The 44,707-nt window shown below is 49.1% G+C and carries 39 protein-coding genes and 1 rRNA gene; 21 read left to right on the forward strand and 19 right to left on the reverse strand.

The window, feature by feature from the left end:
• Window positions 1-73 precede the first annotated feature (73 nt).
• From EX31_RS15740 to EX31_RS15750, 3 genes are all read left to right on the forward strand, one after another.
• Window positions 74-1,248 (forward strand): IS3 family transposase gene (locus EX31_RS15740; RefSeq protein WP_156106971.1). Its coding sequence is split into 2 segments (ribosomal slippage): window positions 74-332 and window positions 332-1,248, totalling 1,176 coding nucleotides; the frame shifts between segments, so codons are not numbered across the junction.
• Between the two features lie 27 nt (window positions 1,249-1,275).
• Window positions 1,276-1,935, forward strand: coding sequence for a hypothetical protein (locus tag EX31_RS15745; RefSeq protein WP_037035556.1), 660 nt, complete (start codon window positions 1,276-1,278; stop codon window positions 1,933-1,935).
• Window positions 1,922-2,647, forward strand: a complete 726-nt coding sequence (locus EX31_RS15750; protein WP_037035557.1) for a site-specific DNA-methyltransferase — start codon at window positions 1,922-1,924, stop codon at window positions 2,645-2,647. Before EX31_RS15745 ends, EX31_RS15750 begins: the two co-directional genes overlap by 14 nt.
• A 199-nt stretch (window positions 2,648-2,846) precedes the next feature.
• Here the strand turns inward: EX31_RS15750 and EX31_RS15755 are convergent, their stop codons facing one another.
• A complete protein-coding gene (locus tag EX31_RS15755) occupies window positions 2,847-3,674 on the reverse strand; it encodes a lysozyme inhibitor LprI family protein (protein WP_037035558.1) in 828 nt (275 codons plus the stop codon).
• Window positions 3,675-3,696: 22 nt separating this feature from the next.
• A complete protein-coding gene (locus EX31_RS15760; RefSeq protein WP_081925202.1) occupies window positions 3,697-4,281 on the reverse strand; it encodes a hypothetical protein in 585 nt (194 codons plus the stop codon).
• Window positions 4,282-4,517: 236 nt separating this feature from the next.
• Here EX31_RS15760 and EX31_RS15765 point away from each other — a divergent pair, with 236 nt between their 5' ends.
• On the forward strand, window positions 4,518-4,895 hold the full coding sequence (locus EX31_RS15765) for a helix-turn-helix domain-containing protein (protein ID WP_037035560.1): 378 nt from the start codon (window positions 4,518-4,520) through the stop codon (window positions 4,893-4,895).
• A gap of 52 nt (window positions 4,896-4,947) precedes the next feature.
• Here EX31_RS15765 and EX31_RS15770 read toward each other — a convergent pair whose 3' ends face one another.
• Window positions 4,948-5,529 (reverse strand): hypothetical protein, encoded by a 582-nt coding sequence (locus EX31_RS15770; protein WP_037035561.1) that lies wholly within the window; start codon window positions 5,527-5,529, stop codon window positions 4,948-4,950.
• Between the two features lie 284 nt (window positions 5,530-5,813).
• Between EX31_RS15770 and EX31_RS25425 the strand changes: the two genes are divergently transcribed.
• The gene (locus EX31_RS25425) at window positions 5,814-6,047 is read left to right on the forward strand and encodes a helix-turn-helix transcriptional regulator (RefSeq protein WP_072012285.1); all 234 of its coding nucleotides are present in this window, start codon (window positions 5,814-5,816) and stop codon (window positions 6,045-6,047) included.
• Window positions 6,048-6,162: 115 nt separating this feature from the next.
• Window positions 6,163-7,242 carry a hypothetical protein gene (locus EX31_RS15775; RefSeq protein WP_037035563.1) on the forward strand — a complete coding sequence of 360 codons (1,080 nt, stop codon included), beginning with the start codon at window positions 6,163-6,165 and terminating at the stop codon, window positions 7,240-7,242.
• Window positions 7,243-7,385: 143 nt separating this feature from the next.
• Here EX31_RS15775 and fabF read toward each other — a convergent pair whose 3' ends face one another.
• Window positions 7,386-8,660, reverse strand: a complete 1,275-nt coding sequence (gene fabF, locus EX31_RS15780) for a beta-ketoacyl-ACP synthase II (protein ID WP_013577634.1) — start codon at window positions 8,658-8,660, stop codon at window positions 7,386-7,388.
• Window positions 8,661-8,805: 145 nt separating this feature from the next.
• Window positions 8,806-9,426: a TetR/AcrR family transcriptional regulator gene (locus tag EX31_RS15785; RefSeq protein ID WP_013577635.1), complete on the reverse strand. Its 621-nt coding sequence runs from the start codon at window positions 9,424-9,426 to the stop codon at window positions 8,806-8,808.
• Between the two features lie 343 nt (window positions 9,427-9,769).
• Here EX31_RS15785 and EX31_RS15790 point away from each other — a divergent pair, with 343 nt between their 5' ends.
• Window positions 9,770-10,387, forward strand: coding sequence for a trimeric intracellular cation channel family protein (locus EX31_RS15790; protein WP_013577636.1), 618 nt, complete (start codon window positions 9,770-9,772; stop codon window positions 10,385-10,387).
• Between the two features lie 20 nt (window positions 10,388-10,407).
• On the opposite strand, the gene ligB is transcribed toward EX31_RS15790, so the two are convergent.
• A complete protein-coding gene (gene ligB, locus EX31_RS15795) occupies window positions 10,408-12,105 on the reverse strand; it encodes an NAD-dependent DNA ligase LigB (protein ID WP_037035564.1) in 1,698 nt (565 codons plus the stop codon).
• A gap of 278 nt (window positions 12,106-12,383) precedes the next feature.
• On the opposite strand from ligB, the gene gmk reads away from it, so the two are divergent.
• The 6 genes from gmk (at window position 12,384) to EX31_RS15825 (ending at window position 19,804) form a co-directional block, all read left to right on the forward strand.
• Window positions 12,384-13,007: a guanylate kinase gene (gene gmk, locus EX31_RS15800; RefSeq protein ID WP_013577638.1), complete on the forward strand. Its 624-nt coding sequence runs from the start codon at window positions 12,384-12,386 to the stop codon at window positions 13,005-13,007.
• 54 nt (window positions 13,008-13,061) lie between these two features.
• A complete protein-coding gene (gene rpoZ, locus EX31_RS15805) occupies window positions 13,062-13,337 on the forward strand; it encodes a DNA-directed RNA polymerase subunit omega (protein ID WP_013577639.1) in 276 nt (91 codons plus the stop codon).
• 19 nt (window positions 13,338-13,356) lie between these two features.
• Entirely contained in the window at window positions 13,357-15,465 is a 2,109-nt protein-coding gene (gene spoT, locus EX31_RS15810) for a bifunctional GTP diphosphokinase/guanosine-3',5'-bis pyrophosphate 3'-pyrophosphohydrolase (protein WP_037035565.1), read from the forward strand.
• Between the two features lie 5 nt (window positions 15,466-15,470).
• Window positions 15,471-16,169: a tRNA (guanosine(18)-2'-O)-methyltransferase TrmH gene (gene trmH, locus EX31_RS15815; RefSeq protein ID WP_013577641.1), complete on the forward strand. Its 699-nt coding sequence runs from the start codon at window positions 15,471-15,473 to the stop codon at window positions 16,167-16,169.
• On the forward strand, window positions 16,166-18,247 hold the full coding sequence (gene recG, locus EX31_RS15820) for an ATP-dependent DNA helicase RecG (protein WP_013577642.1): 2,082 nt from the start codon (window positions 16,166-16,168) through the stop codon (window positions 18,245-18,247). Before trmH ends, recG begins: the two co-directional genes overlap by 4 nt.
• A gap of 231 nt (window positions 18,248-18,478) precedes the next feature.
• On the forward strand, window positions 18,479-19,804 hold the full coding sequence (locus tag EX31_RS15825) for a PTS sugar transporter subunit IIC (RefSeq protein WP_037035566.1): 1,326 nt from the start codon (window positions 18,479-18,481) through the stop codon (window positions 19,802-19,804).
• Between the two features lie 54 nt (window positions 19,805-19,858).
• Here the strand turns inward: EX31_RS15825 and gltS are convergent, their stop codons facing one another.
• Entirely contained in the window at window positions 19,859-21,070 is a 1,212-nt protein-coding gene (gene gltS / locus EX31_RS15830; protein ID WP_037035567.1) for a sodium/glutamate symporter, read from the reverse strand.
• A gap of 238 nt (window positions 21,071-21,308) precedes the next feature.
• On the opposite strand from gltS, the gene EX31_RS15835 reads away from it, so the two are divergent.
• Together EX31_RS15835 and EX31_RS15840 are read left to right on the forward strand one after the other, a co-directional pair.
• Entirely contained in the window at window positions 21,309-22,700 is a 1,392-nt protein-coding gene (locus EX31_RS15835; protein WP_013577645.1) for a nucleobase:cation symporter-2 family protein, read from the forward strand.
• A gap of 153 nt (window positions 22,701-22,853) precedes the next feature.
• Complete coding sequence (locus EX31_RS15840; protein WP_037035569.1) at window positions 22,854-24,548, forward strand: AsmA family protein; 1,695 nt, start codon at window positions 22,854-22,856, stop codon at window positions 24,546-24,548.
• Window positions 24,549-24,615: 67 nt separating this feature from the next.
• On the opposite strand, the gene fabY is transcribed toward EX31_RS15840, so the two are convergent.
• From fabY to typA, 5 genes are all read right to left on the reverse strand, one after another.
• Window positions 24,616-25,548 (reverse strand): fatty acid biosynthesis protein FabY, encoded by a 933-nt coding sequence (gene fabY, locus EX31_RS15845; protein WP_013577647.1) that lies wholly within the window; start codon window positions 25,546-25,548, stop codon window positions 24,616-24,618.
• A 33-nt stretch (window positions 25,549-25,581) separates the two neighbouring features.
• On the reverse strand, window positions 25,582-26,019 hold the full coding sequence (dtd, locus tag EX31_RS15850) for a D-aminoacyl-tRNA deacylase (protein ID WP_015699247.1): 438 nt from the start codon (window positions 26,017-26,019) through the stop codon (window positions 25,582-25,584).
• Window positions 26,020-26,037: 18 nt separating this feature from the next.
• Entirely contained in the window at window positions 26,038-26,907 is an 870-nt protein-coding gene (locus EX31_RS15855) for a virulence factor BrkB family protein (protein ID WP_013577649.1), read from the reverse strand.
• A gap of 11 nt (window positions 26,908-26,918) precedes the next feature.
• The gene (gene yihX / locus EX31_RS15860) at window positions 26,919-27,506 is read right to left on the reverse strand and encodes a glucose-1-phosphatase (protein ID WP_037035570.1); all 588 of its coding nucleotides are present in this window, start codon (window positions 27,504-27,506) and stop codon (window positions 26,919-26,921) included.
• Between the two features lie 164 nt (window positions 27,507-27,670).
• The gene (gene typA, locus EX31_RS15865) at window positions 27,671-29,494 is read right to left on the reverse strand and encodes a ribosome-dependent GTPase TypA (protein WP_013577651.1); all 1,824 of its coding nucleotides are present in this window, start codon (window positions 29,492-29,494) and stop codon (window positions 27,671-27,673) included.
• 471 nt (window positions 29,495-29,965) lie between these two features.
• Here typA and glnA point away from each other — a divergent pair, with 471 nt between their 5' ends.
• The 3 genes from glnA to glnG all read left to right on the forward strand — a co-directional run bounded on the left by glnA (window position 29,966) and on the right by glnG (window position 34,097).
• Window positions 29,966-31,375 carry a glutamate--ammonia ligase gene (glnA, locus tag EX31_RS15870; protein WP_013577652.1) on the forward strand — a complete coding sequence of 470 codons (1,410 nt, stop codon included), beginning with the start codon at window positions 29,966-29,968 and terminating at the stop codon, window positions 31,373-31,375.
• A 252-nt stretch (window positions 31,376-31,627) separates the two neighbouring features.
• The gene (glnL, locus tag EX31_RS15875; protein ID WP_013577653.1) at window positions 31,628-32,677 is read left to right on the forward strand and encodes a nitrogen regulation protein NR(II); all 1,050 of its coding nucleotides are present in this window, start codon (window positions 31,628-31,630) and stop codon (window positions 32,675-32,677) included.
• A gap of 7 nt (window positions 32,678-32,684) precedes the next feature.
• On the forward strand, window positions 32,685-34,097 hold the full coding sequence (gene glnG, locus EX31_RS15880; protein ID WP_013577654.1) for a nitrogen regulation protein NR(I): 1,413 nt from the start codon (window positions 32,685-32,687) through the stop codon (window positions 34,095-34,097).
• Between the two features lie 64 nt (window positions 34,098-34,161).
• Here the strand turns inward: glnG and hemN are convergent, their stop codons facing one another.
• Together hemN and yihI are read right to left on the reverse strand one after the other, a co-directional pair.
• Window positions 34,162-35,535, reverse strand: a complete 1,374-nt coding sequence (gene hemN / locus EX31_RS15885) for an oxygen-independent coproporphyrinogen III oxidase (protein ID WP_037035571.1) — start codon at window positions 35,533-35,535, stop codon at window positions 34,162-34,164.
• 187 nt (window positions 35,536-35,722) lie between these two features.
• Window positions 35,723-36,274, reverse strand: a complete 552-nt coding sequence (gene yihI, locus EX31_RS15890) for a Der GTPase-activating protein YihI (protein ID WP_013577656.1) — start codon at window positions 36,272-36,274, stop codon at window positions 35,723-35,725.
• A gap of 579 nt (window positions 36,275-36,853) precedes the next feature.
• Here yihI and yihA point away from each other — a divergent pair.
• Window positions 36,854-37,504, forward strand: a complete 651-nt coding sequence (gene yihA / locus EX31_RS15900; protein WP_013577657.1) for a ribosome biogenesis GTP-binding protein YihA/YsxC — start codon at window positions 36,854-36,856, stop codon at window positions 37,502-37,504.
• 350 nt (window positions 37,505-37,854) lie between these two features.
• On the opposite strand, the gene polA is transcribed toward yihA, so the two are convergent.
• The 4 genes from polA to EX31_RS15920 form a co-directional block, all read right to left on the reverse strand.
• A complete protein-coding gene (gene polA / locus EX31_RS15905) occupies window positions 37,855-40,659 on the reverse strand; it encodes a DNA polymerase I (protein ID WP_037035573.1) in 2,805 nt (934 codons plus the stop codon).
• Window positions 40,660-41,046: 387 nt separating this feature from the next.
• On the reverse strand, window positions 41,047-41,670 hold the full coding sequence (gene dsbA, locus EX31_RS15910; protein ID WP_013577659.1) for a thiol:disulfide interchange protein DsbA: 624 nt from the start codon (window positions 41,668-41,670) through the stop codon (window positions 41,047-41,049).
• A gap of 45 nt (window positions 41,671-41,715) precedes the next feature.
• Window positions 41,716-42,702 carry a serine/threonine protein kinase gene (locus tag EX31_RS15915; protein ID WP_037035574.1) on the reverse strand — a complete coding sequence of 329 codons (987 nt, stop codon included), beginning with the start codon at window positions 42,700-42,702 and terminating at the stop codon, window positions 41,716-41,718.
• A 92-nt stretch (window positions 42,703-42,794) separates the two neighbouring features.
• Window positions 42,795-43,064, reverse strand: coding sequence for a YihD family protein (locus EX31_RS15920; protein ID WP_013577661.1), 270 nt, complete (start codon window positions 43,062-43,064; stop codon window positions 42,795-42,797).
• A gap of 153 nt (window positions 43,065-43,217) precedes the next feature.
• Here EX31_RS15920 and mobA point away from each other — a divergent pair, with 153 nt between their 5' ends.
• Together mobA and mobB are read left to right on the forward strand one after the other, a co-directional pair.
• Window positions 43,218-43,805 carry a molybdenum cofactor guanylyltransferase MobA gene (mobA, locus tag EX31_RS15925; RefSeq protein WP_037035575.1) on the forward strand — a complete coding sequence of 196 codons (588 nt, stop codon included), beginning with the start codon at window positions 43,218-43,220 and terminating at the stop codon, window positions 43,803-43,805.
• Window positions 43,802-44,335: a molybdopterin-guanine dinucleotide biosynthesis protein MobB gene (mobB, locus tag EX31_RS15930; RefSeq protein WP_037035576.1), complete on the forward strand. Its 534-nt coding sequence runs from the start codon at window positions 43,802-43,804 to the stop codon at window positions 44,333-44,335. The genes mobA and mobB overlap by 4 nt, the downstream gene beginning before the upstream one ends.
• Before the next feature lie 80 nt (window positions 44,336-44,415).
• Here mobB and rrf read toward each other — a convergent pair.
• Window positions 44,416-44,531: ribosomal RNA gene (gene rrf / locus EX31_RS15935) — 5S ribosomal RNA — on the reverse strand.
• Window positions 44,532-44,707 lie beyond the last annotated feature (176 nt).

The raw sequence follows: 44,707 nt of genomic DNA on the forward strand, positions 1-44,707 counted from the left end.
TGTAGTGGCACACTGAATTTGGCCACCTGAATAGAGGTGATATCATCACCTCACAGTAAAAACAGGTGGCATTATGACCGGACGTAACAGACGCAATTTTAGCCCCGAGTTTCGCCTCGAAGCTGCCCAGCTTGTACTCGATCAGCATTACACCGTTGCCGCCGCTGCTACGGCAATGAACGTCGGCAAATCCACAATGGACAAATGGGTTCGACAACTGAAAGAAGAGCGAGCGGGAAAATCACCCACTGCTTCACCCATGACACCTGAGCAGATTGAAATACGCGAGCTAAAGAAAAGACTTCAACGCGTTGAAATGGAAAGGGATATATTAAAAAAGGCTACCGCGCTCTTGATGTCAGACTCCCTGAACAATTCTCATTAGTTGAGAAACTCAGGGCGCGGTTTCCTGTTGCCGTTGTGTGCAACGTGTTTGGGGTTCATCGCAGCAGTTATAAATACTGGCGGCAGCCCAGGAAGCCTGACGCCACGAGAGTGGCATTACTGAGCCTTGTGCGTGAAGTTTATCGCGAAAGTAACGGCTCAGCAGGAGCGCGAAGCATTGCCGCGATGGTCACCACCAAAGGTATAAAACTGAGCCGCTGGCGGGCAACAAAGCTAATGAAAGCGCTCAATATTATCAGCTGTCAGCAACCTGGCCATCGTTATAAGAAGGCGTCTAAGGAACACATTGAGATCCCTAATTATCTGGATCGCCAGTTTGCTGTTACCGAGCCTAATCAGACCTGGTGCGGTGATGTGACTTATATCTGGACGGGAAAACGCTGGGCTTATCTGGCTATAGTACTCGATTTGTTTTCCCGTAAACCGGTTGGCTGGGCGATGTCATTTTTCCCTGATTCAGCACTGACAGGTAAAGCCCTGTCGATGGCCTGGGAAGCACGGGGAAAACCGGCTAATTTACTGTATCACTCGGATCAAGGCAGTCACTATACCAGCAGGAATTTCAGGCAGTTACTGTGGAGATATCAGATAAAGCAAAGTCTGAGTCGCCGGGGAAATTGCTGGGATAACAGCCCAATGGAACGGTTCTTCAGAAGTCTGAAAACAGAGTGGGTACCGGATAATGGCTACGCTAATTTTAGCCAAGCCAGCACGGCAATAACGAATTACATCACAGGATATTACAGCCAGCTCAGACCTCATCAATATAATGGTGGTTTGACGCCGAATGAATCAGAAAGATTGTTTTGGAAAAACTCTAAAGCCGTGGCCAGTTTTTGTTGACCACTACAATACATAGGAGACTATACGATGGAATCTTCAGGTAAAATTTACAGCCAAGACACTGCCTCATACGCTCAGGAAAGTGTTAGCAAGCGTATTGAAGCACTATTTCTTAACAACATCGGTAAAATCGTTACGCGCGAGCAAATCATTCGTGCAGCAACGAATCCAGCTACAGGAAAACAACCAGAGAACTGGCATCAACGTCTTTCAGAGTTAAGAACGGATAAAGGTTACACCATTCTCTCTTGGCGTGACCTTAAAGCGCTTGCTCCTGAAGAATATCTGATGCCTCATTCAGAAAGACGTCTAACAGCAGCAAAGCGCGTATTGCCAACAAAGCCTTGCTGGGATTTAGTGTTAGAACGTGCAGATTATAAGTGTGAATGGACAGAAGATGGACAACACTGTGGCCTTGCGGCTGGCGATATTGATCCAATTGGTGGAGGGTCAGTAAAATTAACACCAGACCATATGACACCTCATTCTATTGAACCTCAAACTGATCGTAACGATCCCAACAAATGGCAAGCATTATGCGGACGCCATCAAGTTATGAAAAAGAATTATTGGGATTCAAACAACGGTAAAATTAATGTTACTGCAATATTGCAATCAGTGGGCGAGACACAAAAAGCAGAATCATTAAGATTTCTTCTGGAGTATTTCGGCTATGAAATCAAATGATATCATCACTTATGAACCAACTGATGTATTTGTTTCTATAGATAGATTTAGGCGCGAGTATGGACGTTGCTCATGTGCTATGTTTGATCCTTGGTATAACAAAGGAGTTGGCGGGACCAGAGATGATTATGTAGAATACATAACTAATATATTAAACGAATTAGCAACAATAGCTGATCATATTTATTTCTGGGGATTCCCAGAAATAGTTGCAAGATTTATAGATTCAATTCCTCATTCTCATAAATATAATGCATGGTTAACTTGGTACTATAAAAATAATCCCTCGGTGATTAGAGGATGGCGTTCGGCCCAAATGACCTGCCTGCATATAAGTACCCCAGATGCTAAAATGTATCCTGAGCATTTTTTAAATGAATCACAATTGGCAAAAAAATCTGAAGGTAAACTAAGATATATGCCTGGGCCGCCATCTGTCATTGAAGCCCCTCTGAACATTGGTTTCATCCGTAAGAATGAGCAAACCGGCCATCCGGCCCAAAAGCCAATGGCAGTTTATATACCGTTAATTGAGATGGTCACAAAACCAGGTGATATAGTATTTGATCCTATGTGTGGTTCAGGCACCACTGGTGCTGTATGCATGATGTTGGATCGTAAAGCTGTTTTGTGTGATATAAACCCAGAATATATGTCAATAACACATGAAAGGCTTAAAAATCAAAGGAAAAAAAATATTCACAATGGATGATCCCCCTTAATTTATTAGTATTTACTCGTTATTCTGTTTCATATTGGCAAGTACCGTAATTATGGATGACACTTGCCAAAGATTTATTTTTTCTTATATTTACCGTCAAGAGAGGCTACAGTAGAAACATCACCATGAAATATATTGATATTAAACTCAGCAACACTATTTTCAGTGACAAATATAGTGATGCCCATCATTAATCTCTGGCATTATTATTTAGAACATAGTTTGTATAGCTCAAAAAAATACGAGCTAGCTCTCGCATGTCATTTTCGGTAGTAGCCTCTATAATTTTATCGCCTGACACAATACCGGTTAAATAAATCTCATCATTTTCTTCTCGAAAAATGAATCCAGAGTAAGGTCGACCAGATGTTTTTATTCTAAAGCCAGCATAACCTTTGTAATCAATTTTCTCTAATGAGATTAGATCAGGCAATTCAAGAATCAATGACAAAGATTCATTAAGAGTATGGTATTTGAAGTAACTACCAAACCCATCTAAAAACAAAGTAGATTTCAATTGTCTATTATTAAATCCTAATTGATGAACTTTACTAGCATTCTTAGCGGATAATTCCTCGATGAGTTCTTCAGGTTTCTTATGCGTTTTATTATATTCTTGTGAATCTACATCCCTCTTTATCTTATCTATAGCTTCAGAGTATTTAGTATACTCCATTTTCCCATGAAGATGGTCAAAGCATTCATTCCAAAGATAATCCATTTGCCTAGAGTACAAACCTTCAATACATTGAGTATCAGTACAAGCATTTCGCTTATTGAGCCATTCCATTTGCGATTTTTTAATCTTCAATTTTGATTCTTCAGGCATATCAGGCCCCATAGATATTCTATAGTTTTTGGCTAGGTAATCATCCAAAAGACCTAACTTATGATCTGAGCAAATCATTTTTTCAACATTTGAAGTTGCTTTATTGCAATCAAAGGAAGCAGCATAACTTGCACTGCAAGACATCATTAAAAGAATGAATAAAGATTTTTTGTTTATGATATTTACCATGAGATATCCTTAATAAATTAACTTACTCTGTATGTTTTATAAATCCATCAATTGTGTAGGTAGATGATATATATGGCGACTCGATGAGTCTAAACGTACCCGCACCAACAATATGATTCATTACCCGAACATCCTGTAAGGATGATTTTTCATATAATTGCGCCCTGTGATAAAATGCAGAATACGCGACAAGCCCCTCCCCCCAAGAGATATCTCTTATCGGCCCAACAATTGCGTTGCAGAAAGATTTATGGAAATCGAATAATTTCCCTACCCCCTTACCAACAGAGCAACTTGAGAAACAAATACACTTACCTCTCAATATTGGCCACGCGATGCGATCAAAATCTTTCCATGTAATAAACCCATCATCAGTTAAAATAAACCCCTCATCAGTGCCATGAGCACTAATATGCACATATTTTATATGCTCTCGTTGGGCTATCTTTAACGCCTTAACGAACATCTTCTCGTTAACCACTTCTATACTTTTTGCTCTTACCCCCTGTAACTCCAAAATCGTCTTTAGCGTATTGCCCTCATATCTTTCATCATATATATCCAGATCACTGCGTGACTCAATAATAAGTATATTTTGTTTTTTCATCGCCCATACCAAAGTGCACATCGAATCATAGTTTTGTAATCGACTTAACGAAAGGGCCAGCCTTTGCAGGAAACAAAGCAAATCTTGGAAGCACCAGATCCCGATAGCTCCACACTCGCCTTACAAAATCCATAGATGCGCAAAAATATATTTATAATCCATAAAAGACGTTCATACAAGAGCAAAAAGCCCACAAACTTCCATTTATAGACATTTAATGGTGTGAGAAGTGGTACATGGCTCAATTAACTTCAGAGAGTACAGATAAGCAGGTTGGTCAACGTATACAGATGCGCCGTAAGGAACTGGGAATGACTGCCCAGTACCTGGCAGAGCTTGTTGATATCTCTCATCAGCAACTTTCCCGCTATGAACGCGGAACTAATAAGATTAACGTGGCGCACCTTGTGAACATAGCGATTAAGCTCAATTCACCGATCAGTTGGTTTTTTATTGATTGCTTCTCAACACTAGATAGGGAATCGAAGAAACAACAGGATTTCGTGCCATTAAAGGATGCAGATTTAAAGAATCGCCTTGATCAAATATGGCCTCGATTAACTCATGAACAAAGGCGCGTTTTAATTATGCTTTTAGATGAATATACGAAATGAGACTTAAAAGTAAAGTCTCATTTTATCCAAAAATCTGATTATTACCTGTAATTTAGATCTTATCATCTACCATTTTAAGCACTCTAATAATTTTATCTTTATCAAAATATTGTTCAAGAAACTTGTCTTTTCCTGACACTACGCTCTTATTATCAACTTTCCCAACCGGGATTTTGACATCTTTTCTTTGAAGCTCTGAGATGATAACGTCTTTAGCCAATTGTTGTTCATATCTGAGATGATCAACATACTTATATATGCCTAATATCTTTATTGATTTTTTGGTGTTTGGACTGTATTCGAAATTTTCGTCACTGGTTCTTAAGAGATATTTAAAAATTGCCGAATACATTTCTATAAGGTTGTGCATTTTAGGCTTAGGTCTCTTATAACCTAGCACTTCACACAAGTCGCATAATTTTTCAAAAGTTTCATCATCAAGCCTGATTTGAATATGATGTTTACCTATTTTTTTGAGCTGTTTTTTGCGTACGTTTTGATAAGCAATATTGGTTTTACGACGAACTTTTGTAGCCTCATCTAACTCCTCAATTTCATCGAACTCAAATTCATCATTCCCATCGCTCTCATCAAGCTCATCAAGTTCATCAAGTTCTCTGTGTTTTAACGCCATAACTGATTCCTCTGGGTTATCTGATCGTCAGATTACGGATAGGTTTCAAACTGTCAAGTTTGAATCTGATCATCAGATTAGAAAGATAGAACTCTGACCATCAGATCTAATCATCTCAGAAAATAGAAACCTAAATTAATCGTTAAATAACAAGTATATAATTTAAAATCAAGCCAAAAAACCTCTGATGATAACAACGTTTTTTCCACAAAAAATCATTCATTCTGAAAATCTGTAAAGGCGCTTTGCATCAATTGGATGCGTAAATCGACTAGGTTTTTACGATGAACTCTTTACGTCTGATCAAACTGAAAACAGTCCTTGAATACTGTGCTTTCTCACGCGCTACGCTCTATCGCCAAGTCAAAGCGGGCCATTTTCCTGAACCTGTCCGCCTGACTGGCGGATTTGGTGATGTAGACACGCCTTCTCGTTCTGTAGCGTGGAGGGAAGAAGAAATACTGCAATGGATTGCCAGCCGCCAGAAAGTACCGCTATCAGACACAAGAAAGAATTGAGTGACAAAGTGTCATCGCTCTAATAGCACGTTATATGCACATCCAATAGGGATAGTGATTATATGATTCAATACTCACTATCCCATACCGATTGTTACTTCTGTAAGGGATATAAATGTTACTGAATAAACGCAACATAGATTTTTGTTGTTCACTTGATATTGGTAAGAATACCAGAGATCAACGTATAAAAATGAGAACTGATAAACTTAGTCTTGTAAGTCGATTCAATAATAGTAGCGAAAGAAAGAGAACATATACCAGATTGAAAAAGATGAGCCAGAAGGAATTTAAACAATATCGAGCCCAATATATCCGAAACGATGAAGGAAAGCCTTACGGTAAGGCTTTACTGATTCGAAGAAAGAAGAAACACTCTCCCGTGCTATTACGAATTGATTATTCACCAATAAATCGTAATACAGGCGGAATACGTTTAGATTTTCATCCCCAACATATGGCTCCCAAAAAAATAGATCATTTGTTATCGTGGATAGACCGTCGATTAGGTGGAATATTTAACCAACTGCTGGCACGGGCTTGGGTTACGCAAATTGATGTCGCTATTGATATCTACAACTGCAAGTTAGATGATTACATATGGGGATTAGAACGTTCAGGAAAAACAGCATACTTTAATAAAGAAAATGGTTTTCCTGGAATCAGAATAGGCAGTTACCGCTCGTTTTTACATTTTCTTTGCTATGGAAAAGTAGACGCTAACAGCGGTAGAAAACTGGTCTTTCGAGAAAGAGCCAAATTCATTAACATCAATTTTGATGAGTATCAGCAATTTCTGCGTATCGAAGCCCGATACAGACCAAACGCTACGCCCACAAGCAAAAACGGTAATGCCTTGATGCTGGCCCATATTTTAGAGATGAGAAATCCCTTCGAGCGGCTCCGGGTCTACACGAAAGATTTGGGGGATGAGCTATTGGAAAGGGGGTATCTTTACACGCTACCAAACGCTCCCAGCATAGCTGAAATGAAGCGCTATATGATAGAAGCTATGCAATGCTCACGCCTGCCTCGCAAAGTCGATAGACTCATCGCAGAACATGAAATAGAACTGTTCGATAAACGTACGGTCTGGACGCAGTGGTCACGCTGCGTTGCTCAATTAAGCGGCATTTTCAGTATAGCGTCTGTTTTCTGTGTACATAAGAGTGTACATACTGAAAAAATGGAGTAGATAAAACTCAATAAAATCAATGACAATACGCAATTACTCGATATTCAAATTCAACATCGAGTAAATCCTCTCCCCCCGCATAATAAAAACGCCTCCGGTCATAAAACCCGAGGCGTTTTTTTATGCGTCAGCGAAGAAAGAAATTAGTCTTCCCAGCGTTTCAACAATACACAGGCATTAACGCCACCGAAGCCGAAACCGTTTGATAAGGCATAGGTGATGTCATGTTTCTGCGCAGTATTACCGACGATGTTCAGACCGGCAGCCGCTTCGTCTTTGTTTTCCAGATTCAGCGTCGGAGGAACGATTTGGTCACGTACGGCAAGAATGGTGAAGATCGTCTCCAGCCCGCCAGCCGCGCCCAACAAGTGTCCGGTCGCAGATTTGGTAGACGTAACAGCCAGTTTGCCGTCAGTGCCAAACAGGGTTTTAATCGCATTGATTTCACCCAGATCACCCACCGGCGTAGACGTGGCGTGAGCATTCAGATGTTGCACGTCTGATGGCTGAATACCCGCCTGACGCAGGGCGATTTTCATCGCGCGGCCCGCACCGTTGCCATCTTCCGCACCGGACGTCATGTGGTAGGCGTCACCGCTGGTGCCGTAACCGACAATCTCAGCCAGAATTTTGGCGCCACGTGCCTTCGCATGTTCCAGCTCTTCGATCACCAGCATGCCTGCGCCTTCGCCCATGATGAAACCATCACGCGCGCTGTCAAACGGACGGGAGGCTTTTTCCGGATGATCTTCATGACCGGTAGACATGGCCTTCGCTGCAGCAAAACCGCCCAGGCTCACGGTATCAATCGCCGCTTCTGCGCCGCCACAAAGCGCAACATCGGCTTCGTCATTGCGAATCAAACGCACTGCATCACCAATCGCCTGAACACCTGCCGCGCAAGCCGTTACCGGTGCGCCAATCGGGCCTTTGAACTGATGTTTAATCGAAACCTGGCCAGACGCCAGATTCACCAGGAATGAAGGTATAGTGAAAGGCGACAAACGCTTAGCGCCACGGCTGTCATTGGTGCGCACGGCATGGGCAATAGCCGGGAAGCCGCCGATACCAGAACCGATGATAGTTGCGGTACGTTCCTGCTGTTCCTGCGTTTCTGCTTTCCAGCCGGCATCAGCAATAGCCATATCCGCAGCAGCCATCGCAAACAGAATGAAACGGTCCATTTTTTTCTGGTCTTTCGGTACCACGAACATATCCGGATCGAATCCTGACTCAGGGTCCTGTTCTTTAGTTTGTACCTGACCACCAATTTTCACAGTCAACGTTTCAACAATCTCTTCCGGCAAAACTCGGATACCAGACTGACCGGCCAGCAGACGCTTCCAGATAGTTTCGATATCACAGCCCAGAGGACTCACAGCCCCCATGCCGGTAATAACCACTCGACGATGAGTCATAAAACATTCCTCTCTGTCTGTATAAGACGTAAGTTTCTGCAGGCGATTACATGAACCGGCCAGAAACGGGTTTCTGGATAATAAAGCCTGACAGTATGTGACGAATTACGTTTTTGTAAACCCGTAACCCAAAATTTTATTGTGCCTACTTTGCGAGGCTACGCAACACCAGGCTGGTGATTGCCTGAACGCGTTCTTCCAGTTGTTCAGGTGTTTTTTGTTCCAGCAATAACGGATGCGAGAAGGGGGTTGTCACCGTGGTGATCGCCATACAAACCTCATCCAGCGGCGTTTTACGCTCAAATTCACCGGATTCCCGGCCGTCGGCAACCACTTTCTCAACAATGCTGTATATCATAGCACGATGATTTAATGTGGATTTCCATCGCTGAGCTGAGGCTATCGCGGCCAGATCATGTAATTTCCTGTCCAGGAAAAAGAGATCCAGACTACGTGTCAGCAGCGTTTTAAAAATAGATCTCAGGCGCAGAGTCGCACTTTGGTCACTTTGCGCAATCACCATGAGCGCTTCATCTATCTGCCCCACCCGCTGCGAGCAAATGGCTTCGCCAATAGCCTGTTTAGACTCAAAAAACTTATAAATATAAGCACTTGAAACGCCAATCGATTTGGCAAGATCCGCCACCGACGTTTTGGCATAGCCATAAAGACGAAAGTGCTCGAATGCCGCATCTATAATTTGTTCACGCCGTTCGTGCTCGGCAGGTCCACGCTGTGTTAACGCAACCGGAATATCGGGCTTCATACACTCCTCCGGGCAGATTAAACAATTAAGCCGTGCGTCAATGAGTGACGATTTTAATTAATCGTAACCTATAAGCGAAGAAAATTCACCTCTGATAAAAAACGGCGTCATGGATAAATGGAAAAGCACCGTCAAAACAAACGAGTAATCACCAATTTTCTAATCTAAAATAATACAACATTTTCTCTTACCCTTTAGTAATGGCTGACACGAGGGAAATCAGCATTAGATAAAGTAATGTTAAAAGCCATGTAAAAGAAAAACTCAGTCGCCAGCTAATGGGAAACTCATTACTCTACGCGGCTACCGTTTCCTCACTGACTGATTTGTCTGGCGCACATCCATGTTACTCACCGTTCTTTATATTATTGGGATCACCGCAGAAGCCATGACCGGTGCTCTGGCTGCCGGACGTCGGAAAATGGATTCCTTTGGCGTCATTATTATTGCTGCAGCGACGGCCATTGGCGGCGGTTCTGTTCGCGACATGCTTTTAGGGCATTACCCATTGGGATGGGTTAAGCATCCGGAGTACATCGTGATTGTGGCTGTGGCCGCGCTAATGACCACCTGGCTGGCTCCTTTAATGCAACATCTGCGAAAGCTCTTTTTAGTGCTTGATGCCGTGGGGCTGGTGGTGTTTTCCATTATCGGGACACAAGTGGCCCTCGATATGGGACATGGCGCTATCATTGCTTCGGTTTGTGCGGTCATTACCGGTGTTTTTGGCGGCGTGCTGCGGGACATGATGTGTAATCAGATCCCGCTGGTCTTTCAGAAAGAAATTTATGCCGGCGTGTCATTTGCCTCCGCCTGGGTTTACATCGGGCTACAATATTTCTCACTGCCCCACAATCTGGTGGTTATTATCACGTTACTGATCGGCTTTACCGCGCGTCTTATTGCGCTGCGTTTTCGCCTTGGATTGCCTGTGTTTAATTACCCGCATTCGGACCACTAATGCGTCCTTCCTGTAGCCCGTTAGTGGAATGCAGGCAATTGCGCCTGCCTCAGAGCTTCGGTCAAAATCTCAACGTCCGGATGATGAATAAAATCAAAAACCTGAGCGGCCCGTTTTCTCCCGATCCCCTCAGTCATTTTCCAGTCGCGAGACGTCAGCTGTGTCAGCCTGTTCCAGCTTTGCTGGCGTTCTGCAAATCCCAGGGCAAAAGAAGGAAATCCTATTGCTGACAGCCAGCGCCGGAAGCTCTTTTCGCGTGCAAGATGAATTTGCGCCATCAGTTTTTGCGCCTGTTTAACACCGATACCCGGAACCGCAGCCAGCTCTTTCACGTTAAAGCTTAACCAGCTGATCAGAGAATCCGCCGGGGAAGCATCCAGTAACTTTTGCCATGTGGCCCCGCCGAACCCCGCCATATCTAACGCTTCCGGCCCGCTAAGCCAGATCAGACGTGAGAGAAACTGCTGCATGCAGCCCGGTTCAGGCGTAAAGCAGGAAAGTGCGTTATAGCGCCTTGGTTCAGGCAAAGGCATTTCCGTACGCTTACTTACCCGCCATGTCACTTCATCAAGGCGCGGGATCCCCTGTCCGGCCAGCGCGACAGCGACCTGATCGCCAGGAAGAACATCCCATTGTCTGAACCGGCTAACCGATCCCACACTCACCTTACTGACTAACTTATCGTCCAGCCTCAGGGGCTTCAGGTTGAGGATAACGGTCACTTTCCCGCTTCGTCCTGTGGTGGTGGTGATACCCGTGACATCGGTGAGCTGTCTGGCGGGCGGATATTTCCAGGCAACCGCCCAGACTGCAGGTTTATTTTGCCAGTATTTCCCGGCAGGCTCTTCTTGCTGACGAACAACCACACCATCCGTCGCAAAAGGCAGAGGCTGGTAAAACCAGTCTTCACGCCATTTTTCCACATCTTCGACAGCGCTCACCGCATGCGTGAACTGAGCCACAACCGGAAAACCGAACTGGCTCAGCTTCTCCAGGTGGTCAGCCATAAGCGTGGGTCCATCCGGCCATGACCAGATAAAAATACCCGTCTGCTTCAGCAGGTCAGAAGCAGAAGCACGCATCATTGCACCCGCAACTTTTGATCTTGCATTCATCCCGCCATCAGCACTTTGTTGATGACCGGTCATCAACAGATAAAGCTCGCCCTGTAATATCAACTCAGGGCTCATGTCCGGGATATGCAGCGGGATCGCCGGAATTGACGCGGCTTTTACCGTCCAGTTTTGTCCTTTCTCACCATCGCCACGGCTAACCAGTGCGGCCAACTGCCCATAACGGTAAATCAGCGACACCGCCACGCCATCGATTTTGGGCTGCACCCACAGATTCTTTCGCCCCTGCATCCAGTTTGCGACAGCATATTTATCTTTCATTTTATGCAGGCCGGTATGAGCCACCGGATGCGTAAATTCAGCATCATCACTCGCTGGCACTGTTAGTTCAGGCACCGGCTGGCTGGCACACTGTAGCCAGAGACGTTGTTTCTGACGCAAATGATCATAGACCGAATCTTCTATCGGGCTGCTGCCAGACTGATGGTAGGCTGCATCCCACTGGGTCAGCTGAGCGGTGAGATGGTGGGTTTCCTGTGTCAGGCGTTCTGATGGCCAGACAGGGCAGTCTGGCGACGGCATATTCTTACCGGAAGCAGAGAAAGCAAAAGGGAACAGGCAGATAAGAAAAATAAACTGGCGCATTGGCACCTCCTTGTGAAGGCCAGTAAACGCCGGTGTAATTTTTCCTGCCAGTGGCATAATCCCTTCTTGCGAGATACCTTCCTGGTTATTTCATCTGTTGCTGCAACGAAGAAAAAATTTGGAATGCGGCACGTAAATCTGTCAGGAAAGGCTATTTTCTCTGGCAAAGTTGCGATGAAATACGTCTGGGCGCTGCACCGAATGCAGCGAGCGTGTATACTGTGCGAGAGATCACTCTTCGCATACTTCCTATCAACCCATTCAGTTGAAACGTCATCATGGTTCAAGGCACGCTATATATTGTCTCCGCCCCTAGTGGAGCAGGCAAATCAAGTCTGATTCAGGCTTTACTTAAAACACAACCGCTCTACGACACACAGGTTTCTATTTCTCATACGACCCGAGCTATACGTCCGGGCGAGAAAGATGGCGAGCATTACTTCTTTGTCGACAAAGAAGCGTTTCGCGAAATGATTGAACGTGATGCCTTTTTAGAACACGCAGAAGTTTTTGGTAATTATTACGGGACTTCGCGTGAAACCATTGAGCAGGTTTTAGCGTCGGGTGTGGATGTTTTTCTGGATATCGACTGGCAGGGCGCGCAGCAAATTCGGAAAAAAATGCCGCAGGCACGCAGTATTTTTGTCTTACCGCCATCGAAAGATGAGCTAGACCGTCGCCTGCGTGGCCGCGGGCAAGACAGCGAAGCCGTTATCGCAAAACGTATGGCACAAGCCGTAGCTGAAATGACACACTTTGCCGAATACGACTATTTAATTGTGAATGATGATTTTGATCTGGCTTTATCGGATTTAAAAACCATTATTCGCGCTGAACGTCTGCGTCTGAGCCGTCAGCGGCTCCGTCATGACGGATTAATCACCAAACTATTGGCAGACTGAAGTCACTTTCAGTATTATGCCCAGTCTTTCGTCACCCTGTGGAGTAGCACATATATGGCACGCGTAACTGTTCAAGACGCTGTTGAAAAAATTGGTAACCGTTTTGACCTGGTGTTGGTGGCTGCTCGTCGCGCACGCCAGCTGCAATCTGGTGGTAAAGATCCACTGGTCGCTGAAGAAAACGATAAAGTCACTGTAATTGCCCTGCGCGAAATCGAAGAAGGCCTGATCACCAATCAGATCCTCGACGTTCGTGACCGTCAGGAGCAACAGGAGCAGGAAGCCGCAGAGATTCAGGCAGTGACTGCCATCGCTGAAGGCCGTCGTTAATTAACGAAACGGATCTCACTTGTATATCTTTGAAAGCCTGAATCAACTGATTCAAAAATACCTGCCGGAGGAGCAAATTAAGCGCCTCGTGCAGGCTTACCTCGTGGCGCGGGACGCGCACGAGGGGCAAACACGTTCCAGCGGTGAGCCGTATATTACTCACCCGGTGGCCGTGGCATGTATTTTGGCTGAAATGAGGCTCGATCATGAGACTCTGATGGCGGCGTTATTACACGACGTTATCGAAGACACGCCTGCAACTTACCAGGACATGGAACAACTGTTTGGCAAAAGCGTTGCTGAGCTGGTTGAAGGCGTTTCAAAGTTAGACAAGCTGAAATTCCGTGATAAGAAAGAAGCGCAGGCGGAAAACTTCCGCAAAATGGTCATGGCGATGGTGCAAGATATCCGCGTCATTTTGATCAAACTCGCTGACCGTACTCATAACATGCGCACGCTGGGCTCTTTACGCCCGGACAAACGTCGCCGCATTGCCCGTGAAACGCTGGAAATTTACAGCCCGCTGGCACACCGTTTGGGTATTCATCACCTGAAAACCGAGCTCGAAGAGCTGGGCTTCGAAGCCCTTTATCCAAACCGTTATCGCGTCATCAAAGAAGTGGTGAAAGCTGCGCGTGGTAACCGTAAAGAGATGATCCAGAAAATCCTCTCTGAGATTGAAGGCCGTTTAACCGAAGCCGGCATTCAGTGCCGTGTCAGTGGTCGCGAAAAACACCTGTATTCTATCTATTGCAAAATGCACCTGAAGGAACAGCGTTTCCATTCTATTATGGATATCTACGCCTTCCGGGTGATCGTTAAAGAACTCGATACCTGTTATCGCGTGTTAGGACAGGCACATAGCCTGTACAAACCGCGTCCGGGTCGGGTTAAAGATTACATCGCCATCCCCAAAGCCAACGGCTATCAATCTTTGCATACATCACTAATCGGTCCGCATGGTGTGCCGGTTGAAGTACAGATCCGTACGGAAGATATGGATCAGATGGCGGAGATGGGGGTTGCGGCTCACTGGGCTTATAAAGAGAACAGTGAAACCAGTACCACCGCACAGATCCGTGCTCAGCGTTGGTTACAGAGTCTGCTTGAGCTGCAACAAAGTGCAGGCAACTCCTTTGAATTTATTGAGAGCGTGAAATCGGATCTGTTCCCGGACGAGATTTACGTCTTTACGCCGGAAGGTCGTATCGTCGAATTGCCTGCGGGCGCGACACCGGTCGACTTTGCTTATGCTGTGCATACCGATATCGGCCATGCCTGCGTTGGCGCGCGCGTTGACCGCCAACCGTATCCGCTCTCGCAGCCGCTGACCAGCGGACAAACTATCGAAATCATTACCGCACCGGGCGCCCGCCCGAACGCAGCCTGGCTGAACTTTGTCGTCAGCTCACGTGCACGCGCCAAAATCCGCCAGATGCTGAAGAACCTGAAACGTGATGATTCGGTTTCACTTGGCCGTCGCCTGCTGAATCATGCGCTGGGTGCCGGTAAAAAACTGTCAGATATTCCGCCGGAAAACATCAAAAACGAGCTGGATCGTATGAAGCTCCCGGCGATGGATGACCTGCTGGCAGAAATCGGTCTCGGCAATGCCATGAGCGTTGTGGTTGCCAAAAACCTGATGGGTGACCAGTCTTCAATGGCATCGTCAGGTACCCGTAATCTGCCGATTAAAGGCGCAGATGGCGTGCTAATCACCTTCGCGAAATGTTGCCGTCCGATTCCGGGTGACCCGATTATTGCCCACGTCAGTCCGGGCAAAGGGCTGGTGATCCATCATGAATCCTGCCGTAATATTCGCGGTTATCAGAAAGAACCTGAGAAATTCATGGCCGTTGACTGGGATAACCACCAGGAAACTGATCAGGAATTTATCGCTGAAATCAAAGTTGATATGTTCAACCATCAGGGCGCACTGGCGAACCTGACCGCTGCAATTAATGCCGCGCAGTCGAACATTCAGAATCTGAGCACCGAAGAAAAAGACGGTCGCGTCTACAGCGCCTTTATCCGCCTGACGACCCGCGATCGCGTTCATCTGGCGAATATCATGCGTAAAATCCGTATCATGCCGGACGTCATCAAAGTTACCCGCAACCGAAACTGATTGTTATGACCCCAGAACGTTATGCCCGCATCCGCGAAATGCTTGCGGCCCGACAGCCAGACCTGACGGTCTGTATGGAACAGGTGCATAAACCACATAACGTTTCTGCCGTCATCCGTACGGCAGACGCCGTCGGCGTTCACGAAATCCACGCTGTCTGGCCTACAACCCGAATGAAGACACTGGTCTCTTCGGCGGCAGGCAGCAACAGCTGGGTTCAGGTCAAAACACACAAAACCATTCAGGATGCCGTCGCCAAAATGAAGGCGAAGGGCATGCAAATCCTGGCAACCAACTTGTCAGAGAAAGCCGTCGACTTCCGCGCGATTGATTACACCCGCCCGACCTGCATATTGCTGGGTCAGGAGAAAACCGGTATCACACCTGAAGCGTTAGCGCTGGCTGACAGCGATATCATCATTCCGATGATTGGTATGGTGCAATCTCTGAACGTCTCCGTTGCCTCGGCGCTTATCCTGTACGAAGCCCAGCGCCAGCGCGAAAACGCCGGTATGTATCGCCGCGACAGCAGTCTGCTGAGCGAGAAGGAACAGCAGCGACTGCTGTTTGAAGGCGGCTATCCCGTTCTGTCCAATGTGGCGAAGCGAAAGAAGCTTCCCCGCCCTTTCATTGACGATCACGGGCAAATCATTGCCGATGATGAATGGTGGTCGGCGATGCAAATGACGGTCAAAAAAAGATGAAAGGCCGCCTGCTCGACGCCATCCCGCTGACGTCGCTTTCCGGCGTCGGAGCCAGTCAGGCAGACAAGCTCGCCAAACTCGGCCTTGAAACTATTCAGGATTTACTGCTTCATCTTCCTTTACGCTATGAAGATCGTACCCGCCTTTACACCATCAATGATTTACAGCCCGGCATTTTCGCGACCATAGAAGGCGAAGTGTTGCGTAGTGATATCAGTTTTGGCCGCCGCAGAATGCTGACCTGTCAGATAAGTGACGGCACTGGCATGGCGACGTTACGCTTCTTCAACTTTAACGCCGCGATGAAAAACAGCCTGGCAACAGGTCGCCGTGTTACCGCTTATGGTGAAATCAAACGCGGCACGATCGGTGCTGAAATCATCCATCCGGAATACCGCATTCAGGGTGAAAACAGCGAAGTCGTTCTGCAGGAATCACTGACGCCGGTTTATCCGACAACGGAAGGTATCCGCCAGGCGACCTTGCGTAAACTGACGGATCAGGCACTTGAACTGCTCGACACCGTACCTGTCGCCGAACTGTTGCCAGAGGAACTGAGTCGTTCGCTGATCCCGCTTCCTCAGGCGCTGCATTTGCTGCACCGCCCGCCGCCAGATATCCAGCTTGCAGACCTTGAAAAAGGTCATCATCCGGCTCAACGCCGCCTGATTATGGAAGAACTTCTGGCACATAATCTCAGTATGCTGGCTGTCCGCGCCGGTACACAGAGTTATAAAGCGCTGCCGTTGCATCATGACGACCGCCTGAAAAATCAGTTCCTCGCGTCGCTTCCTTTCAGCCCGACCGGTGCGCAAGCACGGGTTGTGGCAGAAATTGAACAGGACCTGGCAAAAAGTTATCCTATGATGCGTCTGGTGCAGGGCGACGTGGGATCAGGTAAAACGCTGGTAGCCGCCCTCGCCGCACTTTGCGCTATTGCTCAGGGCCAACAGGTCGGATTAATGGCGCCGACAGAATTGCTGGCCGAACAGCATGCCAATAATTTCCGTCAGTGGTTTGAGCCACTGGGTATTCAGGTTGGCTGGCTGGCGGGCAAACAAAAGGGTAAAGCCCGGCAGGCACAGCAGGATGCGATCGCCAGCGGACAGGTGTCGATGGTGGTGGGAACGCACGCTATCTTCCAGGAACAGGTTTTGTTCTCGTCACTTTCGCTGGTCATTATCGATGAACAGCACCGTTTCGGTGTGCATCAGCGTCTGGCGTTGTGGGAAAAAGGTCTGCAACAGGGCTTCCATCCACATCAGTTGATCATGACCGCCACGCCGATCCCACGCACACTGGCAATGACGGCTTACGCTGATCTTGATACCTCTGTGATCGACGAACTCCCGCCAGGCCGCACGCCGGTGACTACCGTCGCCATTCCGGACACCCGCCGCAGTGACATTATCAGCCGTGTCAAAAGTGCCTGCGAGCAGGAAAATCGTCAGGCTTATTGGGTGTGTACGCTGATTGAAGAATCGGAAATGCTGGAAGCGCAGGCCGCTGAAGCCACATGGGAAGGCCTGAAAGAAGCACTTCCGGCGCTGAATATCGGACTGGTTCACGGTCGTATGAAAGCCCAGGAAAAGCAGGCCGTTATGCAGGCATTCAAACAGGGTGAAGTGCAGCTTCTGGTGGCAACGACTGTCATTGAAGTCGGCGTTGACGTACCGAATGCCAGCCTGATGATTATCGAAAACCCGGAGCGTTTAGGGCTGGCGCAGTTGCACCAGTTACGTGGGCGCGTTGGACGTGGTGCCGTTGCTTCTCACTGTGTACTGCTCTACAAAACGCCGCTCAGCAAAACGGCGCAGAAACGTTTGCAGGTTTTACGCGACAGCAACGATGGCTTTGTTATCGCACAGCAGGATTTGGAAATCCGCGGGCCGGGTGAACTACTGGGCACGCGTCAGACCGGCAGCGCTGAATTTAAAGTCGCTGATTTATTACGTGATCAGGCGATGATCCCGGATGTACAGCGCATTGCGCGTTATCTGCAGCAACAATTCCCTGATCATGCCAAAGCTCTGATTGAGCGCTGGCTGCCAGAAAGAGTCCGTTACACCAACGCCTGATCTCTCTTTTCGCTCATTCACTTCATCAAATCATTATTAAAAATGATGTTTTGTTTCCAACATATTCTCTTCTCTTTTCCCTATTGCGCCCCCAAAACCACTCTCCGCACTGGTTATTTGATAACCTTCACAGAGTGGGGAAAAGCCGGTAACCGGTTTCACCTCCCGTCACTACACTGATGATAATTAAGGCAACCCTGTCTGATGTCCTCAACATAAGGCCAAATCATCATGAGTATCAGCCAATCCCTCTTCACTTTTATAGAACAGAAAATCAGCCCCTTCGCCGCGCGATTATCCTCACAGCGACATGTCATGGCAGTGCGTGATGGCTTCATCTCAGCAATGCCCTTTATGATTGTTGGTTCGTTTTTACTGGTTTTTGTTCACCCGCCATTTTCGCCCGAATCTTCATGGGGCTTCGCCAGAAGCTGGCTGGCGCTCTCGGCAAAATATGAAGTGCAGATCCTGACGCCGTTCAATATGACGATGGGCATTATGTCCATCTACATCTCGGCATCGATTGCCTACAATCTGGCAAGAAGTTACAAGCTAGACCCGTTCATGACCGCAATGCTGGCGCTGATGTCTTTCCTGCTGGTCGCAGCACCGCAGATTGATGAAAAGATGTCGACGGCGGCGCTGGGCGGCGTGGGGATCTTTACGGCTATTCTGGTGGCGATTTATGTCACCGAACTGACGCGGTTATTGAAAAAATACAATATCGGTATCCGTTTACCCGAACAGGTACCTTCAAACATTAAGCATTCGTTTGATTTGCTGATCCCGATTGTGGCCGTGGTGATTACACTTTTCCCGCTGAGCTTACTGGTCCAGTCAGGGTTTGATATGTTGCTGCCACAGGCGATTATGGCGCTGTTCGAACCCCTGATTTCTGCCGCAGACTCGCTGCCTGCCGTACTTCTCGCCGTGCTGATTTGCCACCTGTTGTGGTTCGCCGGCATTCATGGCTCGGCCATTGTATCTGGCATGTTGCAGGCTTTTTGGTTAACCAATCTCGGGCTGAATCAGACAGATCTCGCTGCCGGTTTACCCATGACGCACATCATGACCGAGGCATTCTGGAATTTCCTGATCGTGATTGGCGGGTCCGGCGCGACAATGGGACTGGTGCTGCTGTTTTGTCGCAGTAAGTCAGCGCATCTGCGCACCATGGGGAAACTCAGTCTGGTGCCAAGCTGTTTCAATATCAATGAGCCGGTGATTTTTGGCACACCTATCGTCATGAATCCGGTATTTTTCATTCCCTTCCTGCTGGCACCGATGGTCAATGCCGTTATCGCCTATCTGGCCGTATCGACGGATCTGCTCCCGCATATGATTTCACTGGTCCCCTGGACATCGCCGGCACCGATCGGGGCGGCCTGGGCGATGGGCTGGGATTTCAAAGTGTCGGTTCTGGTTATCCTGCTGATGGCACTGTCGATGGTAATTTATTATCCATTCTTCAAGGTCTACGAGAAGCAGTTACTGACGCAGGAAAAAGCCGCTGAGGCCGAACAGGTGTTCACTGAGAAGGCGGACGCGGCACAATAAACCCGACGGGAAGGAATAGTCAGGCACAGAAGCGATGTTTCTGTGCCTGTTTTTTTAGCTGATAGCCGGGAATACAGGCAGCATCAGGTAGAGTTTAATCACAATCGCATTGGCGATATCGATGAAGAATGCGCCCACCATCGGCACCACCAGAAACGCCAGATGCGAAGGGCCAAACTGGTTGGTGATCGCCTGCATATTGGCAATGGCCGTCGGGGTGGCACCCAGCCCGAAACCACAGTGTCCTGCCGCCAACACCGCCGCATCGTAGTTTTTCCCCATCACGCGATAAGTCACGAAAATCGCGTAAAGCGCCATCGCGAGGGCTTGAACGATAAGAATTGCCATCATCGGCAAGGCGAGTGCCGCCATCTCCCACAACTTAAGGCTCATCAATGCCATGGCAAGGAACAGTGACAAACTGACGTTACCCAGCACGGATACCGCACGGTCGAAGACACGATAAAAACCGAGCCATGCCAGCATATTACTCAGGATCACACCAACGAAGAGCACGCAGACAAAGGTTGGGATTTCAAATGCCGAGCCTTGCAACAGACTGGCGGTATATGTCCCAGCCATCAGGCAAATCGCGATCAGGGCAATGGTTTCAACCATCACCAGTGGCGTAATCATCCTGCCAATCGACGGTTTCTCAAATGCGCTCGGGTCGACCATATCCTCGGGGTTTCCGTTGGGGGTGGAAGAATGGCTGACCAGATAGCGCGCTACCGGCCCCCCAATAATACCGCCGAGCACCAGACCAAAAGTTGCGCAAGCCATCGCGACTTCCGTCGCATTTTCAAAGCCATAACGCTCGATAAACAGCTTGCTCCATGCCGCGCCGGTGCCGTGGCCACCTGAAAGGGTAATCGACCCCGCCAGCAACCCCATCAGCGGATCCAGCCCGAGCATTTTCGCCATTCCGATACCGATGGCATTTTGCAAAAGCAGTAAGCCCACGACGACAAACACCAGCAGAAACAGCGATTTGCCGCCTGCCCGCAGACTTGCCAGATTGGCGTTAAGACCGATCGTGGCAAAAAATGCCAGCATCAGTGGCTCTTTTAAAGACATGTCGAAACCGACTTCCCAGCCGAATATCTGGTTGGCGATCAGTAACAATAAAGCGACCAGCAAACCACCGGCAACGGGTTCAGGAATGGTGTATTTTTTGAGGAATTTGACCGACTGGACGCATTTCCGTCCTAAAAGGAGTACCAACGTGGCGGCAACCAGGGTGCCGTAGGTGTCGAGTTGAATCATTGACGAACTCCATTTTAAAATAAATCCAATAAAATTATCGAGTTATAAAAACTTCACTGACATGTTTTTTCCCAGAAGCTGAATTAGAAGTCATTCAAGCTGCGTCAGGCAAGAAAAACAGGCCATAAATCCCGTCCAATCCAAAACCAGTCGAGGAATATTGCCATTAGCAAACGATTGCTTTTGTCGTTAATTTCAATAAAAATGCCCGCTTTGCCGCTTATTGGAATGCCACAGCATGAGTTCGCAAACCGCAGAACAAGAAACACAGCAACCCGATCTCTCCCGTCAGCAAAAAAGTGAACTGATTTACCGGCTCGAGGACCGCCCGCCATTACCTCAAACGTTATTCGCCGCCTGTCAGCATTTGCTGGCGATGTTTGTTGCGGTAATCACACCAGCACTACTGATTTGCCAGGCGCTGGGTTTGCCTGCGCAGGACACGCAGCACATCATCAGCATGTCGCTGTTCGCCTCCGGCCTGGCTTCTATTTTGCAGATTAAAACCTGGGGACCGGTCGGCTCGGGTTTACTCTCGATTCAGGGCACCAGCTTTAACTTTGTTGCGCCGCTGATCATGGGCGGAATGGCGCTGAAAAATGGCGGTGCAGATGTGCCGACCATGATGGCGGCGCTGTTCGGCACCCTGATGCTGGCTTCCTGCACCGAAATCATTCTTTCCCGTTTCCTGCATCTCGCACGCCGCATCATTACGCCGCTGGTTTCCGGCATCGTGGTGATGATTATCGGGCTTTCACTCATTCAGGTCGGACTGACGTCTATCGGCGGCGGTTATGCGGCCATGAGCGATCACACATTCGGGGCACCGAAAAATCTGCTGCTGGCTGCCGTCGTGCTGGTAGTGATTGTTCTGCTGAACCGTCAACGTAACCCTTACCTGCGTGTCGCCTCTCTGGTTATCGCCATGGCCGTGGGTTATCTGGTGGCCTGGATGACGGGCATGTTGCCAACCGTTGCGCCAGCCGCGCAAAGCAACTGGATAACATTACCAACGCCGCTGTATTACGGACTGGGTTTTGACTGGAATTTGCTGATCCCGCTGATGCTGATTTTCATGGTGACATCGCTGGAAACCATCGGTGATATTACCGCAACCTCGGACGTTTCTGAGCAACCGGTCAGCGGCCCGCTGTACATGAAGCGCATCAAAGGCGGCGTTCTGGCCAATGGCCTGAACTCGATGCTTTCTGCTGTATTTAACACCTTCCCGAATTCCTGCTTCGGGCAGAACAACGGCGTCATTCAACTGACCGGCGTTGCCAGCCGCTATGTCGGTTTTGTGGTCGCGCTGATGCTGATCATCCTCGGGCTGTTCCCGGCTGTTGCGGGATTTGTGCAGCATATTCCTGAACCGGTACTGGGCGGCGCGACCATCGTGATGTTCGGTACCATTGCCGCTTCGGGTGTGCGCATTGTTTCCCGCGAGCGTCTGAATCGCCGCGCGATTATGATCATGGCGCTTTCTCTCGCCGTCGGTATGGGTGTTTCTCAGCAGCCGCTGATCCTGCAATTCGCACCGGACTGGCTGAAAACTCTTCTCTCTTCTGGCATTGCAGCGGGCGGCATTACTGCGATTGTTCTGAATCTGGTTTTCCCTCACGAGAAGTAAACGCAGGATGTAATCCGCGTGCAACAGCGGCAGAGGGTCTGGAACCTCTGCCGCTTTTTATTGCCTCCATTTGGCTAACCTGTTGAGAAAATTCGCTGTTTGCGGCATAAACAAAGAATCTTTTTCCATTTTCCCGTTACAGGGCTCCAGACGATGAGATTTATCGGTAAAATTTTGCTGACGTTCGCCTTACTTCTGGTGCTGGCGATCGTGCTGGTGTACGTCCTATTACAAACCCGCTGGGCTGCTGGCTGGGTCAGCCGCTGGGTCAGCAATAACAGCGAGTACCGTCTTTCCGTGGAGAAACTCGACCATAACTGGTCGTCGCCGGGTCGGGTGGCGTTAACCAATGTCATCTTCGGGCAGAAGAATCAGCCGGAAGTGCTGAATGCCGGTGAAGTTGATCTGGATTTAAGCTGGCGTCAGATCACCGAACCACGCTTTTTCGATCGCGTCGTGCTGGTCAGCGGACGCCTCAATGTCAGTCCTTCGTCAATGAATTTGCCATTGCAGGCCAATACCCTGCAACTGAGTAAAATGGCGCTCACCGGCAATACCGCTGGCTTAGACATTCAGGGTCAGCAGATTAACGCCGGTATTTCGCCGTGGCAGCCAAAACCCAATCAGCTTTTAGGCGATAAAGCTGACTTCCAGCTGAGCGCCGCCAGCCTGACGGTCAACGGACTGCCGGCCGAAAATGTGCTGATTCAGGGCAACATCAATAATAAGAATCTGACGCTGAGTAATTTTGGCGGCGATCTGGCTCGCGGTCAGTTAACGGGTAAAGCGACGCAGGCCGCCGATGGCAGCTGGAACATAGAAAACCTGCGGCTGAGCAATGTGCGTCTGCAAACCTCCAAACCGCTTTCTGCTTTCTTCGACGACTTCCAGACCCTGCCAAAAGTGACTATTCAGCGACTTGATCTGATCGACGCGCGTTTGCAGGGAACAGACTGGGCATTCAGCGACGTTGATTTGTCCGTGCAGGATCTGACGCTCGAAAAAGGCGACTGGCAAAGTGATGACGGCGAAATCACCCTGAATGCGACGGATATGATTGATGGAAACCTGCATATTCAGGATCCGATCATCAGCCTCGACCTTTCGCCGCAGGGCATTGCGATCAAACAAGCTACGGCGCGCTGGGAGCGCAGTTTATTGCGCACGACCGGCAACTGGCTGCGCGCCAACAAACGCCTTCAGCTTGATGAAGTGTCTGTTGCGGGGCTGGAATACACCTTGCCGGAAAACTGGAAACAACTCTGGAATCAGGCACTGCCGGATTCGCTGTCTGAAGTCTTTATCAGCCGGTTCATTGCTAACCGGAACCTGATTATTGATATCAATCCGCAGTTCCCCTTCCAGCTGACTGCACTTGATGGCCTCGGCAATAACCTGTTGCTGGCGCGTAATCATCAGTGGGGGATCTGGAGCGGTAAGCTGAATCTGAATGCAAGTGAAGCCACATTTAACCGCAATGATGTGCGCCGTCCTTCCATCACCCTGGAGGCGAACGACCGTCAGGTGAATATTTCTGAGCTGAGCGCCTTTACCAAAGAAGGATTGCTGGAAGCCAGTGCGACGGTTGATCAGCAGCCGCAGCGTCATTTCTCTGTGAAGATGACCGCCCGCTCAGTACCGGCGAATCAGCTGGAAAACTGGGGATGGCCACATGTGGCGCTGGAAGGTAACGCTAATATGCAGCTGAATCTGCAAGGACAGATGCCGGCAAACGTGGATTACAAACCCACGCTCAGCGGGACATTGCAGATAAACGGCAGCCAGGCAATTGACCAGAGAATGGTAAACGGGTTGGTTTCCGGTACGCCAGCATCTGCTACTCCTTAATCCAGGCATCACCAAAAATGCAAAAGGCACCGCAATGGCGGTGCCTTTTATTTTGGGTAGAAACCAATCAGTTAATTTCAGGCTCCAGCGGTGCGCCGGGCGCGGCGGGCAATACCAGATAGGTGCCTTCAAACACCGCGCCGTCTGTCTCATCGCCGTATAAATTCACTTCAAGTTGCACGCGTGCTTTCCGCCCGCGAGCCAGACGGTCGAGATCACCGCGGACAGAGCCCAGGTCGGCAACGGCACGCGGCCTGCCGGTCACCGGCATGCTGTAACGGATATGCGCATCCGCCAGCACAATGGTGCCGCCCAGATGGCGCTCACGCAGCAGCAGCCAGATCAGCCCCCAGCCGGTCAGCGTTGCCAGCGAAAACAAACTGCCAGCGAACAATGTATGGTGCGGATTCTGGTTGCCCGTTTCCGGCATCGTGGTGACAAATCGCTGGCCGGTGTACTGACTGATACGTACGCCCATTTTTTCGCTGAGCGGGATGTGGTCATACCAGGCCTGCTGAAGCTGGCCGCACCAGTCAGGGCGATGCAGAATATCATCCAGCGTTTCGATGGGTTTTATCATCAGGAAGTGGCGAACCGGGGTTGTTTGCGGCGTGGTGATTTCGCCCTGATTCACAAAGCCCAGTTTGGCAAAGAAATCCACGGCATCTTCGCGGGCGCTACAGACCACTCGTTTCACCCCTTCCTGACGCGCCACAGACTCCAGGGTCATCGCGACCAGCGTTCCCAGCCCTTTGTCTTGTACATTTGGATCAACCGCCAGAAAGCGGATAGAGGCTTCATTATCGGCATTGATGTATAAACGGCCAACCGCCACCGGTTCGCCCTCCTCATCAACCACCATCTGGTGATGTGCGATGGAATCGTAGGCATCACGCTCTGAACCCTCCGGCTGATGCAACGGTTTACGCAGCATTTCCCAACGGAATCGGTAATAGGCGGCCAGTTCTTTTTCGGTCGTCGGTACTCTCAGATGATACATAGATGCTTTCTCTCCGGCGTTATGCCTTATGGATCAGACTTGTAGCCAGAAGGTCACCGGCCCGTCGTTCACCAGTGCCACTTTCATATCCGCTGCAAAGCGTCCGGTTTCGGTAGCAATGCCCTTTTCCCGGCACTGCCCGCAAAAATACTGATATAACCGATCCGCTTCCTGTGGCTCAGCCCCGCGCGAGAACCCAGGACGCATGCCTTTTTGTGTGTCCGCCGCCAGCGTGAACTGCGACACCACCAGCAGGCTGCCACCGGCCTGCTGCACGTTCAGATTCATCTTGTCATTTTCGTCACCGAAGATTCGGTACCCGATCACCCGTTCACAAAGGCGTTTGGCTTTTTGTTCGTCATCGCCCTGTTCAACGCCCAGTAAAACCAGTAACCCCGGTCCTATCTGGCCACAGATTTCGCCATCGATCGTAACGCTGGCATTCAATACCCGCTGAATTAACGCAATCATACAAATCCTTCGGACTGATTATTCTTCTGCCCTATGTTGAGCAGACTGCAATTTTCTTAGAGAACGGTACTCGCCCAGCGTGACGGTAATTTCCGCCCCAAGAAGAACGATACACCAGCTGACATAGACCCAGAGAAATAAAATGGGGATCACCGCCAGTACACCGTAAATCAACTGATATGACGGGAAAAGCTGAATGTATAAGGTGAAGATTTTTTTACTCAACTCGAATAATACGCCGGAGACCAGCGCGCCGATCAGGGCATCTTTTGCCGGCACTCTGACCGTCGGGACTACCTGATAGAGCAGCCAGAATGTCACCCAGGAGATCAGCAAGGGCAGAATGCGCAGCGCGTGGTCGATCACCGAATGCACACCGCTGATGTTCAGCCAGTTCAGGGAGAGCAGATATGAGCTGACAGCCACGCTGGCCACCAGCAGAATTGGCCCGAGCGTTAACACCATCCAGTACACAGCGAAAGAAAACACAATCGGACGCGTGGTTTTGCTGTCCCAGATTTTGTTCAGCACGCTGTCTACCGAGGCTATCAGAAGTAGCGCGGTGACGATTAATCCACAGGTGCCCACGGCCGTCATTTTGCTGGAGTTGGCAACAAACTGTTCCAGATAGCGCTGGATAGTATTACCGGTCGCGGGCATGAAGTTGGAAAAGATGAATGTTTTCAGCTGCATGCTGATTTCTGAAAAAACAGGGAATAATGCAAAAAGTGAAAATACCACGGCGATCAGCGGCACGAGCGATAGCAAAGAGACATAGGCCAGATGGCCCGCCAGAAGCGTCAGGCCATCTTTATCCGAACGCTTTAAAAGCAGGCGCGTAAATTTCCACAACGATTTTAGGTAGTGGCTCAGTGCCCTTTTCTGCATCCTTACATCCTTCAGGAAAAGTATTTCGGTACCGTCTGGTTATCTTCTACCCATACAGCCTCAATGCCAGCATTCCGGGCGGCTTCGATATTTTCAGCAACATCATCAAAGAACACGGCCTGATCGGCGGTGAATCCTTCTTTCTTCAGAACATGCCGGAAAATTTCGGGCTCCGGTTTGCGCATACCCAAATTTTGCGAGAGGTACATCGCGTCGGTATTGGCTTCGATTTCAGGATAATGATGAGGCCAGAAATCCAGATGTAAGCGGTTGGTATTAGAAAGCACGACGACACGATGACCTTCTTCGCGCAGTTTCTGAAACAGGGCAATGACCTCAGGACGCAGACCAACAAACACCGCATGCCAGCCCGCACTGAATTGTTCAAAGCTTAGTGCGATACCCATTTCATGACATAAATCGGCAGCAAACTGTTCGTCGCTGATTTCACCACGCTCGTGTTTCTGGAACACCTCGCCCATTGAAAACCGCTCGGTCAGCGTCGCCAGCGGGGTGCCACTCAGATGGCTCCACACCCCCAGCACTCGTTTGAAATCAATATCAATAATGACGTTTCCCATATCAAAAATGTACAGCATTGCACGCTCCTGATTTCAAAGATGACAGTTAACTTTAGCGGTAAAACGTACAAGTGAACAGGGGCAACGCGACGGGGCGTAACGAACGGAGGAGAAAAAAACATAAAAAAAACAGGGTACCCGAAGGCACCCTGTTTCTGTGTAACGGCAAACGTTAAAGAAGATTAACCTTCTTTAGGACCACGCATTGCACGTTTACGATCGTTCTCGGTCAGGTGACGTTTACGGATACGCACAGACAGAGGAGTCACTTCGACCAGTTCGTCATCATCGATGAATTCCAGAGCTTGCTCCAGAGACATTTTGATAGCAGGAACCAGAGTCGTTGCTTCGTCAGTACCGGACGCACGCATGTTAGTCAGTTTCTTACCGGTCAGGCAGTTCACGGTCAGGTCGTTAGAACGTGAGTGAATACCGATGATCTGGCCTTCATACACTTCTGCGCCGTGGCCCAGGAACAATTTACCGCGGTCTTGCAGGCTGAACAGTGCGAACGCAACAGCTTTACCCTGACCGTTGGAGATCAGCACGCCGTTCTGACGCTGGCCGATTTCGCCCGGACGAACGTCATCGTAGTGGCTGAACGTGGAGTACAGCAGACCGGTACCGGAAGTCATGGTCATGAATTCGGTACGGAAGCCGATCAGGCCACGTGCTGGGATCAGGTAATCAAGACGGATACGACCTTTACCGTCTGGGATCATGTCTTTGACATCGCCTTTACGCTCACCCATGGCCTGCATAACAGAACCCTGGTGTTGCTCTTCGATATCCAGTGTCACGTTCTCGAATGGCTCTTGCATGCGGCCATCGATTTTACGGTTGATTACTTTAGGACGGGAAACCGCCAGCTCGAAACCTTCACGACGCATATTTTCGATCAGAACCGACAGGTGAAGTTCACCACGGCCTGAAACACGGAATGCATCAGCATCTTCAGTTTCTTCAACACGCAATGCAACGTTGTGCACCAGCTCTTTGTTCAGACGGTCAAGGATCTGACGTGAAGTCACATACTTACCTTCTTTACCACAGAACGGAGAGGTGTTTACGTTGAAGTACATGGTTACTGTTGGTTCATCAACGCTCAGCGCAGGCAGAGCTTCAACATTCGCCGGATCACAGATTGTGTCGGAAATGTTCAGTTCGCCCAGGCCGGTGATTGCGATGATGTCGCCCGCTTCAGCAACGGTGGCTTCGATACGCTCAAGACCCATGTGGGTCAGAACTTTACCGACTTTACCGTTGCGGGTTTTGCCTTCGCTGTCGATGACAGTGATTTGCTGGTTAGGCTTAACGGTACCGCGTTTGATGCGGCCGATGCCGATGACGCCAACATAGTTGTTGTAGTCCAGCTGAGAGATTTGCATCTGGAACGGTGCTTCCATCTCAACTTGTGGCGGAGATACGTGGTCAACGATCGCCTGGTACAGCGGGGTCATATCTTCGGCCATATCGTTATGGTCGTTACCCGCGATACCCATCAGTGCTGATGCATAGATGATTGGGAAATCGAGTTGTTCGTCGGTTGCGTCCAGGTTTACAAACAGGTCGAAGACCTGATCGACAACCCAGTCAGGACGCGCGCCAGGGCGGTCAACCTTGTTGATTACCACGATCGGTTTCAGACCATTAGCGAAGGCTTTTTTGGTCACGAAACGGGTTTGCGGCATTGGGCCATCCATTGCATCCACAACCAGCAGCACCGAGTCGACCATTGACATCACACGCTCTACCTCACCGCCGAAGTCGGCGTGTCCTGGGGTATCCACGATGTTGATGCGGTAGTCTTTCCAATTAATGGCGGTGTTTTTTGCGAGGATGGTAATCCCACGCTCTTTCTCCAAATCGTTGGAGTCCATTACGCGTTCAGTGGCTTCTACACGCTCTCCGAAAGTACCGGATTGTTGCAGCAGCTTGTCGACCAGGGTGGTTTTACCATGGTCAACGTGGGCAATAATGGCGATGTTACGCAAATTTTCGATCACAGCTTTGCCTCAGGCATTAGAAATAGCGCGCTATTGTACACGTATTAAGCGAGGTTCTAAACAAGATCACAAGGATCTTGTTGAAACAACTTATGGATGGCTACTTTGTGATCCCTTTCACGGTGCAAAAAGACCACTGAACCATTATGACGCACCATTATAGTGCTTTCACTCTCACAGTTAGCACCATTTTAGTGCGAGAATTCCGTTATGGTGCATACTTGTCGAGTGCAAAAGCCCTGTAAAATGGCGTTGTTTGCATTTTCTCAAAGTTGGCACAGTTTTCGCTAATAGTTTTTAGAGTAAAAGTTTTTTAGGGTAAAAAATTTTTTACAGGGTGAAGAGCCTGACCAGACAAATAATAGCGCTGTTCAGTCTACACGCCAGTTCCAGTAAGGCTGTTATTTCCAACTAAAGACCAAAAATGGTTATTCGTTCCACGACGATAATGAGAAATTCGGGAGAACTAGTATGTCCGCTGAACACGTTTTGACGATGCTGAATGAGCATGAAGTGAAATTCGTAGATTTACGCTTCACTGATACCAAAGGCAAAGAACAGCACGTCACCATTCCTGCGCACCAGGTTAGCGCTGACTTCTTCGAAGAAGGCAAAATGTTTGACGGCTCTTCAATCGGTGGCTGGAAAGGCATTAACGAATCTGACATGGTCTTGATGCCAGATGCGAGCACTGCTGTTCTTGACCCATTCTACGAAGAAACTACCCTGATCATTCGTTGCGACATCCTTGAGCCAACCACGCTGCAAGGTTATGACCGCGACCCACGTTCTACCGCAAAACGTGCAGAAGATTTCCTGCGCTCTTCCGGTATCGCGGACACCGTTCTGTTCGGGCCAGAGCCAGAATTCTTCCTGTTTGATGATGTGCGCTTCGGCAGCAGCATCTCCGGTTCTCACGTCGCTATCGATGATATCGAAGGCGCATGGAACTCAAGCACCAAATACGAAGGCGGCAACAAAGGCCACCGTCCTGCAGTAAAAGGCGGTTACTTCCCGGTTCCTCCGGTCGACTCCTCTCAGGATCTGCGTTCTACCATGTGTCTGACCATGGAAGAAATGGGTCTGGTTGTTGAAGCTCACCACCACGAAGTGGCAACCGCTGGTCAGAACGAAGTGGCAACCCGCTTCAACACCCTGACTAAAAAAGCTGACGAAATCCAAATCTACAAATACGTGGTTCACAACGTGGCTCACGCATTTGGCAAAACTGCGACCTTCATGCCAAAACCAATGTTTGGCGATAACGGTTCAGGTATGCACTGCCACATGTCTCTGTCCAAGAACGGTAACAACCTGTTCGCTGGCGACAAATACGGCGGCCTGTCTGAAATGGCACTGTTCTACATCGGCGGTATCATTAAGCACGCTAAAGCAATCAACGCCTACGCTAACCCGACCACCAACTCCTACAAGCGTCTGGTCCCGGGCTATGAAGCGCCAGTAATGCTGGCTTACTCTGCGCGTAACCGTTCTGCATCCATCCGTATTCCACACGTATCAACGCCTAAAGCGATGCGTATCGAAGCACGTTTCCCTGATCCAGCGGCTAACCCATACCTGGCGTTTGCTGCACTGATGATGGCTGGCCTGGACGGTATCATCAACAAGATCCACCCTGGCGATGCGATGGACAAAAACCTGTATGACCTGCCACCGGAAGAAGAAGCAGAAATTCCAAAAGTTGCAGGTTCACTGGAAGAAGCCCTGAACGCACTGAACGAAGACCGCGAGTTCCTGACCCGTGGTGGCGTGTTCACTGACGACGCTATCGATGCTTATATCGGTCTGCGTAAAGAAGAAATGGACCGCGTGCGCATGACTCCGCATCCGGTTGAGTTCGAACTGTACTACAGCGTTTAATTTTTCGATTAAACCGGACTCAGCGTTCGTCTTCGGGCTGGCGCTGAGGGTAATACCCGACTGAAGGCCTGTGTTCACAAACCCTTCAGCGTCAAAATTAAGTAAGACGATTTATATTTGTTGCCGTGGAAACTTTCAGCCCATCTCCGGATGGGCTTTTTTCTCCACACTCTTTCCTGCTCAACCCCTCTGACCCGTGATTTCACCGGGTAGCGAGATAAAATGCACCAATCAGGTGCGGGAGACTGCGGTATGGCAACTGGCAAACTGCCCGATGCTGGGCAGATCCTGAATTCCTTAATCAACAGCGTTCTGCTGTTAGACGACGAATTGGCTGTGCATTATGCCAATCCGGCAGCTCAGCAGTTACTGGCGCAAAGTTCCCGAAAGCTTTTTGGCACCCCTTTGCCAGAACTGGTGGGATATTTTTCGCTGAACATCGAATTAATGCGTGAAAGTCTGACAGCCGGACAGGGCTTTACAGACAGTGAAGTGACGCTGGTCGTAGACGGCCGCGCGCATGTGTTGTCGCTGACCGCACAGATGCTGCCAGAAGGTTTCATTCTGGTGGAACTGGCGCCGATGGATAATCAGCGCCGCCTGAGCCAGGAACAATTACAGCACGCTCAACAGGTTGCTGCGCGTGATTTGATCCGCGGTCTGGCACATGAAATCAAGAATCCGCTCGGCGGGTTGCGTGGCGCAGCACAATTATTATCCAGAGCGCTGCCCGATCCGGCCTTGCTGGAATATACGAAAGTCATTATTGAGCAGGCTGACCGTCTGCGTAATCTGGTCGACAGATTGCTGGGCCCGCAACGTCCGAGCCAGCATGTGACACAAAGTATTCACCAGGTTGCGGAACGGGTTTGCCAACTGGTCTCGATGGAGAAGCCGGATAACGTTCAGCTGGTGCGGGACTATGATCCGAGCCTGCCTGAACTGGCGCACGACCCCGATCAGATAGAACAGATTTTGTTAAACATCACCCGCAACGCATTACAGGCGCTGGGGGAGGAAGGCGGCACAATTACATTACGCACGCGTACTGCTTTCCAGATTACGTTACACGGCGTGCGTTATCGTCTGGTGGCCCGTATCGATATTGAAGATGATGGCCCCGGCGTACCGGCGCATTTGCAGGACACCCTTTTTTACCCCATGGTCAGTGGCCGCGAAGGGGGCACCGGTTTGGGCCTGTCCATCGCGCGCAGTTTGATTGATCAGCATTCGGGTAAAGTTGAATTTAACAGTTGGCCAGGACATACCGAATTCTCGGTATTCCTGCCTATTCGCCAGTGAGGTTCTTATGCAACGAGGGATAGTCTGGATCGTCGATGACGATAGCTCCATCCGCTGGGTACTTGAACGTGCGCTCACTGGAGCCGGTTTGACCTGCACCACGTTTGACAGCGGCAATGAAGTGCTTGATGCCATTGCGACTCAAACCCCTGACGTTTTGTTATCAGATATCCGCATGCCCGGGATGGACGGTTTAGCGCTGTTAAAGCAGATTAAACAACGTCACCCGATGCTTCCGGTCATCATAATGACAGCGCACTCCGATCTGGATGCTGCAGTCAGCGCCTATCAGCAAGGTGCGTTTGATTATCTGCCAAAACCGTTCGACATTGATGAAGCCGTGGCACTGGTTGAACGAGCCATCAGTCATTATCAGGAACAACAGCAACCGGCACGCAGCCAGCCTGCGAGTGGCCCGACCGCAGACATTATCGGTGAAGCGCCCGCTATGCAGGACGTATTTCGCATCATCGGCCGTTTGTCCCGTTCTTCAATCAGCGTGCTGATTAATGGGGAATCCGGTACCGGTAAAGAGCTGGTCGCTCACGCCTTACACCGCCACAGCCCGCGCGCCAAAGCGCCCTTTATCGCGCTGAATATGGCTGCTATCCCGAAAGACCTGATTGAGTCCGAATTATTCGGCCACGAGAAAGGGGCGTTTACCGGCGCCAACACCGTCCGTCAGGGACGTTTTGAACAAGCCGATAACGGCACGCTGTTCCTCGATGAAATCGGGGATATGCCGCTTGATGTGCAAACCCGTCTGCTTCGCGTGCTGGCAGATGGCCAGTTCTATCGTGTTGGCGGTTATGCGCCGGTAAAAGTGGACGTGCGTATTATCGCTGCGACTCACCAGAATCTGGAGCTACGGGTTCAGGAAGGGAAATTCCGCGAGGATTTATTCCACCGCCTGAACGTTATCCGCGTCCATCTGCCGCCGCTGCGTGAACGTCGTGAAGACATCCCGCGTCTGGCGCGTTACTTCCTGCAAGTCGCGGCTAAAGAGCTGGGTGTGGAAGCAAAAAACCTGCATCCGGAAACAGAAACGGCACTGACGCGATTGCCATGGCAGGGCAACGTGCGCCAGCTGGAAAACACCTGCCGCTGGCTCACCGTCATGGCGGCGGGTCAGGAAGTGCTGATTCAGGATTTACCCAGCGAACTGTTTGAGACCTCGGCCCCTGAAACCGGTGGTCAGAGTCTGCCAGACAGTTGGGCGACATTGCTGGCACAATGGGCAGACCGTGCGCTGCGTTCCGGTCATCAAAACCTGCTGTCAGAAGCGCAACCTGAAATGGAACGTACATTACTGACCACGGCGCTACGCCATACACAGGGACATAAACAGGAAGCGGCACGGTTGCTGGGCTGGGGGCGAAATACCCTGACCCGAAAACTGAAAGAACTGGGCATGGAATAAAAGTCCTCGCACCAGACAGCAAAACAGCCGCTTATGCGGCTGTTTTTATTTGCAGAGCAGACTGTCAGATAACGCGGGAGAATTGTTGCTGGCGCACCTGACGTCGCAGATAAATATCAAAGCACATACAGATATTACGGATCAGCAAACGCCCGCGCGGTGTCACCTGAATATGTGTGCCACTCACCTCAACCAGCCCGTCTTCAGCCAGCGGCTTCAGCAGTGCCAGATCATCAGCAAAATAATCGGTAAAACGAATGTCGTAACGCTGTTCGATATCAGCAAAATTCAACTCAAAATGGCAGATCAGAGATTTAATGACATCGCGACGAAGGCAGTCATCATTCGTCATTTCCAGACCCCGCCATAAGGCATGTCCCTGCTCTTCCACATGAGCGTAATAGGTTTTGATATCTTTTTCGTTCTGCGCGTAGGTATCGCCGAGCATGCTGATGGCCGAAACGCCCATTCCCAGCAAATCACTGTCGCCCTGTGTGGTGTAGCCCTGGAAATTACGGTGCAATTTGCCTTCGCGCTGGGCAATCGCCAGTTCGTCTTCAGGGCGAGCAAAGTGATCCATCCCGATAAAGCGATAGCCGAAACCGGTCAGTGAAGCGATGGTTTCCTGCAAAATTTTCAATTTCTCTTCCGCGCCAGGCAAATCAGCATCTTTGATTTTGCGCTGAGCGGCGAACAATTTTGGCATGTGCGCATAATTGAACACACTCAGACGATCAGGGTTGAGCTCTGCCACACGCTGCAGCGTGTAAGCAAAACTTTCTGCCGTTTGTTTCGGCAGACCGTAAATCAGATCGATATTAGTCGAGTTGAAACCCAGCGCCCGGGCGCGTGCAATGAGGGCAAAGATGAAATCTTCATCCTGCTCACGGTTAACCAGAAGCTGCACTTCTTTGTTGAAATCCTGGACCCCCATACTCAGGCGGTTAAAGCCTTCGCTGCGCAGATGGTCAAGCACATCAAGCTCAATTTCACGTGGATCTACCTCCAGTGACATTTCTGCGTCGGGCAGGATATCAAAGTGTGCCCGCAGAAGGCCCATCAGACGGCTTATCTGCGCTTTATCGAGGTAAGTCGGAGTACCACCGCCCCAATGCAGCTGACTGACCTGACGACCTTTAAAGAGCGGTGCACGGTGACTGATCTCTTTTTCAAGCACGTTGAGATATTCTTCGGCTTTATGCTGCTGGCGGGTCACCAGTTTATTGCAGCCGCAGAAGTAGCAGAGCTTATGGCAGAAAGGAATGTGCACGTACAATGAGAGCGAGCGTGCCGGATAACGGGCAGCCGCATTTTCGAAAGCGGTATTATCGTAGCGTTCACTGAACTCAAGTGCTGTTGGATAGGATGTGTATCGCGGACCCGAATAATTGTATTTCTGGATCAGCGCTAAATCCCAGACGGTAGTCTGTTCTGACATGGGGTACTCACTCCTTCCGGCGTCGGATGCGACCGGTTCGCTTTACAGGCAGGCTTTGAGCCTGCCGTGCAAAGGTCGCTCTGCGCAAACGTGCTTTGGTTTTCGATAACCGGCGTAGTTTACCGAATAACCAAAGCAGATAACATGCAAAGAGTAAGGCTATTGCCGGGATGACCCAGCGCATAGCTTAGAAACCCTCTTTTGGATTTCCGCGCTTGAGCAACTGCATCATGTCTTCGTTTTTCACTTCTTCTTCGTCATCTTCATCTTCGCCGAGTTCGATGCCGAGGATTTCCATCAGAACATCGATGCGATCAAGTGTCTGATCAACATAAGCCTGATCTTCTGCGCTTAATGCTTTGCCATCGTCGATGAGATCCAGCAAAGAATCCAGACGCTCATCATTTTCGAGTAACGTCAGTTCTTCTTCCGGTGTCATCTTAGGTTTTGCATCTTGCTTCGGCTGTGCGGCTTTTTTAGCTTTCGCTGCATTGTTCGTAACGGTCTCAACGATCAAAGGCACGGCTTTTTTGCTACCGATACGCGGATCGGCTTTTTTCGTGCCCGCGCCGCTTTGGTTCTGAGCCGCATCCGGATTGGCGCGTGAGCCTGCTTTATGGCCACGGCGCTTGTTGTCACGCTTGCGTTCGCGCGCTTCGATATCAAGCTCGACACGACTTTTCTTCTTCGTTTTAGCTGTCGCGGTATTGGCGCGCGGTGCTTTCGCTGGCTGTTTCATGGCATCTGCTCTTAGGTGTGTACATTTAGTATAGATTTGCGCCGGAATCTAGCAGAAAGCGGGCAAAGAAAAAAGGCAGCAAGGTAACCTTGCTGCCTTTTTCTTTCCTTCCTCAGAAGGATATTCATCAAATACTTTCCCTGTATAGCATCAACGTCCCGGTTTTTCCTTTGCCTTTCAGAGCCTCCGGCTCCGTTCATCCTTAAATCGCGATGCATTTCCCGTGATCCGTGAATGCAATTTTCGTCCTTGTTTCCCTGCTCGCCTTCACCGCGTAAGAAATACTTTACCCGACTGGCACAAAGGCTCAAGATACCCGCCAGCCGTCTTGTCGATTTCATAACGACATCAATTTTATCTTATTGAAATTGAATAACATTAAAAAATTCGGCGACAAAACAAGCGAAATAACCCGCATCATGAATAGCAAATGTCTTACATCATGAAGGCAATTTCCCCCGCCTTCATCTCTGTGGTCCCTTCGCCTCATCATTCGGATTTTAAAAACACGAACGCATCTCGGCTCTGTTGCAGTTATAATCGCCAGCCAGATACTCATGCCTCACGGAGACGCACGCTTTGACCAGCCAAACTTACAACTATCATATGACCCATTTCGTCATGAGCGCCCCGGATATCCGGCATTTGCCATCTGACGCAGGCATTGAAGTCGCATTTGCTGGTCGTTCAAACGCCGGCAAATCCAGTGCGCTGAATACCCTGACACAGCAGAAAAGCCTCGCACGTACCAGTAAAACGCCTGGCCGTACTCAGCTCATCAACCTGTTCGAAGTGAAGCCGGGCATCCGCCTGGTCGACTTGCCGGGTTATGGCTACGCGGAAGTACCGGAAGAAATGAAGCGTAAATGGCAGCGCGCGCTGGGCGAATATCTGCAAATGCGTAACTCCCTCAAAGGTCTGGTTGTGTTGATGGATATCCGCCATCCGCTTAAAGATCTCGATCAACAAATGATTCAGTGGGCAGTTGATGTGGGTACGCCGGTCATGTTGCTGCTGACTAAAGCCGACAAACTGGCTTCAGGCGCACGTCAGGCGCAGATAAAAATGGTCCGTGAAGCGGTGAAAGAATTCATGGGTGATATTCAGGTAGAAGCATTTTCCTCACCGAAGAAAATGGGCGTGGATAAACTGAGTGACAAACTGAACACCTGGTTCAGCGAAATCCCGCCGGAAGTGCAGGAAGAAGAGCTTTCTAACGAAGGCGAATAGTAGCGCCCCGGGAACGGGGAAATGTAAGTAAAGAACAGAAAGGGGTGACCGCAAGGTTGCCCTTTTTTATGGGTATAACGCTATGAAAAATCCAATAAAAAACGCCCCAGACATAAATGCCTGGGGCGGCTAAAATATTCAGCCAAATCCGATTACGTGAAGTAAAAGGTCTGAAAGATAGAACATCTTACCTCTGTACCCTACGAGAGAAACTTTACCCTATTTTCTGACGGGGAAAAAGAACTTTTTGTAGTTTACTTACACAAAAATCGCGGATTATGCGATCACTCTCATGGTATGAGCACATAATCCTGTAGCTTAATTACAAAAAAAGCTTAGTAACTATTCACTTAGTGAGCCTGATCCCAGTTTTCGCCAGTGCCCACATCTACTTTCAGTGGAACGGCCAGCGTCATGCTTGCTTCCATAAGATTACGGATTTTTTCGCTTGCCACTTCCACATCATCTTTATGCACTTCAAACACCAGTTCATCGTGTACTTGCATGATAATGCGAGCACGCGGCGCATCCGGTTGTTTCAGCCAGTCAGCGACGCTTATCATCGCACGCTTGATAATATCCGCAGCCGTTCCTTGCATCGGGGCGTTGATCGCTGCACGCTCCGCACCTTTACGGCGCATGGCGTTACTGGACTTAATGTCTGGCAGATACAGACGGCGACCATCCAGCGTTTCAACGTAACCCTGCTCAGACGCCTGAGTGCGGGTGCGTTCCATGTATTCCAGCACGCCCGGATAGCGCTCAAAGTACAAATCCATATAACGCTGGGATTCTTTGCGCGGAATATTTAGCTGGCGCGACAGACCAAATGCGCTCATGCCATAAATCAGACCGAAGTTAATCGCTTTCGCACTGCGGCGTTGCTCACCGGATACTTTCTCCAGCGGCGTACCGAAGACTTCTGCGGCAGTCGCGCGGTGGATATCTTTCCCCTCGGCGAACGCTTTCAGCAAACCTTCATCCTTAGATAAATGCGCCATGATACGCAGTTCAATCTGCGAGTAGTCGGCAGCCAGAATGATGTAGTCTTTCGGCGCGATAAACGCCTGACGGATGCGGCGACCTTCGTCATTACGCACCGGAATGTTTTGCAGGTTTGGATCACTGGAAGATAGACGCCCGGTGGCAGTCACTGCCTGATGATAAGACGTGTGCACACGTCCGGACTGCGGATTGATCATCAATGGCAGTTTATCGGTATAGGTCGATTTCAGTTTTGCCAGACCACGATATTCAAGAATGACTTTTGGCAGCGGGTAATTCAGAGCCAGCTCAGCCAGAACTTCTTCATTAGTCGATGGCGCGCCACCCGGCGTTTTCTTCAGAATCGGTAATTTCTGTTTTTCATACAGAATGGCCTGCAATTGTTTGGTCGAAGACAGGTTGAAAGGTTCTTCTGCCAGTTCATGTGCCTTGTTTTCCAGCTCATTCAGACGGATAGCCAGTTCTTTTGAGTGGGCGGCGAGGATATTCTGATCAATCAGAACGCCAGTGCGCTCGATATGAGACAGCACAGGTACCAGCGGCATTTCGATATCCGTGAAAACAGTCTTCAGGGATTCGCTTTCCGCAATCCGAGGCCACAGTGCCTGATGCAATTGTAATGTGACATCAGCATCTTCTGCCGCATAGGGCGCCGCTTGCTCCAGCGCGATTTGGTTGAAGGTCAGCTGGTTCTTGCCTTTACCTGCGATCTCTTCAAAACTGACGGTCTTATGGCCGAGATAGCGATCGGCCAGGCTGTCCATATCATGGCGGCCAGATACGCTGTCGAGCACATAGGACTCGAGCATGGTATCAAAGGCAATGCCTTTTAATTCGATGTCATAACGCAGTAACACGCCGCGGTCGAATTTCAGGTTCTGACCCACTTTCCGCTGCTTTTCATCTTCGAGTATCGGCTTGAGCTGTTTCAATACTTCATCACGATCCAGCTGTACCGGCGCATCCAGATAATCATGAGCAACCGGTAAATAGGCTGCTTTACCTGCTTCTGTAGCAAAAGATAAGCCAATCAGATTGGCGGTCAGCGTATCCAGACCATCCGTTTCTGTATCGAATGCAAACACCTCAGAGCCTTTCAGATAACCGATCCATTCATCCAGCGTCGCCTGATCCAAAATGGTGACGTAACCGTCCTGAGAAAGCTGGTTAGGTTCGATCACTGCTGCTGAAGTTGTGTCTTCAGCCTGTGCGCTTTTCTTCGCTGCTGCCGGCGCTTTACCTGCTGATTTTTTACCGCTCAGCCAGGTACCGGATTCAACATCAGCCAGCCAGCGTTTGAATTCATAGCGACCAAAAAGCTTGTGCAGTTCATCAGCATCAGGTTCAGAAACCGTCAGCTCTGCACAGGTTAAATCCAGCTTCACGTCAGTTTTAATGGTCGCCAGCTGGTAAGAGAGATAGGCGACGTCTTTATTATCAGCGAGTTTGGCGGCCATGGTTTTGGCGCCGCGGAAACTGAGTGTCGATACTTTATCAAGATCGGCATACAACGCATCAAGACCACCAATGCCTTGTAACAAGGCTTGTGCGGTTTTCTCCCCCACGCCCGGCACGCCTGGAATATTGTCCGAGGAGTCACCCATCAGGGCGAGGAAATCGATGATCAGCGAAGGCGGAACACCGTACTTCTCGACAACTTCATCTGGCCCCAGAATCGCGTTGTTCATCGTATTAATTAATGTCACGCCCGGTGTCACGAGCTGCGCCATATCTTTATCACCGGTGCTGATCAGAACAGCATGACCCGCCAGTTCAGCTTCGAGTGCCAGCGTACCGATTACGTCGTCCGCTTCTACACCAGAGACCACCAGCAAAGGCAACCCCATTGCTTTGACCATTTGGTGAAGAGGCTCAATTTGAGAGCGCAGGTCATCCGGCATCGGAGGACGGTGAGATTTATACTGTTCGAAAAGTTCGTCACGGAAGGTTTTGCCTTTCGCGTCAAAAACCACAGCGACATGGCTTGGTGTGTATTGCAGCAATAAACTGCGCAACATGTTAAGCACACCGTACATCGCACCGGTCGGTTCACCCGCAGAGTTGGTCAGCGGAGGAAACGCATGATAGGCGCGATAAAGGTAAGACGAACCGTCTACCAGGATTAAGGGGTTTTCTGCTATCTGGGCCATAACTCTTCTTTATTCGTGATCAGACATGCTCTAAGGATGCCATAGCCAGCGGGAAAGACGAACCTTGAGAGGGAAATTCATTGCGAAGTTGCGAGGGATCTCGAAGGATCATCCTGTGGATAACTTTGTGAATAGTTTTTATAGTAAATTATTATCTGATCATATCCGGAAAATACTCCAGAATTTTAACTACTGGTTTCATCAGGTTATCGGTTTTTTTATGAAATAGTCGTGTAATAGAAGCTTAATAGCTATTGTGGATAGTAATATTTACAGGAAACATTCCGGGCATAAATTATTTATATTTCATAGGGTACTCATTTTGGTTGTTATTTTTTTCAGAAAATATAACGCCAGCCCGAAAGCTGGCGCCGAGATCAGGAATTCTTATTTTTTGGTCGCTAAGAAATTGATCACATCAGAATATTGTTTGACATACATATCCATTGAGCTGGTATCAAGTCCGTCATTTTTAACCATGTATTTCCCATTCACAAATACAGAAGGGACGCCTTGCAGACCCAAATCAGCAGCGGCTTTTTCCTGCTGAACAACCAGTGATTTCACGACGAAGCTGTTAAGTGCGGCATCATAATCTTCGCCCTTAACACCCGCCTGAATAAAGACTTTACGGATATCATCAGCATTTTGTACCGACTGCTGTTTCTGCACAGCATCAAACATCAGCGGGCTGACTTTTTCTTCAACACCCAGAGCAATAGCCACAGCCCATGCCTGAGTTAGTTGCTTACCTAACGGCCCCAGGAACTCAACGTGGTATTTAGTGTATTTCACATCTTTTGGCAGGTTCTTACGGATGCTGTCAGAGACATGCCAGACTTGTTCAAACTGGTAGCAGTGCGGGCAATAAAATGAGAAAAACTCGAGTACCTGTGGCTCATTAGCTACGGTTTTATCTAAAGTAACGTATTGCGCGCCATCAGAAAATTGCGCTGCAGATACACTGAAGGCCATAACCATACCAACCAGTGCCAGGAATATCTTTTTCATATAAAGCCTATCTCCATTTAATTAAACTTGAACGTTAATCGTGACTCAATACATTGGCATCAGCCGTAAAGGAGGTGCCTGTAATTTCTTAATTTGCTCAGTGAAAGCCGCTATCTGACCACGCCAAAAATCTTCGTCCTGCATCCAGGGGAAGCTCTTAGGAAATGCAGGATCGTCCCAGCGACGGGCGACCCAGGCCAGATAATAAACCATGCGCATAGCACGCAGCGGCTCCATCAAAGACAGTTCACTGGTATCTAAATCAGCAAACTCTCCATAAGCTTCCAGCAAGATATCTAACTGAAGCCTTTGCTCACTTTGGTCGCCATGTAACAACATCCAGAGATCCTGGATTGCCGGACCATTACGGGCATCATCCATATCCACAAACAGCGGGCCATCTCGCCAGAGAATATTCCCCGGATGGCAATCCCCATGTAAGCGCAAAGGCTGCCAGTCGGTATGCCAGAATTCCCGGGTCGTCGTGATCAGTTTATCTGTCGCAGTTAAAAAAGGCTCTCGCAGGCTTTTGGGGATCAGAGGACACTGCGCCAGGACATCACGTGGTCGGGAAAGGTATTCATCGAGGCCAATTGTCGGGCGTGCGGTGAAGAGACTTTCACTGCCAACCTGATGGATACGCCCGAGGAATCGCCCCACCCATTCCAGCTGATCGAGATTATCTATTTCATACTGACGGCCACCGACGCTTGGAAACACGGTGAACATATAACCCTGGTAGTGATGAAGTGTATCTTTATTAATAGAAAGAGGGGCAACAGCAGGGATTTCAGCATCAGCCATATCACGAGAAAACTGGTGCTCTTCGTGGATTTGTTCTTCACTCCAGCGCTCCGGCCGGTAGAACTTCACTACATAACGTTTTCTGTCTTCTCCCAGAAACTGGTAGACACGATTCTCATAGCTGTTTAAGGCAGTGAGGCCGGACTCAGCAATCAGACCGATACTCTCTAACGCATCAAGGATAAGATCCGGCGACAATGCCTGAAAATTAAAAGCAGAATTGTTCATAACTTCATTCGGGTTAGCCGCACAGAAAAGTGACAATGGGAAATAGTATCATCTATTTTTGGCGGTTCGCATGAAGTTCACATAAGTTTACATCAATCTTTAATCACGCCACGGGCACGTAAAAGTGCAGTTTTAAAGTCATCCTCATAATCTTTCTTTAAACCTGGGATTTCAGTCGTGCTGTCAGTTCCGCGCATTTTCAGGTGATAAATCAACATGTCATCACTCAGTTCTCCCAAAGGTCCCTGATAACCACATTCTGTCGCCAGCTTCTGAATAAACTCCATCAGGTTAAGATCGCAATCTTCTTTCCATGCAGGATGCAGCAGTTCGATCAACTCATTTACGCGATGTTCTTTCATGATATTCCCTTTCAACGTAGTTGCAGACCCTAAAAATAACAGGGTTATTTCTTCAGGGAAAGGACAAGCTGACCGGGTAACAGTTAAACCTGCCTGACCGCAAGGTAAGGCGTTACAATGAACGGAATATAGACATTTTTACAGGTAAATATTATGGGGCAGGATAACATTACCGGCGTGATTTTAGCGGGTGGTCGTTCGAGCAGGATGGGTGAAGACAAAGGGCTGGTCGAAATTAATGGTAAACCCTTATTTGAACATATTGCCGAAAGATTACGCCCACAAGTCGGAGATATTCTCATCAGCTGTAACCGAAACACGAAACGATATGGCCGAAATTTCCAGACGGTCCCTGACATTACACAGGATTTTCAGGGCCCCCTTGCAGGAATGCTTGCCGCATTATCTGCCAGTAAAACCGAGTGGGTACTGTTCGTTCCCTGTGACGTACCAGCCTTTCCGTTAAATCTTACCGAAGCCTTTTTAGCCAAAGCGGCCGGGCAACGGGCAGTTTTTGCCTGTGACCCTGAACGCGGGCATCCGACACTTTGTCTGCTGAACCGTAATCTGATTCCAGTACTGGAAACCTATCTCGCAAATGGCGACAGGAAATTAATGATTTTCTTTCATCAGATTGACGCAAAAGCAGTATTGTTCAACGAATCCACAGCGTTTTCCAATCTCAACACGCCTGAAGATGTGTCACATTGGAAAGCTAATCACCACGATATTTTAATATGATAACTCAACAAATTCCCTTGCTTGGGATCGTCGCTCACAGCGGAACAGGAAAAACAACATTGCTGAAGCAGCTTATCCCCTATTTGCGTCAACGTGGTATACGAACCGGTCTGATAAAGCATACACATCATGATGTGGATGTTGATACTCCAGGGAAAGATAGCTTTGAGCTACGTAAAGCGGGTGCGGACCAGACTATGGTTGCCAGCAGCAGCCGATGGGCATTAATGACAGAAATGCCCGAGCAGGATCATCTAAACCTAGACTATCTTGCGACGCGTTTTGACCGCAATAAACTGGATATGATCTTCGTTGAAGGGTTCAAGCATGAAGAGATCGACAAAATTGTGCTGCACAGGGAAGGAACAGGGGGAATATTGGAACAGTTAATTGATATTCATGCTGTTGCTGTGGCTAGTGATTGTCTATCAGAGACTATTTCAACGACAATTAGCGTCTTGAATATAAATAAGATAGAAGACGTTGGAGAATTTGTTATCAGGTGGCTGGAAAATCAGCAAAAACAGTAGTTTTCGATCTTCTGCCATTACCCAAATTTCCCATAGCAAAAAGCCCCGTACTTTCGTACGGGGCTTTCCACTTATTTGATGCCTGGCAGTTCCCTACTCTCGCATGGGGAGACCCCACACTACCATCGGCGCTACGGCGTTTCACTTCTGAGTTCGGCATGGGGTCAGGTGGGACCACCGCGCTACTGCCGCCAGGCAAATTCTGTTTCATTCATAACGCTCACCCTAAATCAGGCTTGCACTACGAACCAATCTCGGAACTTCAGCTGAAAATCTACTTCAAGTCTCTAAAAACACCTTTGGTGTTGTAAGGTTAAGCCTCTCGGGTCATTAGTACTGGTTAGCTCAATGCATCGCTGCACTTACACACCC

This window comes from Rahnella sp. WP5 (genome assembly GCF_000745615.1).
GTDB lineage: Bacteria > Pseudomonadota > Gammaproteobacteria > Enterobacterales > Enterobacteriaceae > Rahnella > Rahnella aceris.

Coding starts and splice junctions, on each gene's coding strand:
- EX31_RS15745 (WP_037035556.1), top strand. CDS start 1,276: ATGGAATCTTCAGGTAAAATTTACAGCCAAGACACTGCCTCATACGCT.
- EX31_RS15750 (WP_037035557.1), top strand. CDS start 1,922: ATGAAATCAAATGATATCATCACTTATGAACCAACTGATGTATTTGTT.
- EX31_RS15755 (WP_037035558.1), bottom strand. CDS start 3,674: ATGGTAAATATCATAAACAAAAAATCTTTATTCATTCTTTTAATGATG.
- EX31_RS15760 (WP_081925202.1), bottom strand. CDS start 4,281: ATGAAAAAACAAAATATACTTATTATTGAGTCACGCAGTGATCTGGAT.
- EX31_RS15765 (WP_037035560.1), top strand. CDS start 4,518: ATGGCTCAATTAACTTCAGAGAGTACAGATAAGCAGGTTGGTCAACGT.
- EX31_RS15770 (WP_037035561.1), bottom strand. CDS start 5,529: ATGGCGTTAAAACACAGAGAACTTGATGAACTTGATGAGCTTGATGAG.
- EX31_RS25425 (WP_072012285.1), top strand. CDS start 5,814: ATGAACTCTTTACGTCTGATCAAACTGAAAACAGTCCTTGAATACTGT.
- EX31_RS15775 (WP_037035563.1), top strand. CDS start 6,163: ATGTTACTGAATAAACGCAACATAGATTTTTGTTGTTCACTTGATATT.
- fabF (WP_013577634.1), bottom strand. CDS start 8,660: ATGACTCATCGTCGAGTGGTTATTACCGGCATGGGGGCTGTGAGTCCT.
- EX31_RS15785 (WP_013577635.1), bottom strand. CDS start 9,426: ATGAAGCCCGATATTCCGGTTGCGTTAACACAGCGTGGACCTGCCGAG.
- EX31_RS15790 (WP_013577636.1), top strand. CDS start 9,770: ATGTTACTCACCGTTCTTTATATTATTGGGATCACCGCAGAAGCCATG.
- ligB (WP_037035564.1), bottom strand. CDS start 12,105: ATGCGCCAGTTTATTTTTCTTATCTGCCTGTTCCCTTTTGCTTTCTCT.
- gmk (WP_013577638.1), top strand. CDS start 12,384: ATGGTTCAAGGCACGCTATATATTGTCTCCGCCCCTAGTGGAGCAGGC.
- rpoZ (WP_013577639.1), top strand. CDS start 13,062: ATGGCACGCGTAACTGTTCAAGACGCTGTTGAAAAAATTGGTAACCGT.
- trmH (WP_013577641.1), top strand. CDS start 15,471: ATGACCCCAGAACGTTATGCCCGCATCCGCGAAATGCTTGCGGCCCGA.
- recG (WP_013577642.1), top strand. CDS start 16,166: ATGAAAGGCCGCCTGCTCGACGCCATCCCGCTGACGTCGCTTTCCGGC.
- EX31_RS15825 (WP_037035566.1), top strand. CDS start 18,479: ATGAGTATCAGCCAATCCCTCTTCACTTTTATAGAACAGAAAATCAGC.
- gltS (WP_037035567.1), bottom strand. CDS start 21,070: ATGATTCAACTCGACACCTACGGCACCCTGGTTGCCGCCACGTTGGTA.
- EX31_RS15835 (WP_013577645.1), top strand. CDS start 21,309: ATGAGTTCGCAAACCGCAGAACAAGAAACACAGCAACCCGATCTCTCC.
- EX31_RS15840 (WP_037035569.1), top strand. CDS start 22,854: ATGAGATTTATCGGTAAAATTTTGCTGACGTTCGCCTTACTTCTGGTG.
- fabY (WP_013577647.1), bottom strand. CDS start 25,548: ATGTATCATCTGAGAGTACCGACGACCGAAAAAGAACTGGCCGCCTAT.
- dtd (WP_015699247.1), bottom strand. CDS start 26,019: ATGATTGCGTTAATTCAGCGGGTATTGAATGCCAGCGTTACGATCGAT.
- EX31_RS15855 (WP_013577649.1), bottom strand. CDS start 26,907: ATGCAGAAAAGGGCACTGAGCCACTACCTAAAATCGTTGTGGAAATTT.
- yihX (WP_037035570.1), bottom strand. CDS start 27,506: ATGCTGTACATTTTTGATATGGGAAACGTCATTATTGATATTGATTTC.
- glnA (WP_013577652.1), top strand. CDS start 29,966: ATGTCCGCTGAACACGTTTTGACGATGCTGAATGAGCATGAAGTGAAA.
- glnL (WP_013577653.1), top strand. CDS start 31,628: ATGGCAACTGGCAAACTGCCCGATGCTGGGCAGATCCTGAATTCCTTA.
- glnG (WP_013577654.1), top strand. CDS start 32,685: ATGCAACGAGGGATAGTCTGGATCGTCGATGACGATAGCTCCATCCGC.
- hemN (WP_037035571.1), bottom strand. CDS start 35,535: ATGTCAGAACAGACTACCGTCTGGGATTTAGCGCTGATCCAGAAATAC.
- yihI (WP_013577656.1), bottom strand. CDS start 36,274: ATGAAACAGCCAGCGAAAGCACCGCGCGCCAATACCGCGACAGCTAAA.
- polA (WP_037035573.1), bottom strand. CDS start 40,659: ATGGCCCAGATAGCAGAAAACCCCTTAATCCTGGTAGACGGTTCGTCT.
- dsbA (WP_013577659.1), bottom strand. CDS start 41,670: ATGAAAAAGATATTCCTGGCACTGGTTGGTATGGTTATGGCCTTCAGT.
- EX31_RS15915 (WP_037035574.1), bottom strand. CDS start 42,702: ATGAACAATTCTGCTTTTAATTTTCAGGCATTGTCGCCGGATCTTATC.
- EX31_RS15920 (WP_013577661.1), bottom strand. CDS start 43,064: ATGAAAGAACATCGCGTAAATGAGTTGATCGAACTGCTGCATCCTGCA.
- mobA (WP_037035575.1), top strand. CDS start 43,218: ATGGGGCAGGATAACATTACCGGCGTGATTTTAGCGGGTGGTCGTTCG.
- mobB (WP_037035576.1), top strand. CDS start 43,802: ATGATAACTCAACAAATTCCCTTGCTTGGGATCGTCGCTCACAGCGGA.